Source organism: Brachybacterium sp. NPDC056505 (assembly GCF_042794925.1).
GTDB lineage: Bacteria > Actinomycetota > Actinomycetes > Actinomycetales > Dermabacteraceae > Brachybacterium > Brachybacterium kimchii.
Genome location: NZ_JBHTSV010000024.1, coordinates 1 through 51,754, shown reverse-complemented (window position 1 = coordinate 51,754; position 51,754 = coordinate 1). Strand labels below are relative to the sequence as shown.

The window sequence follows — 51,754 nt, the reverse complement described above, 5'->3', positions numbered from 1 at the left end:
CGGCCCCCATTTCCCCTGCCCCCCGCCCGGGGGGGGGCGGGGCCGCCCCCCCCCCCCCCCCCGTCCCCGGCTCCGACCGACCCCCTGAAAGGCTCTCCCTCCATGCACGTGCACATCGGCACAGACCACGCCGGCTTCGAGCTGAAGAACCGGCTCGTGGACTCCCTCACCGCGAAGGGCCACGAGGTCACCGACCACGGCGCCCACACCTTCGAGAAGCTCGACGACTACCCGCCGTTCTGCACCGCCGTCGGCGAGGCCGTCGTCGCCGAGCCCGGCAGCCTGGGCGTCGTCATCGGCGGCTCCGGCAACGGCGAGCAGATCGCCGCGAACAAGGTGCCCGGCGTGCGCGCCGCCCTGGTGTGGAACGAGGACACGGCGAAGCTCGCCCGCGAGCACAACGACGCCAACGTGATCTCCGTGGGGGCGCGCCAGCACACCGAGGAGGAGCTCGAGCATCTCATCGACCTGTTCCTCGCCGAGCCCTTCAGCGGCGACGAGCGCCACCAGCGGCGCATCGACCTCGTGGGCCTCTACGAGCAAACGGGCGGGTACGACTCGTCGGCCGACGAGGACTCCGCGGCCGGTTCCGGCTCCGCCGGCGCCTGATGCCCGAGGGCCACACGGTCCACCGGCTCGCCTCCGCGCTCACGGCGGGATTCGGCGGACGCCGCGTGCGCACCTCGAGCCCGCAGGGACGTTTCCCCGAGGCCGCGAGCATCGACGGCTGGGTGCTGGCCGGGGCCGAGGCCGCCGGGAAGCAGCTGCTCATCGCCTTCACCCCGGAGGAGTCCGTCGACGTCACCGACCCGGTGACCCGCTGGGTGCGCGTGCACCTGGGCCTCTACGGCTCGTGGACCTTCGCGGGCGAGGAGGGCTTCGCGCTCGCCCACGCGATCGGCGCGCCCCGGGTGCGGATCGGCGAGCGGGAGACCCGACAGGGCGGCGGCTCGGGAGCGGCCGACGGATACGACCTGCACGACGCCGCGACGGAGGACTGGCGCCGCCTGGTTCCGCGCCCCACCACGCGCCTGCGCATCGCCGGCCCCCACGGGCTCGCCGATCTCACCGGGCCGACCGCCTGCGAGATCCTCGACGCCGACGGCCGCGCCGCCGTGCTGGAGCGGCTGGGACCGGACCCGCTGCGCGAGGACGCGGACCCCGAGCGCTTCGTCGAGAGGGTGCGGCGCTCCCGCACGTCGATCGGCGTGCTGCTGATGAACCAGGAGGTCATCGCCGGGGTCGGCAACATCTATCGGGCGGAGGCGCTGTTCCGCGCCCGCCTGGACCCCTTCGTGCCCGGCAAGGACCTCACCGCGGGGATGGTGCGCGGGATCTGGGACGATCTGGTGCCGCTCATGCGGTACGGCGCGCGGACCGGCCGCATCGTCACCACCGAGCCCGAGCACCGCGCGATCGAGGCGGTCATCCAGGAGCGCACCCGCGCGACGGGGCAGAACGGGGATGACGACCCGAGCGTCGTGCCCCGCGAGCAGTCGTTCTACACGTACCACCGGCAGACGCTGCCGTGCCGTCTGTGCGGGGCCGCGATCCGGTCGACGGACCTCGCCGGACGCACGGTCTTCTGGTGCCCCCGCTGCCAGACCCGGCGCTCGCGCCGCGCGAGCTGGACCACGGAGCACCCCGCCGCCGCCTGGGCGGATCCGCAGGACGGAGAACTACGGTGATGGGCATGCCTGACCCCGAGACGGGCGGCGTGCTGCGCCGCGCCCACCTGCAGGAGATCGATCCGCGCACCGTCTATCTGCTCGCGAAGCTCCGCCAGGACGTCTTCACCCTCGAGCAGCACGCCGACGACGCCGACCTCGACGGCCGCGAGCTCGAGCCCTCCACGGTGCTGCTGTGGATCGAGGCGCCGGACGCGGAGCACGTCACCGGAGGGCTCGAGCGCCAGCCGGTCGCCCAGCTGCGGATCCTGCGCGACCCCGACGGCACCGTGCACATCGGCCGCGTGGCGGTGCGCGCGGATCGTCGGCGCGACGGATTCGGCCGGCGACTCGTGCGCGCGGCCCTCGACGTGGCCCGCGAGATCGCACCGGAGGCGGTCGTCGAGATCGGCGCCCAGGCGTACCTCGAGCGCTGGTACGGGAGCATGGGGTTCGAGACCACCGGCCCACTGTTCCTCGAGGCCGGCATCGAGCACGTGCCGATGCGCTACCTGCACCCGCGGGACTAGTCCGCGCGCAGTGGGAGGGGCGGATGTGTGCGCCCCAGCCTGGGTGCGCCCCATCCTGACCCGCGCGAAGATCGTGGAAGCAGGCCGTCGGGCCTGAGCGGTGTGCGCCGGACAGGGCCTGCGCTCAGCCGCGCGGCGACTTCTCCTCGATGAGCCGGCCCATCTCCTCCCGACCGAAGAAGGCGACCGAGTCACGACCGCTCGGGGTGCCCGCATCGGGATCCGCCCCGGCATCCAGGAGCGCGGACACCACGTCGTCGTACCCCTTGAACACGGCGCCCGCGAGCGGCGACTGCTGGCGGTCGTTGAGCTGATCGACGTCCGCACCGCGCGCGGCGAGCTCACGCACCAGGTCCGCGTGCCCGTGGTAGGCGGCGAGCATGAGCAGCGAGTTCCCCCGCGAGTCCCGCATGGCGACCGGCGCCCCCTGATCCAGCAGCGGCAGCAGGGCGTCGCCTCGGCCCTCACGGGCATCGTCGAGTATCCTCCGGGCCAGGGCGAGCACCTGTTCGTCCTGCTCCTCGGTGGTCAGCGGCGATGCGGGCTGCGCGGAGGCAGGCTGTGAGGTGTCGGGCTGCGGGGGCTCGGGCTGCTCGGCGTCGGAAGTCATGCGCACCAGGGTAGAGGCCCACCCGACGCGACCACCACACGGATCGTCATCCGCGGCCGAGGGCCCGCTGGGCGGGAGGCGAGCGGCGCGGGGGAGATCGCAGGCATCCGCCCGCGCGATCTCCGAGGTCTTCGGTGCAGGGGATGTTCGCGGACCTCTGCCCGCCGCGGACGGGCCCCGGGGCCGCGTCGACGTCGAAGAGGGTCCTTGGCCGTCCCGTCGGAGCCAGCCCCTCAGCCGCCGATCACCGTCCGCAGCAGCCAGGGCGCCGCGAGCAGGAGCACGGCGACGGCGAGCCCCACGAGGTCGCGCTTCGTGAACGGGCTGGGCAGCGCCCAGGTCCTGTGCTGCGCGGTCGCGAAACCACGGGCATCCATCGCGAGCGCCTGCTGCTCGGTGCCCCGCACCGCGCCGACCAGGAGGGCGAGGGTGCACGAGGCGAGCAGCCGCACGAGCGCCGCCGTCGACTGCAGCGGATGGCGAAGGTCGCGCCGCGCCCCGAGGCCGCGCAGGCGGCGGCTGGTCATGATCCGCTCCCAGACGTCGGCCGTAAGCCCGGCCCGCACGAGTCCCGCGACGCTCGCCGCGACCGGCCGACCGGGCAGACGCAGCCTCCCGCCGAGGGCGTCTCCCAGCCGGGTCGGGTCGAGGGAGGCGAAGATCAGCACGCCGGGAGCCACGAAGTAACCGATCCGCAGGGCCTCCTTGAGCCCCAGCAGCCAGGTGGTCCCGGACAGCACGGGCAGGGGAGAGGCGAGCACCGTGGACCAGCAGAGGCCGACCGCCGCGAGCACGATCGGGACCAGACGCAGCGCCGTGCTCCGGACCCCGCGCACGGCGAGCGGTGCGAGGACCACCACCAGCAGGCACGCGAGGAGCCCCAGCTGCCAGCGGTCGATCGCGAAGGAGCCGACGGCAGCCGCCGCGGCGATCACGATCGTGGTCAGCGGATTGAGCGCGTCAGCAGGCGCAGGACGGGGACGACGTGGCGGGCGAAGGGTGGTGTCGTATGCCGGTGCCGATACTGAATCGAGCGCGGCGCCGGGCACAGCCGACTCCGGGGCGGCGGGGAGCGCGTCGTCGTCGCCCGTGCTCACGTGCTCCGCGAGGTCCAGGCGCACGTCCCCGCGGGCGACGAGACCCGGGTCGTGCGTCGCGGCCAGCACCGCGCAGCCTCGTCCGGTCGCCTCCTCGAGCAGGGCGAGCAGCTGGGCGCGACGCTCCTGATCGAGGCCGACGGTCGGCTCGTCCAGCACGAGCAGGGCGGGTTCCTGGGCGAGGGCGGCGATGATCGCGAGGCGGCGCTGCTCACCTCCGGAGAGCTCGAACGGCTGAGCGTCCGAGAGGTGTGCGAGGTCGGCGCGACCCAGCAGGCTCTCGGCGAGGTCGGGGTCGCGCGCCCACGGCGAGGCGGTGACCTCCTCGCGCACGGACCGCGAGACGAAGGAGTGCTCGGGCTCCTGCGGGACGTAGGCGATCTTCGAGGGTTCAGGGCCCTCGAGGTGTCCGCCGAGCGGATCGGCGAGGCCCAGGATCGTGCGCAGCAGCGTGGTCTTGCCGCTGCCGCTCGGCCCGGTGAGCACGGCGAGAGCTCCGGAGGGGACGTCCAGGTCGAGGGCGTCGAGCAGAGGAGAACCCATGGCCTCCTTCCCCCGGGCCTCGTCCCGTCGTCGCCGCCGCGCCACTGCGACCTGCGAGAGCGACAGCACCGCCTGGCCGGGTGCGTCGGATCCGCGCGCCGGGACGGGGGTGGCAGCCGGATCAGGCGTCACCGCCGGATCAGGCGCACCCGCCGGACCGGTCGCACCCGCCGGATCGGCCGCGTCGAGCACGTCCTCAGGGGAGCCGTCGGCCAGGACGTGCGCCTGCGCTCCGAGCACGATGACGCGGTCCACGTGCGGGGTCCAGCCGTCGGCGTCGTGGTCGGCGACCACCAGGGTGCGATCACCGACCGCGTCCAGGATCGCGGCGCGGACCTCGCGGGCCGTCGGCCGATCGAGCATGCTCAGCGGCTCGTCCAGCAGCAGCGCACCGGGATCCAGGGCAAGGGAGCCGGCGAGGGCGAGCCTCTGCTGCTGCCCTCCGCTGAGATCCCACGGCGAGGCCGCGGCGTCCACTCCGGCGTGCGCGACGTGCAGGGCGGAGGTCACCCGGTGCTGGATCTCCTCGCGGTCCAGCGCTGCGTTCTCGGGACCGAAGGCTGCGTCTCGGCCGGCGCTGCCACCGATCAGGGCGTGCAGCGGCTGCTGCAGGAGCAGGCCGCGCTCGCCCGGACGGGTGGGGCCGGGGGCCTCGCCCGAGAGGTCGCCCGTGCTGGTGTCCAGCAGGCCCGTGAGGGCACGGAGCACCGTCGACTTGCCCCCGCCGCTGGGACCCGTGAGCAGCACGCGCTGACCGGCGGGGATGTTCAGGGTGAGGTCGTCGACCGTCGGCCGGGAGCGGGTCGACGGTGTCCAGGTGACGGCGTCGAGGCCGAGCGCCACGGCGGCGCCGGATACGGGACCGGTTCCGGCGGGGGACGCGTCGCCGCGCGCCCCGTCGGCCCCGGAGCCCGTCCCGATCACCGTCGCCCCCGCGCTCATGCGCGCGACCGCCGTCCCCACTGGCGCCCGGCCGGGAAGGCGCTCAGGGCGCCGGTCGCGCCGAGGGCGCGCACGATCAGCCATCCCAGCACCCCGCACAGCAGCGCCGCGGAGACGATGAAGAAGCCCAGCAGCGCCCAGGCCGAGGCCCAGGACCACTCGGGGTAGTAGGAGAAGCGCTCGTAGACCCATTCGAGGATCCCCGAGAGCACGCCGCCGGCGATCGCCACGGGCAGGGTGAAGCGGCGGTAGGCGGTGACGAGGAACGCGATCTCGACGCCTCCGCCCTGCAGCAGGCCGCTGACCACGGTGCCGATGCCCCACTGTCCGCCGAGGGCCATCTCGAGGACGGCGGCGATGACCTCGGCCAGCACGGCCGCGCCGGGACGGCGCACGATGAGCATGGCCACCAGCGCGGGCAGGAACCACACGCCCGCGAGCAGGCCCACCGACGGCGGCAGGACGGTTTGCAGAGGTGTGAACAGCGTGTACACCTGCCCCCAGGCGAGGAACACGAAGGCGAAGACGACGCCGATCGCGACCGTCAGCACGAGGTCCACGGTGCGATAGGCCAGCAGCGGCCGACGTGCGAGGGCTTGGCCCGTCGATGCCGAGGACGCGCGGGCCTGCGTGGTCTTCTCGGCGCGCCCGGAGGGGGCGGCGGGGGTGGAGCTGGTCGACATCTGGTTCTCCTTCCGATGCGGAAGGGGCCGCGAGGCCCGTCGGCCCCGGATGCAGGCACCCGGCGCGGCGGACATCGCAGAAGAATCCCGACTCCCTACGCCGGTCTGAACCGGATCAGGTTCGAGGGTCTGCGCTCGGTGCGCACTCTCAGCACCTCTGCGGTGCTCCCCTGTCTGTGGATGTCAGCGTCGATGATATCGCGCGGCGCCGTCGGAGCGCCCTCGGTGTGTGCGCCAGATCGCCCGGGCCGCGCCGGGCCGCGCCGCGCCGGGTGGGGCTGGGGCGGCGTCGGGGCCGGCGCCGGGAGACCGCAGCGGACCTGTATGAGGCGGCGGGGCCCGACGGCCGAGTCGCATCCGGCTCCCGAACGAGCACGAGAAGTACGAAACGGTTGCCAAGAGCGCTCATGGCAACCGTTTCGTACTTCTCACGGGACGACGGGCCGCCGACGGGCCGCCGAAGGGCCGCCGAAGGGCCGCCGACGGGCCGCCCCGCGGATCAGCGGCGCGCGCGGATGGCCTGGTCGATCGCCTCGGCCGCGGCGCGGGGATCGTCGGGCGAGAGCAGGAAGCTCGTGCCCTCCCGGCCGATGATCTCCACGAGCGTGCCGGGACGGGAGACCATCAGGCGGTACGCGGACTGCTGCTCGCCGGTGGTGAAGACCTTGCGCCCGGGCAGGGCCTCGAGGGTCCCGCGGTCCGGCGCGAGCACGCGCCCGCGGCGCCAGCCGAGCCCGCCCACCGTCACGCCGAGCGTTTCGCCCGGGATGCGGCGCAGCTGCACGGCGCGGAAGTCGGCGACGGGCCAGGCGGGGCGCGGCAGGAACCCGCCGAGGCCTACGGTCAGCCCGTCGCCGTCGACCACGAACCGGGTGGCGAGCCGCATCCACGACCAGAAGGCGTACACGAGCACGGCCAGGGCGAGCACCAGGCCCAGCACGACCGTCTCGCCGCGCGCCCAAGCGATCGCGTACCCGGCGATGCCGACACCGATCGCGGCGCTCATGCCGATGCGGGTCCAGCCCACCGCGCCGGGAGTCGTCCGCCCCACGTGGAAGGGCGCCTCCGGCCTGCTCACGGTGTCCTCACCAGATGCTCACGCGGTCTTCGGGCGCGCGGTACATCGCGTCGTCCTCGCGCACGTCGAAGGCCGCGTGGAAGGCGTCGAGGTTGCTCGCGATCGCGTTGCAGCGGAACTCGGCGGGGGAGTGCGGGTCGATCGCCAGCATGCGCGCCGCATCCTGCGCGCGGGACTTCGCGCGCCACACCGTGGCCCAGGACCAGAAGACGCGCTGCAGGCCGCTCAGGTCGTCCATCCGCGGCGGGTTCCCGCCGGAGCGCGCGAGGTAGGCCTTGATCGCGATGGTGAGGCCGCCCAGGTCGCCGATGTTCTCGCCGATCGTGAGGCTTCCGTTGACATGGGGCAGCTCGTCGCCGCCGATGACCTCGCCGTCCTCACCGTCTGCGCCATCCGCGCCGACCGCGTCGTCCCCGCCAGTCGCCTTCACCTCCGCCTGCTCGCGCAGCACGCGCGGGGTGAGGGCGTCGAACTGGTCGATGAGCGCGCGGGTGCGCTGCTCGAATGCCTCGCGGTCCTCGTCGGTCCACCACGAGCGCAGGTTGCCCTCGCCGTCGTACTTCGAGCCCTGGTCGTCGAAGCCGTGCCCGATCTCGTGGCCGATCACGGCGCCGATGCCGCCGAAGTTCACGGCGTCCTCGGCCTCGGCGTCGAAGAACGGCGGCTCGAGGATCGCGGCGGGGAAGACGATCTCGTTCGCGCCCGGGTTGTAGTAGGCGTTGACCGTCTGCGGGGTCATGTGCCACTCGTCGTGGTCAACGGGCCCGGCGAGCTTCGCGAAGTCGTGGGCGGCGTCGTGCGCGCGGGCGGCGCGGACCGAGGCGACGAGGTCGTGGGGGTCGAGCACGAGGCCGTCGTAGGTGCGCCACACGTCGGGATAGGCGATCTTCGGGGTGAACAGCTCGAGCTTGGCGAGGGCCTTCTCGCGGGTGCCCGGCGTCATCCATTCGAGCGTCGAGATCGACTCCCGGTAGGCGTCCAGCAGCGCGCCGACGAGCTCCTGCATGCGCGCCTTGTGGTGCGGCGGGAAGTGCCGGGCCACGTAGTCCTGTCCGATCGCGAATCCCACGGCCCCCTCGACCAGCGAGATGCCGCGCTTCCAGCGCTCGCGCAGCTGCTCGGCGCCGGAGAGGGTGCGACCGGAGAAGTCGAAGTCCTCCTCGACGAAGGCCGAGGAGAGGTACGGGGCGAAGGCGCCGACGGTGTGCAGGGCGGCCCAGGTGCGCAGCACGGCGAGGTCCTCGGCCGCGAGCAGCGGGGCGACGGCCTCGACGAACTCGGGCTGGCTCACGCAGACCACGTCGAAGGCGCCCGCCGGCGCGCCCGTGCCTTCGACGTAGGCGTCCCAGGGGAACGCGGGGGCGAGGGCCTCCCGCTGCGCGGCGTCCATCGGGTTGTTCGACTTCTCGCTGTCGCGCAGGCGCACCCGGTCCACATGGCACGCCGCGAGCCGCGTCTCGAAGTCCATGACCGCGCGGGCCAGGTCGCTCGAGTCCCCGGCGACGAGGCCCTCGCGGCCGGGCAGGGAGGCGAGATCGGCGAGACGTGCGAGGTGGCCGACGTACGCCTCGCGGATCGGTGCGTAGGAACCCTCGCGGTAGTAGGACTCGTCGGGCAGGCCCAGCCCGCCCTGGTGCAGCTTCACCTGGTAGCGGGAGGAGTCGTCGTCATCCGTCCACACGTAGGCGTGCAGGGCGCTGGTGCCGGCCACGGGGGAGGCGAGCAGGCGCACCAGGTCCGCGAGCGAGGTCGTGGACGCGACCTCCTCGAGCATCGGTGCGAGCGGTGCGGCGCCGGCGGCCTCGACCGCGTCCTCGTCCATGAACAGCCGGTAGAGCAGGCCCACGCGTCCACGATCCGTCTCCGGAGCATCGCCCGCCGCGAGCAGGTCAGCGAGCTCGGGATCCTCGGCGGCCTCCTCGACGATGGCGCGCACGCGCTCCTCCGCAAGGTCCCGCAGGCGTCGGAACTCCCCGTCGGAGGCGCGATCGGCGGGGATCTCGTGCTCCGCGAGCCAGGCGCCGTTGACGTGCCCGAACAGGTCGTCCTGCACGCGGATCGAGTCCTCGACACCGCTGCGGTCCAGGCCCGAGCGGACCTCGGAGCCGGTCGGTGCTGCGGTCGTGGCGCTGTCGGAGGGGACGGCATCGGTCATGGTGACTCCTTCGTCGGGGAGGGCGGCGTCGGGCCGGGCGGTGGGACGGGCGCGGGGGCGGCGAAGCGACGCCGCTCCCGCCGGCCGGGTCGATGGCTGACGCGCTCCGCGCGCCGTGGGCCGACCCGATCTTGTGGATCAGAGGGTGGACAGTCCCAGCAGCGCGAGCGCGGCGGTGAGCACGCCGATCCCGAAGGGCGCGTACGCCCACAGGGTGTGCGTGCGCTCGCCCGGGCTGCGGCGCTGCAGGATCAGGGTGGACAGGCCCGTCGCGATCGACAGCACGATGGTGCCGATCGTGAGCACGGGGGAGAGCACGATCAGCACGGTCGCACCGATCTGGAAGAGCGCGGTGCCCACGACGTCCAGGACGCGCAGCACCATCGAGCGGGGCACGCTCACCTTCTCTGTGAGGAAGGTGCCGACGGCCTCGGTCGCCCACGCGGAGGGCGCGGCGATCCGGCGCCGTGCGCTCACCGTCTGCGCGGTGGCCAGGACGATCCAGACCAGCGCCGCGCCGAGCCCGAGCCAGATGCCCATGGGGCCGACGGCCTCCGAGGGCCACAGCAGCCCCGCGAAGAGCACCGCGGCCAGGCGCAGCACCTCCTCGACGGTCGAGCGCACCGCCATCGGTCCGGGGTTGACCGCGAGGCGCCTCTGCACCTTCGAGACGAACATGCTGGTGATCACGACGACCATGAGCTGGAGGGCGCCGAGGGCGATGCCGAGCACGAGCGGCAGGGGCGTCGAGGGCGTCGCGGGCAGGCAGATGAGCACGAGGGCGACCGCGACCGCGGGGATCACGAGCGAGACGATCGACAGTCCGCGCACGAGCGCGTTGACGATCTCCGCGCCGGTGGGCGGATGGTCGTGCCCGGTGTGGTCGTGGGGGTCCGAGCCGTGCGGGTCGCTGCTGCAGGAGGCGGCCTCGGCGGGGGCCTCGGGATCCGCGGCGGAGGACGGGGAGGACGAGGTGGTCATGGGGCTCCTTCGAAGTCGCTCCACTGTATCGGCCGTGCCTGGTGCTCCGCTGGTGGCAGGCCGCTCGAGGAGGCGGGCGGAACACCGGGCGTCGGTGCGGATGCGCTGGTGCGCGACGTCCCGGAGCCGGCGTTCGTCATGTCCGTGTGAGGTTCTCCCCACCAGGGGGCATGGGCGTCCGGGGACCGGACATTCTCCCGGACATGGCCCATGGTCGTGTGGAAACATGTCCCCGTGACCCGCGACCAGCCCTGCGACGACGCCCGGACCTCGGACGGCGACGTCCTCGAGCGCGCCATCGGCGCGGTGGTCGCGGCGGCCGCGGGCGATGCCCTGGGCGCACCGTACGAGTTCCAGGGCCCCATCGCCCCGAGCGAGGACGTCGGCATGATCGGCGGCGGCGTCCTGGAATGGGGCGAGGCGGAGTGGACCGACGACACCTCGATGGCGATCGTCGTGCTCGAGGCTGCGGCCGCGACGCCCGGCACCCATGACCTGCGCACGGCGTCCGCCCTCGATCAGATCGCGCGCGAGTGGTACGCCTGGTCGATGGGCACCCCCGACATCGGAGCCCTGACCTCGACCGTCATGCGCCGCGCGGCCGACGTGGCCCGCAGCGCCGGGCACTCCATGCCCCATGCGAGCGATCTCCAGCAGGCCGCGGAGGACGCCCACCGCGACCTCCCGCGGGTCGCGGGCAACGCCGCGCTCATGCGCGCCCATGCGAGCGTGCTGCCCTATCTCTTCTCCTCCGACGAGGACACCGAGGACGCGATCCGCACGATCTGCCGCCTCACCCACGTCCACCCCGACGCGGTCGAGGCATGCGTGCTGTGGGGTTTCGCGGTGCGCCACGCGATCCTGAGCGGCGAGATCGACGTGCGCGTGGCCCTCGACCGCCTCCCGGAGGACCGCCGCGACCTCTGGCGGGAGCGCATCGAGGAGGCCGAGTCGGCGCGCCCCGTCGACTTCCCGCGCAACGGCTGGGTGGTGGCCGCCTTCCAGGCCGCATGGTCGGCGGTGCACAGCGTGCTGCCCCTGCCCGAGGACCGCTTCGCCCGACGCGCGGCCCTCGTGGACGCGCTCACCTCGGCGGTCCGCGCGGGCTACGACACCGACACCGTCGCGTGCATCACCGGCGCGCTGGCGGGCGCCGCGCTCGGCCCCAAGTCCGTGCCGCCGGAATGGCGGCGCGAGATGTTCGGCTGGCCCGGCTACGAGGTCGCCGAGCTCGAGAGCCTCGTCGAGCGCGTGGTGGCCCCGGCCGAGCAGCGCCGCTGCCCGTCCGGCGCAACCGGCTGAGAGGTCACTCGCTCTCGGCCGGGATCCGCAGACCGGTGCGCAGCGGCACGTCCTGGATCTGACCCCCGACGTGTCGCACGCGCACACCTCCCGGCACGCCCTCGAGCTCGCCGACCACCGTGAGCTGCGTGCGATAGGCGCGCAGCGCGGCGCCGAGGGCGGACGCCGAGCCCGGCTGGTCGCGGAAGGCGAAGGGCTCTCCGCCGGCCACGGCCTCGGGGTCGGGCTCGCTCGCGACCTCGACGAACGGCACGCCCTGCGCGCGCGCCGCCCCGGCAGTCGCCTCGTGCGCGCGCAGATGGTCGGGGTGCCCGTAGGTGCCCTGGTCGTCGTAGCCGAGGATCACGTCGGGACGCACGTGCGCGATGAGCGCGGAGAGATCCGCGATCTCCTGGTCGAGATCCTGATGGGTGAAGGTCGTCGGCCCCGCGCTCTCCGACGGGCCGGCGACGCCTTCGCGCACCCAGCGCATGCCCGAATCGCGGTAGCTCCGGGGTGCGGCGCCCTCGGCCAGGGCCGGGGCCTCGCCGAGCATGTGGTGCTCATCGACGCCCAGCGCCCCGAGGGCACGGCGCACCTCCTGGGCGCGGACCTCCTCGAGCGGGCGCTCGCCGTCCTCGGCGATCGCCCCGGGGACGACCTCGCCCTCCTCACCACGGGTCGCCGTGACGACCACGACGCGGGTGCCGCGCGAGGAGAGATCGGCCAGCAGCGCACCGGTGGCGAGCGATTCGTCGTCGGGATGGGCGTGCACGGCCAGCACGGTGCCGGCGGTGCGCACCAGGTGCCAGGGGTCCGACGGGCCGCGGGCGGCGCCGCCGTGGACGACGGCCCGGTAGATCCGCTCGAGGTGATGGGCGCACGCCTGCCAGGTGCGGGTCTCGGCGAAGGCGCGCACGGCGCGCGAGGCCTCCTGGAAAGCGGCCTCCTCGCCGATGAGGGACTCGACGGCCTCGGCCCAGACGTCGGGGTCGCGACCGGCGATCAGCCGACTGCCGGGGCCCACGGCCTCCTGCACACCGCCCGCGCGGTCCCAGGCGACCACCGGGGTGCCGCTGGACTGCGCTTCGAGGGCGACGAGCCCGAACGTCTCCGACCAGCTGGGAAGCAGGAGGACGGCGGCCTCGCGCATGCGGGCGGCGAGCTCGTCCTGGTCCATGGAGCCGGCGAAAGAGACGCGGTCGGCGAGGCCGAGCGAGCGGGCGGACTCCTCGAGCTCCGCGCGATAGGCCGCGAAGTCCTCCGAGGCGGCGCCCACGAGCACCAGTCGCGCGGCGAAGGACGCGTCGAGCCGGGCGAGCACGTCGAGGGCGAGGTCCGGCGCCTTGAGGGGCTGCAGCCGCGCGGCGAACAGCATCGTGGGCTCCTCCAGACGCTCGCGGGCGCTCAGGGGCGAGGGATGGAAGCGCGCGGTGTCCACGCCGGGCGGGACCACGAGCACGCGGTCCGAGGGGACCCCGTAGCGCTCGCGGACCGTGCGGGCCTCGGCCTGGGAGACGGCGATGACCAGCTGGGACTCCCTCGCCGTGCGGCGCTCGCCGGGGATGCGGCCCGCGGACTCGGCGGGTTCTCCGGCGCCCAGCGTGGTCGAGCCCTCCGGGGCCGCGACGGAGTGGAAGGACTGCAGGTGGGGCAGCTGATGACGATGGGCGACGGGGAGCGCGGCCACGCCGCTGAACCAATGGTGCGAGTGGATCAGGGAGTACGGCTCCCCGGCCTGCTCGGCGTCGGACACGAGGCGCTCGAGGTCCGCGGAGAACGGCTCGATGGCCTGCTCCATGGCGCTCTTGGCGAGCGGCGTCGCGGGGCCGCCGTGCAGCAGGACCTGACGCAGGCGCGGGGCGACCGAGCTGATCGCGTGCGCGTCGGGATCGCTGCGGCGGGTGACGATGTCGACCTGGTGGCCGGCCGCGGCGAGGGCGCGCGCCTGCTCGAGGACCACCACGTTCATGCCGCCGGCATCGGCGCTGCCGGGCACTGCGAGCGGGGAGGTGTGCAGCGAGACGAGCAGCAGGCGCAGCGGCGTGGTTGACATGTACATCATCCTAGGAGTGGATGGGCTCCCGCGGAGTGCGCGACCGCGCAGGGCGCACGCCGCATCTGCCCCTGGGAACCGGCGCAGAGGCCTCCTGGTGTTCGCTGGTGACGAAACAGGTGTGCGCCAGGCCTCTGTCATATTGAATGTTGGATGAAGGTCGATACCCTGAACTGCATGGACACCGCCCCCACGATCGACTGGCACGCATACAACGCCAGTGCTGCGGCGCGTCCCGCCCGGCGGGTCGTGACGCAAGCTGTGCACGCCGCGGGCGGAGATGGGCCCGGGAAGATCGCGATCGACATCGGCGCCGGTGGTGGCGCCGACGCGCTCGAGTTCGCGCGCCGCGGATTGACCGTCCACGCCTACGACACCGATGACACGCTCACGCAGCGCCTCGTCGAGAACGAGCGCATGACCGGTCGCATCAACTTCCATCACATGGATGCGCGGGACGTCGAGCAGTTCCCCGCGGCCGACGTCGTCTACTCCGCCTACGCCCTGCCGATGCTGGGCCCGGACGGTCTGCGCGAGATCTGGCCGAAGCTCACCGGAGCCCTGAAGATCGGCGGCGTCATCGCCGTGGATCTGTTCGGCGAGTCGGACAGCTGGGCCGAGCGCGAGGACATCGCGACCCTGAGCGCCCAGGAGATCGGTGAGATGTTCCGCGGCTTCCGCGTGCTGGACCGCGAGGTCCGCAACGAGGACGGCCGCTCCTACAGCTCCGCGAAGAAGCACTGGCACGTCATCTCGACGCTGGCCCGCCGCCTGAGCTGAGGCATGGGGCCGTGGCCCGTCAGGGGCCGTGGCCCCCGGGGAGGACTCACGCGGCGCGAGCCGACCGCAGTCCGATCAGCGCCGAGCGCACCACCTGCTCCACGGTCGCGCAGCGCCGCACGCTCGCGCGATCCTGGCGACGCACCACCACGACCCACGAGGCGTCTCCCCGGTCGGGGAGCCTCCCGATCTCGATCCCGTCGACGCTGCCAGCACTTCCCGCGGCGGCCGGCGCGGCCGGGAACCGCACCAGCAGCGATCCGCTCGAGGTCTCCACGATGCGTCGCTCGAGGCCGGGCGCCTTCAGCAGGAGCCCCGCGCGGATGCGGTCGCGTTCACGGCGCGCGGTCCGCTCGGGATGGACGGTGCGCACCCGGGATCCAGGATGACCGACGGTGTCCATGACTGCTCCTTCCCGCCTCCGGCGGCGCCGGCGGCAACGGTCCTCGGAGACTAGGAGAGGGGTGGGACGAACGAACGTTCGACCGTCCTGCGCCCTCGATCACCGCCGATATCGCCGCCGCGATCGCCATCGCCACCGCCGTCGTCGCCGCAGCGGTCACCCCGTCCGCACGGTGCACGCGTCCCGGGATCGACGCGATCCGTTAGGGTGTTCCCGGCGGCGATCCACCGCCCAGCCCGGCGTCGGCCCCAGCCCGCGCCCTCGGGGCGAAGGGGAGCAGATCCTCGGATCCGGACCGATCATCGTCGAGGCATCGCGCCGCCGACGCAGGCTGGGGATGCCATGGCGGCAGAGGTGATCCGATGACCCGCTCCTCCGACTTCAAGAAGCTCGTGCGCGCCCGCATGGAGCGCACCGGCGAGAACTTCACGGCGGCCCGCGCCGCGCTGCTCGCGCAGGCCGCGACCCGCCCTGAGCGCATCGCCGCCCCGACGCCCGATCCCGCGGCGGCGCGCGCGCACCACGAGAAGCTCATCCGCCCGTTCCTCATCGGCGGCGTGCTCGAGCGCATCCCCGCCAAGCGCACGACGCGCCTCTCGGTGCTGCTCGAGCTGCTCGCGCGCTTCGCCCCCGGGGAGGTCTATACCGAGGCCGACGTGGGCGACATCCTGCGGCCCGTCCACGAGGACGTCGCATACCTGCGCCGCGAGCTCGTCGACTACGGGTACCTCGAGCGCGACGGCGTGGGCGCCTACTGGCTGCCGGCCGCGCCGCCGGCCCGTGTGGGCAACATGGCCCAGGAGGTCAGCGACTGGGAGGCCGTCTGGCTGCCGCGCTTCCTCTCCGGGACGCTCGAGGACGAGACGGGCTCGTCCTCCGAGTCCGCTGAGCCCACGCGACCGGCCGAGCCCGCGGAACCGGCCGAGCCCGCGGGCCCCGCGGACCCCACGATCAGCGCGTGAACGGCGCGGAGGCCTCGTCCAGGGCGGCGACGTCCTCGGCCGCGAGCTCGAGCGTGGCCCCGGCGACCAGCGCCGGGAGCTGGGCGGTGGTGCGGGCGGAGGCGACCGGAGCGGTCACACCCTTCGCGCGCAGCCAGGCGAGGGCCACGGCCGTCGGCTCCGCGTCGTGGTGTTCGGCGACGTCGACGAGGACGTCCACGAGAGCGAAGCCCTCGGGCGTGCCGTAGTCGGTGAGCTGGGCGCCGCGGGCGACCCCCTCGAGGTCTGCCGCCGAGCGGTACTTGCCCGTGAGCAGGCCGGCGGCGAGGGAGAAGTAGCTGAACAGCGCGAGGTCGTTCGCGTCGACGACCTGCCCGTAGCCGTTCTCGACGTCCGTGCGATGGGCGAGGGAGTACTGCACCTGGATGGCCACGGGCACGGTCAGATCCTCGGCGCGGGCCGCCTCGATCCAGGCGCGCTGGCGCTCGGGGGACAGGTTCGAGATGCCGATGGCGCCCACCTTCCCGGCGCGCACCAGGGAGTCGAAGGTGCGGGCGAGCTCGGCGGGGGACTGCGTCTCGTCGTCGAAGTGGGCGTAGTAGAGGTCCACACGGTCGGTGCGCAGGCGGGCGAGGGAGTCCTCGAGGGCGGCCTCGACGTTCTCCCTCGCGAGACCCTTGCGGGAGGCGAGCGAGCCGACCTTCGTGGCGAGCACGACCTGGTCCCGGGTGCCGCGCGCGGCGAGCCAGCGGCCGATCACGGCCTCGGAGACGCCGCCGTCGTTGCCCGGTGCCCACGCGGAGTAGACGTCGGCCGTGTCGATCTGGCGGCCCCCGGCGGCGAGGAAGGCGTCGAGCACGGCGAAGGACTCGTCCTCGTCGCTGGTCCAGCCGAAGGTGTTGCCGCCGAGGACGAGGGGCAGGTCGCCGATGAGATCGTGGGTCATGTGCATCTCCTGCGATGTCGAGAGGTGAATGCTGATGCGTCACCGCCGACGATAGGACGCTGACCTGACATGCGTCCGAGGGGTGTTCACGGGACGACATGACGGGCCGGCGGGACTCAGCGCGGACTCGACGGGCCGACGGGTCTCAGAGGACGGCCTCCTTGTCCCCGCGGGAGCGGCGGGCGAGGACGCGGCCGGCCACGCCGAGCACCGTGTCCCGCCTTCCCGCGAGCCCGTCGGCCATCCCGGCGTGCAGCATGACCTCCGAGCCGAGCCTCCAGCCCTGGTCGACCAGGTGCCGCCGAGCGGCGTACAGGGCCAGGGCGGGGCGGATGCGCCGCGCGCCGTCGAGCGCCGTGGCGAGGGCTGCCGCGTCCGAGAGCGCCGTGTTCGCCCCGTGTCCCAGGTTCGGTGCCATCGCGTGCGCGGCGTCGCCGATCAGCACCACGTCCCCGCGCACGGGCCGCACCGGCGGGACGGTGAACAGGCCGTGCACCGTCGTGCGTGCGGGCACAGCCGCCTCGAGGACGGCATCGATCGACGCCCGTGCGCCGCCCACGACGCTCCGCAGGTGCGCGAGGTCTCCCTCGCGATCGGGGGCTCGGTGCTCGGGCACGGACGCGAACCAGTTGGTGCCGCCCCCAGTGAGCGGCGTGATGCCGAACAGCCACCCGCCGCCCCAGGTCTCCGAGATCTCCGGCGGCACCTGCGGGGTGATGCCGCGCAGGATCGTCATCCCGTGCCCACGGGCCCGGGCTCCCTCGCCCCAGCCGGAGAGCCGGGTCAGCGAGTGCAGTCCATCGGCGCCCACGAGCACGTCGGCGCCGCGCCGCAACGGACGCACGTCCTGGACGCGCATCCGTCGCCGTCGTACCTCGTTCGGCAGCGCTCCACGCAGGCAGGCGAGCAGGTGCGGGCGCGGCACCAGCAGTGCATCGCCCGAGGGCAGGGTCGCGAGCACTCGGCCTCCGCGCCCCACCAGGTGTCCCTCGCGCGGGGCCGTCGCTCCTGCTGTCACGGCGTCGAGGACGCCGATCCGCTCGAGCACCCGCTGGGCCGGCGGGAACAGGGCGAGAGAGGTCCCCAGCGCCGGCTGCGCGAAGTCCTCGTCGATCAGCTCGACCTCGTGGCCGGCGGCCGCGAGGAGGGCCGCCGCCGCTGTTCCGGCGACACCTGCGCCGAGGATCCGGATGCGCAGAACCCGCCGGAAGCGCTCGGGCCTCGCGGACGAGGACCCGCGGCGGGCATCATGCACCCGGGACCGGCCTCTCCTCGGGGCCGACGTACTCCGAGAGCGGGCGGATCAGCGCGTTCGCGGCCCGCTGCTCCATGATGTGCGCGGTCCACCCGGTCATCCGCGAGGCGATGAACAGCGGCGTGAACATCTCGGTGTCGAAGCCCATCAGGTGGTACGTCGGCCCGGCGGGGTAGTCGAGGTTGGGTTTGATGGACTTCGCCTCGTCCATCGACTGCTCGAGCCCGTTGTAGAGGCCGAGGATCTCCGGGCGGCCCACGTGGTCGATCATCGCGTCGAGCGCCTGCTTCATGGTGGGCACGCGCGAATCGCCGTTCTTGTAGACGCGGTGACCGAAGCCCATGACCTTCTTCTTCTGCGCGAGGGCGTCGTCCATCCAGTCCTTGGCGCGCGCCTTCGCCTCCGCCTCGGTCTCCTCGGGGCGGATCCCGATCTCCTCGAAGGTGTGCATGACGGCCTCGTTGGCGCCGCCGTGCAGCGGGCCCTTGAGGGCGCCGATCGCGCCGACGACCGCCGAGTGGAGGTCGGAGAGCGTCGAGGTGATCACGCGTGCGGTGAAGGTCGAGGCGTTGAAGGAGTGCTCGGCGTAGAGCACCATCGAGACGCGGAAGGCATCGACGACCTCGGGCGCCGCCTCCTCCCCGAAGGTCATCCACAGGAAGTTCTGGGAGTAGTCGAGGTCCTCGCGCGGGGCGATCGGTTCGGTGGGCCCTTCGGCGCGCCGCCGCCGCTGCTCGTAGGCGATGACGGCGGGGAGCTGCGCGAGCAGCTGCCGGGCCTTCTCGCGCTCCGCGGCGGGCGAGTCGTCCTGCGCGGTGGGCTCGAGGCCGCCCAGCACCGAGACGGCGGTGCGCACCGAGTCCATCGGATGGCAGGTGGTGGGCAGGGAGTCCAGGGCCGCCTTCACCTCGGGGGCGAGAGCGCGGTGGGAGCGCTCGTGGGCGCGATCCTCCTCGAGCTCGGCAGCGGTGGGCAGCTCACCGGTCCACAGCAGATGGGCGACGGCCTCGAAGGGCTGGGTCGCGGCGAGCTGCGGCACCGGATAGCCGCGGTAGAGCAGGGAGTTGGTCTCGGGGTTGACCTTCGAGATCGCGGTGACGTCGGTGACCACGCCCGCGAGCCCGCGGTGGATCTCCGGGCCGTCCGACGGGTTCTTGCCGCTCTCGCTCTGGCTGCTCGGGCTCATGACTCGCTCCTGTGGTCGTCGTCGTTGACATCGCTGTCGTTCGCGCCGGGCACCTCGAAGTCGAAGATGCCGGCGTCGAAGCTGCTGTAGGCCTCGTAGTCCACGAGGTCGTAGAGCCGCGCACGGGTGAGCATCTCGTCGACGTGGGATGCCTGGGACCCCTCGACGCGGATGGACTGCAGGACGCGCTCGATCGCCCCCATCGCGGTGCGCAGCAGCGTCACGGGGTAGATGACGAGCGCGACGCCGGCCTGCGCGAGCTGCTCCCTGGTGAACAGCGGCGACTTCCCGAACTCCGTCATGTTCGCGAGCACCGGCACGTCGATCGCTCTGCACACGGCCTCGAACTCGGAGAGGTCCGCCATCGCCTCGGGGAAGATCGCGTCGGCCCCCGCGTCCACGAGGGCGCGCATGCGCTCGATCGCGGCGTCGAGCCCGGCGCCGGCGCGCAGGTCCGTGCGTGCCATCACCAGGAAGTCCGGATCGCGTCGGGCGTCGACCGCGGCGCGGATCCTCTGCACGGCGGTCGCGGTGTCCACGGTGGCCTTGCCGTCGAGGTGGCCGCAGCGCTTGGGGTTGACCTGGTCCTCGATGTGGCAGCCCGCCAGCCCCGCGTCCTCGAGCTCCTGGATCGTGCGGGCCACGTTCATCGGCTCGCCGAAGCCGGTGTCCGCGTCGATGAGGCAGGGCAGGTCGGTGGTGCGGGCGATCTGGGCGCCGCGGGCGGCGACCTCGGTGAGCGTGGTCAGGCCGATGTCCGGCAGCCCCAGCTCGTTCGCGAGCACCGCGCCGGAGATGTACACCCCCGGGAAGCCCTGCTCCTGGATCATGCGCACCGAGAGCGGGGTGAACGCGCCCGGGAAAGGCTGCGCGGCCCCCGGGCGCAGCAGAGCGCGCAGGTCCTCGCGCTTGCTCGCGGGTGTCTTCGTCGAGTAGAGCATCAGCGCCTTCCCTTCCTCAGAGCAGTCTTCCTCCGAACACTGCGGTCTTCCTCGGATCAGTGCAGTCTTCCTCAGAACAGTCCGGACGGGCCGGCCCAGGGATCCATGACCCCGTCGGCCGCCCGGATCGCGAGCCTGCCGAGCTGCCCCGCAGGGATCTCGGGCAGGTCGTCGACGGCCTGCAGGAAGCGGTCGGCCTCTGCGTCCTCGACCAGGTCTGCGGTGAGCGAGCGGAACTTCCGGACGTACTGCTCGCGGGCGAAGGGACGGGCGCCCTGGGGGTGGGCGTCCGCGACCGCGATCTCGTCGCGGATCACGCGGCCGTCCTTCATCGTGATCTCGACGGCGCCGCCGAAGGCCTTCTCCGCCAGGTCCAGCGAGTGGTAGCGGCGCGTCCACTCAGGATCCTCCGTCGTGGTGACCTTCCGCCACAGGGCCACGGTGTCGGGCCGGCCGGCGCGCTCGGGCGCGTAGGAGTCGACGTGGTGCCAGTCGCCGTCCTGCAGGGCGACGGCGAAGATGAAGGGGATCGAGTGGTCGAGGGTCTCCCGGGAGGCCGACGGGTCGTACTTCTGGGGGTCGTTCGCTCCCGACCCGATCACGAAGTGCGTGTGATGGGAGGTGCGGATGAGGATCGCCTCGACCTGCTCGGGGTCCGCGGACTCGGGATGGGTCTCGTGGAGGCGGCGCGCGAGGTCGATCCAGGCCTGCGCCTGGTACTCGGCCGAGTGCTCCTTGGTGAAGGTGTCCAGGATCGCCCGCTTGGCCTCGCCGGGCGCGGGGAGGGAGACTGCGTAGCGGGCGTCTGGGCCGTCGAGCAGCCAGGCGATCACCCCGTCCTCTCCCTCGTAGATCGGGACGGGGGAGGTCTGGCCGCGCATGGCGCGGTCGGCGGCCTCCACGGCCATCTTCCCGGCGAAGGCCGGCGCGTGCGCCTTCCAGGTGGAGATCTCGCCCTTGCGGGACTGCCGGGTCGCGGTGGTGGTGTGCAGGGACTGGCCGATGGCCTGGAAGATCGTCTCCGTGCCCAGTCCCAGCAGCGTCCCGATCCCCGCCGCGGCCGACGGCCCGAGGTGTGCCACGTGGTCGATCTTGTGGGCGTGCAGGGAGATCGTGCGGGCGAGGTCCACCTGCAGCTCGTAGCCGGTCGCTATGCCGCGCAGCAGGTCCGCGCCGGAGGCGCCGGTGTGCTCGGCGACCGCGAGGATCGGCGGGATGTTGTCCCCGGGGTGGGAGTACTCGGCGGCGAGGAAGGTGTCGTGGAAGTCGAGCTCGCGCACGGCGACCCCGTTGGCCCAGGCGGCCCATTCAGGGGAGGTGCGCTCGCTGGTCCCAAAAAGCGTCGCTCCCACCCCGCCGCGCGAGACGGGATGGCTGAGGGCCTGGGCACGCGCGGCGACGATCGGACCGCGGGAGAGGGAGGCGATCGCGACGGACGCGTTGTCGATGATCCTGTTCTGGATCATCTCCTGCACGGCGGGCTCGAGGCCGACGGGGTCCGCGGCGACCTCCGCCATCTGCCAGGCGAGCTGCTCCTCGCGCGGCAGGTTCTCCTCGGAGCGGTGGACGCGGACATCGATGTCGTGCATGGGGTCCTCTCAGGAGCGGAATCCGGGGCTTCCCCGTGTATACCCCATGGCGACGTCCTGCGGATGACGACGGCGCCCGGCGGATGGTGAGCGTGCCCGGCGGAGCTCTCGATGGGTGTGCTCAGCCGCTCAGGGGCTCAGCCGTCCCGTCCGCTCGCGAGGAACGCATGCGGATCGATCGGCCGCTGCGCGCGGGGGAGGGTCTCGACGACCAGCAGGTAGGAGTCGGTCACCAGCTCCCTCACGAACCCGGCATCCGTGCTTCCGCCCGGCCACAGGGTGATCCAGTGCCGCTTGTTCATGTGGTAGCCGGGCGTGATGTCCGCATGCACCGAGCGCAGCGCCTCGGAATCTCGCGGCTCTGCCTTGAGCACGACGGCGGGTGTCCCTTGCACCTCTGCCTGGAGCAGGAACATCTTGCCGAGCACCTTCGCGACCTCCGCCTCCGGGCCGAAGGGCCGGCTGATGTGCGCGGCCGGCAGCTCCAGGGCACGCGCCCGGGCCACATCCTGCAGGGTTTCGCCATCCATCACACCATTGTCCATGGCCCCCGCGGAGCCGCCCGCGCGTCACGCTCCCTGCTGCTGGATGATCCCGATCTTCTGCCACACCTTGCGCGCCATGTCCGAGGTGAGCGTCTCGATGCCCTCGACGGCATCGAGGACCTCGCCGTCGGAGGTGTCCTCCGCGAAAAGGGCCGCGCTCTTGCCCACGAGCGACAGCATCTCCGTGCAGTAGTCGAGGTACCTGGTGAGGTCCGCGCGGTCCAGGTCCATGCCTCCCTGCTGCCGGGAGCCGCGCTCGAGCCGTTCGGGGACCTTGGTGAGCTGGTGCATGTCGATCACGTGGGCGAGCGAGCGCAGTCGGTGCAGGATCCTCAGCACCCGCGCCCTCTCCATCCGCTCGGGCACCGAGTACAGGAAGAACACGGCGATGCCGCCGAACACGAGGTCGTTGATGATCGTCTCGATCAGCGGCAGCAGGTCCAGCGGGCCGACAGCCTCGCCCGAGGTCACGACCTCGGCGGCCGCGAGCGCGACGGCACCGCCCAGGAAGATGGCTACGAGGATCATCCCCAGGCGCGAGAGCAGACGGGCCGCCCGCACCCGGCGCAGGCTGATCCCGGATCCGCCGTTGATCTCGTCGACGATCCCGACCACCTCGCCGCAGACCTCCCACAGGGTGCGATCGGGGAAGCGGGTGGCGATGCGGTTCTGCAGGCCGTCCGCCGAGCGTCGGACGGCGGCGCCGTCGAGGCGCTGGAAGCGGCTCGAGCGCGGCGGCGCGTCGGAGTGGTCATCGGGTCTCTGAGCCGGTGAGGGGATGCGGGGCACGGCGCGAGAGTACGGCACGGCACTGCTCACCGGAGAGCGTGGTGCCGGGCGCGGCCGAGAGATCACACGTGCGTCGGATGCTCGATCAGGTCGAGGTCGCGCACGCAGAACCGGAGGTGCTCGAACTCCTCCCGGAGCACGGTGCCGAGGCATTGCCGCACCGAGCGGCCGCGCGCGTACGGCGGCCAGAGGTCGTTGTCGGGGATCGCTGCGGGCTGTGCGAGTAGCTCGGTGCTCGCAGAGCCGAGCCACGTCTCGAGCTCTGCCGTCTGTGCGTCCCTCACGGCGAGCACCTCGGGGAGGGTCGGATCCGCCGAAGGGTCGAGCCCTTGCTCCTGCGGATCGATCCCGTCGATGCCCAGACCCATCGGGGTGAAGGGGGCCGACGATCCGAGGCAGCATCGCCGGAACCACGAGTCGTGGACGAAGACCAGATGGCGCAGCGTCTGCAGCGCCGACCACTCGCCGTTGACGCTCTCGTGCTCGAGTCCCGGCGATCGGCGCAGACGGCGCACCGTCTCCGCCCACCCCTCGTGCACCTCGAGCGCGCCGCGCCGCAGCTCGGCCGCATCCTCGGAGCGCAGCAGCGGGCGGGCCGGATATCGACGATCGAGCTCGACCTCGACGAACCCGGCGACGTCGACCCCGTTGACGACGAGATTGCTCACCAGGCCGTCGATGACGACGTCCTGCACCACCACGCCCACCAGGCGCGCGCCGGTGAGGTCGCATTCTCGGAACTCGGCCTGCCGCAGATCCTCGTCCAGGAATCGCTTCATGCGCGGCACGCTACGCCGGGGTGCGGACATCCGGGCGGATATGGATCCGACCAAAGATCGCGGCCCAGGCGGGAGCAAGCGCCAGCTCGGGGACCGTGCCCGCGCGGCGCCCGCGGGATTCCGGGGCGACATGGGAGCGGATCCGGTCCTGCCGCAACCGCAGATCGCCCGACCTTGTCGGGGCGGGCGTAGCCTCCCGCGTGATCTGTCAGGAGTGCAGGGTTCCGACCTGCGACGAAACACCTGGTGTGTGTTCAGATAGGCGGATTCAAGCGGTGGGCGCAAGGAGCTCAGCGAGCCGCTCGGCGTCGCTGGTCGTGGTCCCGGGTCGGTGGCCCTCGTCGATCTCGGCCTGCACGACCCAGTTCCTCAGAGTCTCGGGATTGATCCCGAGCTGCTCGCCCACACGGCGGAACGTTCCCGACCTCGTCGCTGGATCCCGTCGCGCGTCCACGGCCATCCTCGTGGCCCTCTCCCGAAGCTCATCGGGGTACTTCCTCGGTGCTGCCATGCTCCTCATCCTCCCGTGAGATCAGAGCCTCCACCAGACCCGGGTCGATTCACCCAACAGATTCAGGCGCTGGAACGGGACCTGCACGTCACCTTGGTTGAACGCAGTCCGCGGAGCGTGGTTCTCACCCCCGCCGGGGAGGTGCTGCTTCAGCACGCCCACGTCCTGCTGGCCAGGGCCGAACGCGCCCGCGACGAGGTCCGCTCGGTGGGCCCGCTGTAGATGACGCGGCCGCCGCGCTCGCCCGCGCCGGGGCCGATGTCGACCAGCCAGTCGGCGTGCCGCATCACGTCCACCGAATGCTCCACGACGAACAGGCTGTTGCCTCGGCGCTTGAGCCCGTCGAGGATGCCGAGCAGAGCGCTGACGTCCTGCGGATGAAGTCCCGCGGACGGCTCATCGAGCACATAGACCACGCCGAACAGTTCGGAGGTCAGCTGGGTCGCGAGTCGCAGTCGTTGTAGCTCGCCGCCGGAGAGGGTGGGGGTGGTGCGGCCCAGGGAGAGGTACCCCAGACCGAGCTCGATGATCGGCCGCAGTCTGTTGACGAGTTCTGCGCCTAGGCGCGCTGTCGCGGCCAGCTTCTCCACCGAGTGGTTCGGTGTCTTGCGCACGTCGGGGGCGGCCGCGTGGGTTAATCCCCCAGCGTCGACGCGCTGCTGCACAGCGTCGCGTCGGGCTGCGTTGTCCAGAGCTTGCCCCGCCGTCTCGGTCCCGTCGAGATCGCCGGTGGCCCGCTCGACTGCCTCTTCGATCAGCGTCGAGAGCTCCGCGAGCGGCAGCTCGGAGAGATCTGCGACATCGAGGCCCTCAAACGTCACGGACAGAGCCTCCGGCTTCAGCCGCTTGCCATGGCAGGCGGGGCAGGGAGCGACCGTGAGGAACTGCGCCACGCGTCGCTTCATCGAGTCGCTCTTGGTGTTCGCGAACGTGTCGAGCACGTACCGGCGCGCACCGACGAAGGTGCCCGAGTAGGTCGGTTCGACGCCAGACGCGATCGCGAGTGCTCCTTCGCCCTCGTGGAGAAGTGACGAGGACTGGCCACCCGCTACGAAATCTCTTTCTCCAGCTCAGGAATACGTGCGGCGTCATCGGTCGTCGCGTAGTAGGTGGACGGGGCGATCTGCGCGTCGGTGCCCTTCAGCACCGTGCAGATCGGCTTGACGCCGTGCCGATCCTTGTGCTTGTCGATGAAAGCGACTCAAGAGACATGTCCTAGAGGACGACGCCGAGCCTCGTTCAGGACGGGATCAGCAGCTCCCCTGGATTGGCACGTGCGGTGGATCGGCTCCACAGCCCGTGGCCCCGGGGTGGTGCCCATAGGGGGCCCCCCCCCCTGTGCAAACAGGGAGTTTGGAAAAGGGGGCGCCCCTAAACACCCTTGTCCATGCGGACGCCGCCGCCCCTGTTACTGGCGGGGAACCGCCGCCCCCCTGTTTGGCCCGGTGGGGTGCACCGGCTCCACAGCCGTGGCCACGGCTGTGGAGCCGATCGGGGCCGCACCCCGATGTCAATCGAGGCTGATGCTCTAGGCGGTCTCGCCGGGCAGCTTGTACGCGATCACGTCGACGTTCTGGATGCTCGGTTCTGTGCTGAACAGATCTGCTCCCTGTGCGGCGAGTGCCTGACCGACGCCACCGGAGAGGTGGGTCTGGCGGGCCTCGTCGTCGGGGAACACGTCGAAGATCCCGAAGGTCGATTCGTCGAACTGCAGAGCGAACCAGGCCCGCGTACCCTCCTCCTGCTCGACGATGGGACGGGCGCTGCGGAGGAAGTCCGCGACGTCCTGCTCCTTCCCGGGCTTGGCGTGCACGACGACCGACAATGCAGAGTTGATCATGGTTTCCTCACTTGTCCTGGCTGAACAGCTCGACCATCGCGGCGTTGAAGGCCGGGAGATCCTCGGGCGAGCGGCTGGTGATCAGGTTCCCGTCGCGCGCCACCTCTTCGTCGACGACGTTCGCCCCGGCATTGCGCAGGTCGGTGCGGATGCTCGGGTACGAGGTCAGCGTCCGACCCTTCGCGACACCGGCCTCGATCAGCGTCCACGGTCCGTGGCAGATCGCGGCAACCGGCTTGCCGGCGACCATGACGTCGCGCACGAATCCGACTGCGTCGGTGTCCACGCGCAACTGGTCGGGGTTGACCGTGCCGCCCGGAAGCAGCAGGGCGTCGTAGTCGTCGGCCGAGGCGGACTTCACCAGTGCATCGACCGGGAATGTCCCGGCCTCGTCCAGGTCGTTCTCGCGAGCCTTGATCTCGCCCTCGTGCAGCGAGAGCAGCACGGTCGTGGCCCCGGCGTCCTGAAGAGCCTGTCGCGGCTGCTCGAGCTCCACGCGCTCGACGCCGTCCGCGGCCAGGATCGCGATCCGTTTCCCTCCTAGTTCGTCTGCCATGTTCTGCTCCGTTCTGTGGGAGGTGACGGCCTGCCCGTGCGGGCGAGCCGCACGCTGTCCGTACCGGGCAACGTGGTTCGGGTGCAGGACGACTCGCGTGCAGTCGTCGTTGCGCTCATCGGAGTGCCGGCAGGTGTTGGCTGCCGATTCTCGGGCCGGATCCTGGGAGACGGTGAAGAAGCTTCGGCCCTGTGGTCGACGATGACCTTCCGCCATCGACGGTTGTCGTTCTTCACCGGGGCCTGGCCGGATGTGAGCGCCGGGCCCGCATTCGAGTCTAGACCTCGTCGGTCAGGGACGGGCCGCACGTGGCCATCTCGTTCTGGACGCCTGGACGCCTGGACGCCGGGACGCCGGGACGCCGGAGCACGGAGACGTCGACGACTCCGATGCCGCCGGGGGACCGCGCCGATCGCATCCGGCGATTCGGGCCCGTCCCCGGATCTCCGGTCGGGCACGACGCACGGGATCGGCCGTGGAGTCGTCGACGGCTATGGCGACCTCCTGTCGGCGAGCTCGACGTCGTCGTTCTCCATCTCGACCCAGGCCTCGCGGGCCCGCAGGCAGTCCTGGTCGTCGGCGGGAGCTCACAACGTCTCGGCCCGCCGCCGCCGAGTCCGATCTCGAGTCTCGCCGCCGCGAGCCCGCAGGCCGCTGCCCGGTCCGTCTGCGGTCGGGCAGTCGCGGAGCGTCTGCTGACCGCGCTGGGAAGGCATGCACCCGGGCTCCCGATCTGGCGAGGCAGCCTGCTCGTCCGGTGCGCTCTCTGCGCGAGGTCTTCGCCCTCGTCGCAGCCTTCCGACTCTCACATCCGGGAGGTGGCCTCCTGGAGCGCGGCTTCGAGGTACGGTGCCGACGCACCGGCTCCGGACGAGGCGACCTGCGCGGGCGTGCCCGAGGCGACCACCGTGCCGCCGTCGTCTCCCGCGCCGGGTCCGAGGTCGATGACGTGGTCGGCCACGGCGACGATGCGCATGTCGAGCTCGACCGCGACGACGGTGTTGCCTGCGTCCACGAGGGTCTGGAGATGCGTCACGAGTCGGTCGGAGTCGGCGCTGTGCAGCCCGGAGGTCGGCTCGTCCAGGACGTAGAGGGTGTCCCCGCGCTGGGATCGTTGGAGCTCGGTGGCGAGCTTCACCCGCTGTGCCTCACCTCCGGACAACTCGGTGGCCGGCTGTCCGAGACGGAGATATCCGAGGCCGACGTCGACCAGTGCCGTGAGCGAGCGCATGATGTCGAACTCGCCGTGGAAGAAGTCGTGGGCCTCCTCGACGCTCATGGCGAGGATCTCCGCGATGTTGCGGCCGCGCCAGGCGATCTCCAGCGTGCTGGACTGGTAGCGGGTGCCGTGGCAGTCGGGGCACTTGGTGTAGACCGAGGGGAGGAAGAGTAGCTCCACCATGACGGATCCTTCGCCCTTGCAGGTAGGGCAGCGACCGCCGGTGACGTTGAAGGAGAATCTGCCCGCCTTGTACCCGCGAGCGCGGGCCTCGGGGGTCTCCGCGAACCTTCTCCTCACGTGGTCGAACAGGCCCGTATAGGTGGCGACGTTCGAGCGTGGGGTGCGACCGATGGGCTTCTGGTCGATGCTCACGACGCGGCGCACCCCGGCGACGTCGCCGCGGATCTCTCCCTCGAGCTCGTCGGGCTCGTCCGACAGCAGGAGATCGTCCCCTTCGGCGGGGGCGGCGTCCTCCGCCTGGTCTGCTCGTCCCTGCCGTTCGCCGAGCAGCGCGGGCAGTGCCTGGCTGACCAGGCTGGACTTGCCTGATCCCGACACTCCGGTGACGGCGGTGAACACCCCGAGCGGGAAGGAGATCGTCACGTCGCGCAGGTTGTTGCGCGTGACGTGCTCGAGCCTCAGCCATCCCTGTGGCTCGCGGGGCGTCCGGCGGGGCAGTCCGCTGCCCCCGAAGACATAGCCGCGGGTGACGGACTCCTCCACCTCTGCCAGCCCTTCGTAGGGCCCGCTGTAGACGACGCGGCCGCCGCGCTCACCCGCGCCGGGCCCGATGTCGACCAGCCAGTCGGCGTGCCGCATCACATCCACCGAATGCTCCACCACGAACAGGCTGTTGCCCCGGCGCTTGAGCCCGTCGAGGATGCCGAGCAGAGCGGCGACGTCCTGCGGATGAAGTCCCGCGGACGGCTCATCGAGCACATAGACCACACCGAACAGCTCAGAGGTCAGCTGGGTCGCGAGTCGCAGTCGCTGCAGCTCCCCGCCGGAGAGGGTGGGGGTGGTGCGGCCCAGGGAGAGGTACCCCAGACCCAGATCGATGATCGGCCGCAGTCTGTTGACGAGTTCTGCGCCCAATCGCGCTGTCGCGGCCAGCTTCTCGACCGAGCGGTCAGGCGACATGCGCGCGTCCTCGACGGCCGCGGGGGCGGATCCTCCGGCGTCGTCGATCCGCTGCCCGGCGTCGCGTCGGTCAGCCTGGCCACCTGTGCGGCCCGCCGACTCGGCCCCGTCGAGAGCGCCGGCAGCTCGTTCGACCGCCTGGTCGATCAGCGTGGAGAGCTCCGCGAGCGGCAGCTCGGAGAGATCTGCGACGTCGAGACCCTCGAACGTCACGGACAGAGCCTCCGGCTTCAGCCGCTTGCCATGGCAGGCGGGGCAGGGAGCGACCGAGAGGAACTCCGCCACGCGTCGCTTCATCGAGTCGCTCTTGGTGTTCGCGAACGTGTCGAGCACGTACCGGCGCGCGCCGACGAAGGTGCCCGAGTAGCTCGGTTCGACGCCTGCCGCGGTCGCGGCCCGGGCCTCGGAGAGTGTGAGCCGCGAGTGGACCGGGACATACGGCGTCTCGTCCGTGTAGAGGATCCAGTCCCGATCCTCCTTCGGCAGATCCTTCCAGGGCACATCGACGTCGTAGCCGAGGGCGACGAGCACATCGCGCAGCTGATGACCGTGCCAGGCCGTCGGCCAGGAGGCGATGGCCCGTTCGCGGATCGTCAGTGAAGGGTCCGGCACCATCGTGTCCTCGGTGACCTCGTACACCCGGCCGATGCCGTGGCACTCCGGGCATGCGCCCTGCACCGTGTTGGCGGAGAAGTCCTCGGCGTAGAGCATCGGCTGATCTTCGGGGTAGTGGCCGGCCCGGGAGTAGAGCATGCGCACCAGCGAGGAGAGCGTGGTGATGCTGCCCACCGAGGACCGCGCGCTGCGGCCTCCACGCTGCTGCTGAAGAGCGACGGCCGGCGGCATGCCCGTGATGGAATCGACGTCCGGGACGCCGGCCTGGTCGATCAGGCGACGAGCGTAGGGAGCGACGGACTCGAGGTAACGGCGCTGGGACTCCGCGAACAGGGTTCCGAAGGCCAGGGAGGACTTCCCCGAGCCGGAGACGCCGGTGAACACCACCAGAGCGTCGCGGGGGGGACCGTCAGGTCGATGTCCTGGAGGTTGTGCTCGCGCGCGCCGAGAACCTGCACGTCGGGCTGAACGGGTGTGGAGTCCGACGGTGCGGACCTGCGTGCTTCGACCATGCCGGCGACACTAGCAACGTGTTCCACCGATTGGTCGGAGCATGGGCCCGTCCTCCACGGCCCACCTGCCCGTGGCGCCTGTCGCCGCAGCGGCGGCAGGCGCCAGGATGGAGCACGGGGCTCCGTCTGTCCTATGCTCGAAGAGAGCCGAGGTCGCGGGCGACGGGCATCCATATGACCGTGGCACTTCCGCGACCGGGCCATCCACAACTGGAGGAGATCGTCATGGCAAGCAGCAACCGCGCCGTCGTGTTCCAGAACGTCAAGGACATGCGCGTCGAGACCCTCGACTTCCCGAAGCTCGAGATGCCGAACGGCAAGAGCGCCCCGCACGGCGTCATCCTCAAGATCGTCGCCACCAACATCTGCGGCTCCGACCTGCACATCTACCGCGGTTCCTTCCCCGTCCCCCAGGGCATGGTGATGGGGCACGAGATGACCGGCGAGGTCGTCGAGATCGGCGCCGACGTCGAGTTCCTCTCCGAGGGCGACCTGGTCTCGGTCCCCTTCAACGTCGCCTGCGGCCGATGCCGCAACTGTCGTGCCCGCCATACCGAGGTGTGCGAGACCGTGAACCCCGACGTGGCCTGCGGCGCCTACGGGTTCAACCTGGGCAACTTCCAGGGTGGGCAGGCGGAGTACCTGTTCGTCCCCTACGCCGACTTCCAGCTGCTCCGCTTCCCGGACAAGGACCAGGCCATGGAGAAGATCCGTGACCTCGCCCTTCTCTCGGACATCCTGCCCACCGCGTTCCACGGCCTCATGGAGGCCGGGGCGAAGCCCGGCTCGACCGTCTACATCGCCGGCGCCGGTCCCGTCGGTCGCTGCGGCGCCGCAGCAGCCCGGCTCCTGGGCGCTTCCTGCATCATCGTCGGTGACTACCACCAGGACCGGCTGGACCTGATGAAGAACAACGGCTGCGAGACCATCGACCTCAACCAGGACGTGCCGCTGACCGACCAGATCGAGGCCATCCTCGGCGAACCCATGGTGGACTGCGCCGTCGACTACGTCGGCAACGAAGCCCACGGGATCGGCCGCGAAGCCGATGACATGAGCCCCGCACACGCCATCAACCAGGTCATGGACGCCACCCGCGCAGGCGGTGCCACCGGCATCGTCGGCGTCTACGGCCCCGACCCGCTGGCCTCGTCCAAGGCCGAGCAGGAGGGCACCTACCCGCTCGACTTCGGCAAGGCGTGGATCAAGTCGCCTCGGATCTCCGGCGGCCAGGCCCCGATCATGCACTACAACCGTGAGCTGATGATGTCGATCCTGTGGGACCGCATGCCCTACCTCAGCGACATGCTCAACACCAAGGTCATCAGCCTTGACGAGGCCCCCGACGCCTACGCGAAGTTCGATACCGGTGTCTCGGAGAAGTTCATCATCGATCCCCACGGCATGATCCCCGCCTGATCCCGGGCCGTCATGCACCCGGCCCGCGATCGTCGCTCCAGCGGCGGTCGCGGGCCGGTTCTGTGCACGGATCCGTCGCCGATCCCGTCCTGGACGATGTCCGGGGCGGGCCTGGCGCCGGCGGGGCCGGCATGCCCGAGCTCAGCGGCGGGGACGAGTGCGCAGGGGCGTGATCGGGGGAGACGGGGCAGGTCCCTGCAACGGTCCTGACGCCCCTCACCTCCCGATCCGGATCGCCTCGCGGGGCGAGGGGGGACGATCACCGGCGCCCGGGCCGTCGGGACGCGCCGCGGCGCCGCCCGGCACGTCACGATCATCATGACGCGGATCGAGCGCCTCTGCGAGAGCATCGCCGCCGCCCGCGCCGGACGCTCGGTCAGATCGTGTGCTCCGAGGCCCCGACGGCGGTCGATGAGCCGGAGTCCGCTGCTGCCGATGGAGCCGTTGCGGGGAGTCCGGCGTAGGCGCGTCAGGACAGCAGTCATCGCCGGGATCGAGCGGACCTCCGACCAGCGCCGATGCCGGGCACGCCTGGGTCGGTCGACCCCCATCGGGGAGACAGACCGTCCTGCACCCCGTCGCGGCCCGGCACCTCGTCGTGCAGCACGCTCGTCTCTCGTTCTGCCCGGTGCCTCGCGGGGGAGTGGACGGGTGCTGGTGGGCGAGCGTGGCGTCGGGACCCGATCACCGCCCGGCACGTCTCCGGGGCTGAGGGTCATGTGGCGCTCTGCGCCACGCCGTGATCGTCTGCGGCATCAGTCCACCGCATCCGGTGGGAGGGGACAGGGTCCGGGCGTGCCGTCACCTGCCCCCTCACCACGGGATGCGGTGGGCGGTGGTCACCGGATGGCGGAGCGGATGGCGGCGGCCGCGGCGGCGACGTCCGATGCGCTGTAGATGGCGCTGCCCGCGACGGCCACGTCGGCTCCCGCCTGCTGGACGGCCTCGACAGAGTCCGCGCTGACGCCGCCGGCGACGGAGAACGGGACCTCGGCGGCCTTGCCGGCGGAGAGCAGGGCGTCGAGGCTGTAGCCGTCCTCCGCCTGCTCGTCGAGGCCGGCGTGCATCTCCACGAAGACGGCGCCGAGGGCGACGACCTCTCGGGCCCGTGCGGCCTTGTCGGACACGCCGATCAGATCGACGACGACGCCCTTGCCGTGCTTGGTCGCCGCGGCGACCGCTCCGGCGATCGTGCTGTCACCGGCGACGCCGAGCACGGTGACCAGATCGGCTCCGGCGGAGAAGGCGATGTCAGCTTCCAGCTCGCCGGCATCCATGGTCTTGAGATCGGCGAAGACGGTCTTGTCGGGGTGGGCGGCCTTGACCGCCGTGATCGCCGCGAGGCCCTCGCTCTTGATCAGAGGGGTGCCCAGCTCGAGGATGTCGACGTAGGGGGCGGCCTTCGCGGCGAGGTCGAGGGCGGACTCGGTGGTCAGGGTGTCCATGGCGAACTGCAGTCGCATGTCAGGGTGTCTCTTTCTCGTGGTGGTGTCGATGGTGGAACGGGGAAGAAAGGTCATTCGAGGTTGGCATGACGGGGCCAGAGCGCATCCGCGCTCACTCCGCTCTTCTGCCACAGGACGTCGAAGAGAGCGTCGCCGACGAGGACGAGGAGCTGCTCGAAGAGGCTGCCGGCGTACTGGGCCGACTGCTGCTCGGACCGGTCCGTCTTCGTCGCCGCCCGGATGACCAGGACGGCGTGGGACAGCTGAGCAAGCGGTGACTCGGGGTCGGTCGTGATCCCGATGACGCGGGCACCGACGGATCGCGCCGTCTCGGCCGCGCTCACCACCCCCGAGGTCGTGCCGGAACCGCTGGCGGTCAGGAGCAGGTCGCCCTCTCCGATCGCCGGGGTCGTCGTCTCACCGACGACGTGGACCTGCAGCCCGAGGTGCATGAGGCGCATGGCCGTCATCCGCAGCGCGAGCCCGGACCGTCCAGCGCCATGGACGAAGACTCGCCGGGCGTCCGCTGTCAGCTCGACGGCGGCCGCGAGCGCGGGCGCGTCGGGAAGGGCAGCTGCCCCCTCGATCTCGTTGATGATTCGCGTCAGCGAATCCTGCATACCTCGTTCTTCCATGTCGACCAGCATGGACCGGCCCGCGGCGCTCCACTGCTGCCCGATGAGCGGGGCGCCCTCTCCGATCGGGTGGGCCTCCCGGATCGAGCTAGACTAGGGGAGTGAGCGACCTCCCGACCCCGCTGGAACGTGCCCGCTCCCTGTCACGGGACCGTGCCATGACCGAGCAGGCCGATCAGCATGCGATCACCCTCGAATCGATCCTCGCCGTGCTCCGCTTCGGCCGACTCGCGGATGCGGCCGCGCGCAGGGAGGCCACGGAGATCGCCTCCTCGGCGCTCATCCGTGCTCGTTCGGTCCATGAGCAGCAGGAGAGCGTGCTCGAGCCGGTGGCCGACGCGTTCTCGCGCCTGCGCACCGAACTGCGTCCCCTGATCCGCTCCGGGCCGCTGCACGTCCAGTTCGCCGAGCCTCCTGCGCGAGGGCGGGCGCTGCCGGGCCCGGTCGCTCGGGAAGCCCGCGCCATCTCCCGCACAGCAGTGCTCTCGCTCATGGACCGCGCGGACGCTGCACGCGCCCGGGTCGGCTGGGACTGCGATGGCCGCAACCTGCTGATGGAGGTCCGTGACGACGGGGGAATCGCGGTGACGGCGCACGACGACTCCTTGCGTCCGATCGTGGAGCGGGTGGCGGCGCTCGACGGAACCATGGACGTGGAGACGACCCCGGGCTGGGGGACGACGCTGCGGATCGAGATCCCGCTGGACCCACCCAGCGCAGCGCTCACCGTGGAGGGCGCCGAGGAGCTCACCGACCGCGAGAAGCAGGTGCTGCGCCTGGTCGCGACCGGGATCTCGAACCAGCGCATCGGCGATCAGCTCGGGATCACGGCCAACACGGTGAAGTACCACGTGGCCAACCTGCTGCGGAAATACGGTGCCCGCACGCGCGCCGAGCTCGCAAGCATCACTCACTCCCCTGATGCGCACCATCCGAGGTCCCAGACTCGATAGCGGGCCCCGGTCCGGACGGCGGCTGCGGGGCCCCGATCTGGCATCCGGCGCGGCAGATCCCACCATCGCCGGTCGGCCGGCGCTGCGCGCGGCAGCCCCCGCGACACGTTCTCGGGCTTCGAGCTCGCGGCACCGTCATCCCGCCCACCAGCCCCTGGGTGCGCCTCGGGTCCGAGCCGAGGCGCACCCCCGGGTGGGCGGGCACGAGGCTCACATCAGACCGTGCTCCTCGAGGAGCTGGCCGATCTCCCCGTGCTCGAGCCTGCCGCGCAGGTAGCCGCGCAGCGCGGCCGGGCCGGGGATCTCCACCTTCTTGCCGTCGCGCATGCGCGCCGAGGCCTCGAGGAGGTCGCGCACATCGTACGTGGAGCCCCAGGTCTCCGGCACGCCGCGCTCCACGTCGAGGAGTTGGTAGACGGCCTCCATGCCGGTGCGCACCGAGTACTCGGTCGTGAAGATCGTGTCGCGGCCGGTCTCCGCGAACTGCCCGAGGAACGCGAAGTTCGCCGCCCCCTCCGGCACGACCTGCGGCCGGTCACCCGCGCGGCGGGGCATGAAGAAGCTCGTCACGTAGGGCATCATGACCGGCACGCACCGGGCGCCTGTCGCCGCGAGCTCAGGGATCTCCTCCACGGGCACGCCCAGGTGGTAGAGCCACTCCTGGGTGATCTCCTCGCCGCTGCACTGCGCCAGGGGCTTCTTCACGTAGTCGCCGTCGACGTCGACGAACAGGCCGTAGACCCAGACGACGATCTGATCCTTCGGCTGCTTCTTGAAGTGCGGCTGGCGATTGACCGTCCAGCTCAGCAGCCAAGAGGAGTCCTCGGCGGTGACGATGCCGCCGGTGACCACGCGGCCGCTGAACGGATCGCGCTGGGCGATGCGCTCGATGTAGGCGGGGATGCGCTCATCAAGCGTCGTGACGGTGGCCGATTCCCACTTCGTCTCCTCGATCGAGGAGCAGAAGACCTCCGGGCGCCCGAACGCCGTGTCCTTCTTCGCGATGCGCTTCCACAGGTCCCAGGCCGGGGCCGGGCCCTCGTTGAGGGTTGCGGGCGTGTGGTGGTCGCCGTCATCGGAGTTGTCCACGAGCGAGCCGATCGTCATGAGCGCGAGGTCGTGCTCGCCGAGCTCGATGGTCTCCTCGGCGCCGTCGCGGCGGCAGCGGATCGCGGTGGCGCGGATCTCGCCGCCGCGGTGGGTGAAGTCCACATCGAGTACCTCGGTGCCGGAGCGGAAGACGACGCCGTGCTCGGTGAGGTAGTGCATGAGCGGCAGGACGAAGGACTCGTACTGGTTGTACTTCGTGAACTTCAGCGCCGTGAAGTCGGGCAGTCCGCCGATGTGGTGGATGAAGCGGTGGAGGTAGAGCTTGAACTCGAGCGCGGAGTGCCATTCCTCGAAGGCGAACATCGTCCGCCAGTACATCCAGAACGGCGAGTCGAGGAACTCGCGGCCCATGACCTCGTCGATGCGCTTGCCTTCCATCTCGGAGCGCTCGGCGAGGAAGATCTTGAGCAGGTCCTTCTGCGCTCGCTTCGGCAGGTCGAAGCGGCCCTCGTGGCCGGCGTCCTCGCCCTGGCGCACGGTGGCGCGACGCAGCGAGTAGTTGGGGTCGTCCTTGTTGAGCCAGTAGAACTCGTCGAGCACGGAGGCGTCCTCGAGCTCGAGGGAGGGGATGGAGCGCATCATGTCCCACAGGCACTCCATGTGGTTCTCCAGCTCCCGGCCGCCGCGGATGACGAAGCCCTTCTCCGGGACGTCGAGGCCGTCGAGGGCACCGCCGGCGGTCTCGCCCTTCTCGAGGATCGTGACGTTGGCGCCGGGGACCCCGGCGTCGCGGATGAGGAAGACGGCCGCCGCGAGCCCGGCCAGCCCGCTGCCGACGATGTAGGCCTTCGTCTCCTGGGCGTGCCGTGCGGGGCGGGGGCGCGCGAATGCCTCGTAGTTGCCTGCCGTGTGCTGCATGGTCCGTCCTTCCCGACGCGTGCCGGACGGCGGTCGTCCGGCCTCGTAATTGAGTGTACTCAATAATGAGTCGACTACAATCGCGCGGTGAGGACTCAGGATTCCATGCGGCAGGGGCAAGCGGCGGCGCCGGGCAGGCGCGAGCAGGCGAAGGCGGACAAGCGCGCCCGCATCCTCGCCGCCGCGTGCGCCCTCTTCGAGGAGCGAGGATTCCAGCGGACCTCGATGAGCGAGGTCGCGCGCGCGGCCGACGTGGCTGAGGGGACCGTCTTCCAGTACGCGGCGACGAAGACCGACCTGCTGATGATGGTCGTCGATGCGCTCTGGGGAGCCCACGAGCAAGCGATGACCACCCCTGCGCGCGCCACGTCCGCCGTGCCCGACGGAGCCGCCGCGGCGCCGCCGGCAGGGGAGACCGCGGACCAGATCGCGGCGCTCGTCTCGCCGCTCGTCGCCGCGATGCGCCGCTGGCCCGAGCCCACGACATGGGTCGCCCGCGAGATCCTCTTCGGTGCAGAGATGCCGCACCGACGGCAGGTCCTCGACCATGTCGATCGCCTCGAGGAGCAGATCGCCGCGCGCCTGCGGGACAGCCGGGGCGACGCCTCGGGTGCGGTCGCCGTGGCGCGGGACGGCGCGGCCGGAGCTGCCGGCGGGGCCTCCGGTGAGGTCGAGGCGACCGGCGCCCGGCTCATCGTCACCGGGGTGCTGGCCGAGCTCAACCGCTCCCGACAGGGGCGCAACGAGAGCGAGAACGTCGAGGCGGCTCTGCGTCAGCTCATCGACCTCGTGGTGGCAGGGGCGAGCGCCTCACGGTGACAGGGGAGCCGTCCCGTCGACACCGCTTTCACGAGGACCGATACGGTGACGAGCGCGCCCTCGGCGTGCTGTGCAGGGCGCCCGCGTCCCACCGGGTTCCGGGTTCGCGGATCGGCCTCAGGCCTTCGCCGCCTGGGTGCGGCCCCCGCGGCGGCTGGATTCCAGCATCTCGGTCAGCGAGCGCGCGTCATAGCTGCCCACCATCCGGCAGCCGTCGACGAAGAACGTCGGGGTCATCTTGGCGCCGCTCGCCTCCGCGCTCGCGATGTCCCGCTGCACCCGCGCGGCAACCTCGTCGCTGTCGAGATCCTCGACGAACGCCTCGACATCGAGGCCCAGCTCAGCCGCGTAGCCGATGAGATCCTCCCTCTCCAGCGCGTCCTGCCGGGTGAACACGAAGTCGAGCCACGGCCAGAACATCTGCTGCTTCGCGGCCGCCTCGGCGGCCCGTGCGGCGAGGGGGCCGTGAGGATGGTGAGGCAGATGCCGCACGACGTAGCGCAGATCATCACCGAAGCGCCCGTGCAGGTCTTCCCATGAGCCAGTGGCGTGCGCGCAGTACTCGCACTCGAAGTCCACGAACTCCACGAGGGTGAGCCGGGCGTCCTCCGGTCCGCGGATGTGATCCACCTCGGGGTCCACCGGAGAGTCGAGCGTCATCGGGAGATCCGCCGTCTCCTCTCCCCACCGACGGGCCGCGACCTTGAAGATCGACCAGCCCAGAACAGTGGCGAGCACCATCGCCACGAGCACGCCCAGCGTCGCCTGGCGCCCCAGATCCGAGGGGGAGTCGAAAGCGAGGCTGATGACCAGCAGCGACACGGTGAAACCGATGCCCGAAAGTGCTGCCCCGCCGAACACGCTGCCCATTCCGACCCCCTCCGGCAGTCGGCCCGCGCCCATCCGAACGGCGAGGAGCGTCGCGATCCCGATTCCGAGGAGCTTGCCGAGCACGAGCCCTGCGATGACGCCCCACGTCACAGGCGAGCCCAGCGAGTCGGCCACCACCCCGCCGCCCAGGTCGACCCCGGCATTGGCCAGAGCGAAGATCGGCACGACCAGCAACGCCGTGGGGAGACGGAGGTACTCGTACAACCGCTCGTTGATCGACACGCCCTTGGACAGCCCCCGACCGACGGCACGCGCCGAGGAAGCGCTCGGGGATTGCCAGAAGTCGCGGAACAGCTGCCGGGCGGCGACCACCTCCTGCCGTTGCGTCGGGTAGGCGGGGATCAGAAGGCCGGCGATCATGCCCGTCAGCGAGGCGTGGATGCCGGAGGACAGAGTCGCCAGCCACAGCACGATGACGATCCCCACGTACGGAGCGGCACTCCACTGCCGGGAACGGCCCACCAGCCACAGGGCGACGAGGCAGCCGAGAGCGACCAGCAGCGGGACGGGTCGGATCTCGTCGCTGTAGAACACCCCGATGATCGACACCGCAAGGAAGTCGTCGACCACCGTGAGGGTCAGGAGGAAGACGCGCAGCTGCCCGGAAAGCCGGGGGCCGACGATCGCGAGAGCGCCGAGCATGAACGCCGTGTCCGTTCCGACGACCGCCCCCACCCGCGAAGCCCCTCGCCACCGGACGCGCCGACGACCAGGACGTACACCAGCGCGGGCAACGCCACACCCGCGACGCCCGCGATCGCCGCCAGACGGGCGCGACTGCTGTCCCGCAGAGCCCCGTGTGCGAACTCCTGGCGCACCTCGAGACCCACGACGAAGAAGAACACGACCATCAGTCCGTCGTTGATCCAGTGGTGCAGATCCAGGTGCAGGCCGAACGGGCCGACGTCGATCCCGACGCTCTGTTGCCACAGCTCGACATAGGAAGAGGACAGCGGCGAGTTCGCCCAGAGGAGAGCGAAGGCCGTGACGACGATGAGCAGCACGGCCGAGCCCGACTCCGTGCGGAGTCTTCCGGCTATTCCGCGAGAGGGCGAGGTTGAGTGGGGCACGGCGCGATTCTGCCTGAACGTGCTGGCCGGCGCCACTGGGTCGGACCGGGTCCGATGCCGCTGCTGTTCGGGTCCGAGGGGTGGACGGGCGGCCGTGGGAGATCGATCCCCAGCTGTGCGCGAGGTGCGTGCGGCTCGTGCAAGAGCTCCCGCGGGAGTTCCTCTCCCACCTCGCCGCAGCGGTCGCGACCGCTCGGCAGGACGGCGTCCCGTGGGGGCCCGTGCGGCGCTGTCCGGCGCTGGACGATGTCGACCACGGGACCAGTCCGGGTGTCACCAGCGCAGGGCCTCCCGAAGTCAAGCGATCGAAGGCTGAGAACGAGCAGCTGTGCGAGGACCAGGAGACGCTCCGCCCGGCCTCAGTTCTCTTCGCGGCGAGCTCGACCCGCGCAACCAGCGATCCTGGCGTTCGGCGACGTGATGAGAGGCGAGGGCTGCGCGGAGCTGCCGGGCCTGGAGGCGTCGGGCCCGTATCGCAGCCCGCACCGTCATCGATGCCCTGGTCCAAGACAGGATCCGCGATCCAGTCATGCCAGTGACAGATCGGTGAGATCACTGCCACCTTGTCGAGAACCTGCGGATGTTGTAGGTTCTCGCGCGACCTGTCAGGGGTGCGACGCCGTGAACTGCGGCGCGACAAGGAGGTTACCTGCTCGAATTCTCATGAAGTTGTCGGGTTCCTCAAGTCGGTGAGTGGTGCCCGAAGGCAACCTGGCCGAATCCAAAGCTGTGCCGTTGATCGATTGCGTTGTCGGTGGTGGCGGAATGGTTCAAGACTTGACGAGGCGCCGTACTGCGTCCGAAGCCTCCTTCAGCTTTTTCTCGGCCTCGTCTCCGCCTTCGCGGGCGGCATCGAGGACGCAGTGACGGAGATGATCGTCGAGCAGGCCCAGCGCCACGTTCTCGAGCGCGCTATTCAGAGCGGAGATCTGGGTGAGGATGTCGATGCAGTAGACATCCTCATCGACCATTCGAGAGATCCCGCGGGCTTGACCTTCGATCCGCTTCAGGCGGTTGAGGTAGCGGGGCTTGTCCTGGATGTAGCCGTGCGGTCCGCTGTGGCAGGCCTGTTCCTCGGTGGGTTCAGGTGCAGTGTTCATGAGTGATTCCATTCGGTGAGGGAGGGTCAGTGGCGAGCCCGGACGGCGGCGACGGTCGCTTCCGGTCGGAGGTCGAGGCGTCGCAGGAGCTGGGCGTTCAGGGCGACGACGATGGTGGACAGGGACATGAGGATCGCTCCGACGGACATCGGAAGGACGAATCCGATGGGGGCGAGGATTCCGGCCGCGAGTGGCACGGAGATCAGGTTGTAGCCGGCGGCCCACCAGAGGTTCTGCTTCATCTTCCGGTAGGCGGCTCGGGAGAGCTTGATGACCGAGAGTACCGAGCGGGGATCGGAGCTGGCGAGCACGACCCCGGCGGAGGCGATCGCGACGTCGGTGCCGGCGCCGATGGCGATGCCGACATCTGCCTGGGCGAGGGCGGGGGCGTCGTTGACGCCGTCGCCGACCATCGCGACCTTCTTGCCCTCCTTCTGGAGCTGGGCGACTTTCGAGGACTTGTCCTCGGGGCGCACCCCAGCGAAGACACGGTCGATTCCGAGCTCGCGGCCGACGCTGTTCGCGACCGCCTCGGCGTCTCCGGTGATCATGACGACCTCGACGCCCAAGCTGTGCAGAGCATTAATGGCCTCGCGAGACTCGGGGCGCACCTCGTCGGTGAGTTTGAGGCCGCCGATCACCTCGCCGTCACGGAGGACGTGGAGGATGATCGCGCCCTCCTGGCGCCAGGCCTCGGCTTCTTCGACCTCGCTCGCACCGGTCTCCTCGAGCAGGCGAGGACCGCCGACGCGGATCTCGTGCCCATCCACCCGGGCACTCACGCCCAGCGCGGGGGTGGAGCTGACGTCGGAGCCCACAGGAATCTGTGCTCCCTCGGCCTGTGCCTTGGCGATGATGGCGCGGGCGAGCGGGTGCTCGCTCTCCGCTTCGGCGGCAGCTGCCAGGGTCAGCACCTCGGTCTTGTCCGCACCGCGGGTGATGATCTCGGCGAGGGCGGGCTCGCCCTTGGTGAGGGTGCCGGTCTTGTCGAACAGGACGGCGTCGACGGTGCGCATTGCTTCCAGGGCCAGACGGTCCTTCACCAGGACACCGCCGCGGGCGGCCCGCTCGGTGGCGATCGAGACGACCAGCGGGATCGCGAGCCCTAGAGCGTGGGGGCAGGCGATGACCAGTACGGTCACTGTGCGAACGACGGCATCATCGGGCATGCCGAGCAGTGACCAGGTGATCGCGGTGATCACGGCGGCGCCGAGCGCGAACCAGAACAGCCACGCCGCAGCGGTATCTGCGATGCGCTGTGCCCGTGAGGAGGAGTTCTGCGCCTCGGTGACCAGGCGCTGGATACCGGCGAGGGCGGTGTCGTCGCCCGTGGCGGTGACTTCGATGCGGAGGCTGGAGTCGGTGGCGACGGTGCCCGCCACTACGGAGTCTCCGGTGGAGCGCGTCACCGGGCGGGACTCGCCGGTGACCATGGACTCGTCCACGTCGGCGCGGCCGTCGCGGATCGTGCCGTCGGCCGGGACGCTCGCCCCGGGGCGGACGAGGACGAGGTCGCCTCGCTGCAGCTCGGTGGGCGAGACGCTCACGAGCTCGTCGCCTTCGATGCGTTCTGCCATGTCCGGGAGCAGGGCGGCCAGGGAGTCGAGCGCGGAGGTGGTCTGGGCGAGGGAACGCATCTCGACCCAGTGCCCCAGCAGCATGATCACGATCAGCAGGGCGAGCTCCCACCAGAACTCGAGCTGGTGGTCGAGGATCCCGAGGGTCGCACCCCAGGAGGCGATGAACGCGACCGTGATCGCGAGCCCGATCAGGAGCATCATCCCGGGCTGACGGGAACGGACCTCGGAGACGGCACCGGTGAGGAACGGACGGCCACCCCAGACGTACATGACTGTGCCGAGGACCGGGGCGATCCCCATCGCGCCGGGGACATCGGGAATGCTGTACCCGAGCAGCATCGCGAACATCGGTGAGAACACGACGACTGGGACCGCGATGATCAGGTTGATCCAGAACAGCCGCCGGAACTGTCCGACGTGGTCCCCGTGACCGGCGTGGCCCCCGTGCCCTGAGTGACCCTCGTGTCCCGATTGGTCCTCGTGGTCTCCGTGAGTTCCGTGGTCGTGATGCGCGTCGGGTGCGTCGTGCTCAGCAATACCGGTGTGGGCTCCATGAGGCGTGGGGGAAGGATGAGAGTGCTGCATGCCGGGTTCTCCGTGGTCGTGACGGTGTGGGTGGTTGCCAGCGTTCATACACTCGACCATATACCCCTAGGGGGTATGTGTCGAGGGGCTGGATTCCGCTGTCAGCATCGGCGTGATCGAGGTGTGGAGGCGCGGCACGAGAGCCATCACGTCGGGGCCGGCGTCCAAGCCGCTGACTCCGACGAGCCGACCCGCTCGCTCGTGGGTGAGGATGAGGGGAGAGGTAGAGAAGGCGCGTGTAGTCCCGAATCGGCCTGTATGTCCAGCAGCGATGTAGAGGTGCTGGTGGATCTGTGCGCTGTAGAGGGCGCAGGGTCGGTAGGGCCCGGGGGCGTCCGCGCGCCCGAGCGAGGCCAGGACGCTGCGCGCGGCGTGCGCGCCCTGTGCCTCGGCGTCGCTCCAGTGATCGATGCGCCAGGTCGTGCCGTCAGTCTCGTGGACCGCGACGCCTCCTGCGGCGTAGACGTTCTCGTGGTCACGGCTGCGCAGCCGAGAATCGACAGCGATCGCTCTGCCCCACGGGGAGGGGGAGAGCGGGTGCGTTCCAAGGGCGGTGATGGCCAGGTCCGCGGCGAGGTCACGACCGTCGGTGAACTCGGCGTGCAGCTCGCTCTCGACGAGCTCAAGGCGCGTCAGCGCGTGACCGAAGTGCGTGTCGACAGCGACCCGATGTGCCTGGGAAAGTTGTCCTGCGACCTGGGCGCCGAAGGCGGTGGCCCCGGGGATGGGCGACGAGGCAGCGAGCGTGACCCTGCATCCAGCGTCGCGGAGGATTCCCGCGGTCTCGGCTCCGATGAACCCTGCCCCGTAGATCAGGACCCGCGGGGAGGGCGTGCGGTCAAGGACGCCGCGCACACGGAGCGCATCGTCCAGGGAATGCAGATGCGTCACCCGTCCGCTGTCCAGGGCGGCAGGGCTGGCGATGCTCGGAGGAAGGGGGCGCGGCGCGCTTCCCGTAGCGACGATCAGTGCGTCATAGTCCACGCGTGCTCCAGAGCGCAGGTGAACGGTCTGCTCTTGGGGGTCCACCGCCTGGACGCGATCCCGGACTGGCGGAGCGGGCAGTGCTGGCAGATGTGCGTGATGGGGTTCGAGGAGGCCGGTGGCGACAGCCTTGTTGACCAGAGTGCGGTTATACGGGGTGGATTCCGTATCGATGATCGCGGTTGTGGTGATCTCTTCGTGCTGGGCGAGTTCCCGGATGGCGGCCGCCCCCGCAGCTCCTGCACCGATGACGAGAACGTGTGTCGTGTCGGGCATTGCCGAGCTCCGATCTATATGGGGGAGGGGGCGCACTGCCTGGCAGTGGCCCCCTCCCGCTGAGCGGTGGTCCTCAGGCGGCGGCGTACTTCTGCGGGTCGGCGTCGAACAGCGGGCCGCACCCGGCGCAGCACAGCCAGTAGCGGGTGCCTTCGTAGTCGCGGAACAGGCCCGCGGCCTCGGCGGCGCTCTTGACGACGGTTCGGCCCTCCATTACCGGGCACGTGGCCATGTCGTCCTCCGCGGGGCCCATGAGGTTCGGGCGTCCCTCGGACTCCATGGGGGAGTGGGAGGTGTGGCCGCAGCAGCTGGAGGTCTGGTCGGTGGTGTCGTTCATGGGGTTCCTTCCATAGGGGTTTCGTGCGGGGGGGGGCAGTTCTTCGCGATGGAGGTGAAGCCGCGCAGGCGCAGGCTGTTGCCCACGACGAAGACGCTGGAGAAGGCCATCGCGGCGCCGGCGAGCATGGGGTTGAGCATGCCGAGCGCGGCGATGGGGATCGCGGCCGTGTTGTAGGCGAAGGCCCAGAACAGGTTGGTTTTGATGGTCGAGAGCGTCTTGCGGGACAAGCGGATGGCATCGACGGCGCTGCGGAGGTCGCCGCGTACCAGGGTGATGTCGCTGGCCTCGATCGCGACGTCGGTGCCGGTGCCCATCGCCAGTCCCAGGTCGGCCTGGGCGAGGGCGGGGGCGTCATTGACGCCGTCGCCCACCATTGCAACGGTGCGGCCCTCGCGCTGTAGGCGGGAGACCACATCGACCTTCTCGGACGGTAGGACTTCGGCGATGACCTCGTCGATGCCGACCTCGGTGGCGATCTGGCGGGCCACGGCCTCGTTGTCGCCGGTCAGCAGGACCGGGGTCAGACCCAGCGCCTTCATCGCGGCGACGGCCTCAGCGCTGGTCGGCTTGACCGTGTCGGCGACCACCAGGATTCCCCGGGCGATTCCGTCCCAGCCGATGGCGACGACGGTCTTGCCCTGTTCCTCGGCCTCCGCCTTGGCAGCGGCGACCGCGGGGCTCAGGGCCATCTGCGTCTCGGCGAGGAGGCTCTCTCGGCCGACGACGACAGCCCGTCCTTCGACGGTGCCGCGTAAACCCTTGCCCTCGACGTTGGTGAAGTCCGAGAGTGTCGGGAGTTCGCCGACCTCCTGGGTGGCGCCCTTGGCGATCGCTTGGGCGATTGGGTGCTCGGAGGAGTCCTCGACGGCGCCGGCCAGTCGCAGCAGCTCGGCGCGATCGGTGCCTTCATCGGTGACGACATCGGTGAGGGTCATCTTGCCGGTGGTGACGGTGCCGGTCTTGTCCAGCACCACGGTGTCGACCTTGCGGGTGGACTCGAGCACCTCGGGTCCCTTGATGAGCACACCCATCTGAGCTCCGCGGCCGGTGCCCACCAGCAGCGCGGTCGGGGTCGCCAGACCCAGCGCGCAGGGGCAGGCGATGACGAGAACGGCGACGGCGGCGGTGAAGGCCGCGGTGACGGGGAACCCGGCGCCGAGCCACGCCCCGAGGGTCAGCGCGGCGACCAGGATGACGATCGGTACGAAGATCCCGGAGATGCGGTCGGCCAGGCGTTGGACCTCGGCCTTGCCGGTCTGGGCGTCTTCGACGAGCTTGGCCATCTGGGCCAGCTGGGTGTCGGAGCCGATGCGGGTTGCGCGGACCACGAGGCGTCCGCCGGCGTTGACGGTGGCGCCGGTGACGGCGTCCCCCTCACTCACCTCGACGGGGACCGACTCGCCGGTGAGCATGGAGGCGTCGACCGCGGAGGTGCCGGAGACGACGGTGCCGTCGGTGGCGATCTTCTCGCCGGGGCGGACGATGAAATCGTCACCCTCTACGAGATCGTCGATGGCGATCTTCTGCTCCTGGCCCCCGCGCAGCACGGAGACTTCTTTCGCGCCGAGCTCGAGCAGGGCGCGCAGTGCGGCGCCGGCCTGGCGCTTGGAGCGCTTCTCGAAGTAGCGGCCGGCCAGGATGAACATCGTGACGCCCGCACCGACCTCGAGGTAGATGTTCGCTGCCCCGTCGGAGGGCGCGATCGTCAGCTCGAAGGGGTGAGTCATGCCTGGGGTGCCGGCGGTTCCGAAGAACAGTGCGTACAGGGACCACAGCAGGGCAGCGGAGGTGCCCATCGAGATGAGCGTGTCCATCGTGGCTGCGCCGTGCTTGAGGTTCGTCCAGGCTGCCTTGTGGAACGGCCAGGCGCCCCACACGATGACCGGGGCCGCGAGCGCCAGCGAGAGCCACTGCCAGTAGGGGAACTGAATGGCGGGGATCATCGCCATCGCGATGACCGGGACGGTCAGCACGACCGCACCGATCAGCCGGTGGCGCAGGGAGGTCAGCTCCGGGTCGGGGCCCTCCTGATCGTCCCCAGGCGTGTTCGCTGAGTCTTTGCGGGTGGCGGGCTTGGGTAGCGCGGCGGTGTAGCCGGTCTTTTCGACTTCACTGACGAGCAGCTGCGGATCGTAGCCCTCCGGGGGGGGGGACTGCTGCACGGATAGGTGACAGTTGTGGTGTTAGGCCGCGAGGGCCGCGGCGGGGTTCATGATGGTCTCGTATTCGATGGGGGTCAATCGGCCCAGGCGTGCCTGTCGGCGGCGTCGGTGGTAGGTCCGCTCGATCCAGGTGATGATCGCGATCCGCAGCTCCTCACGGGTCCGCCACCGCTTGCGGTCCAGGACGTTCTTCTGGAGCAGCGCGAAGAAAGACTCCATCGCAGCGTTATCGCCGGCAGCGCCGACTTGGCCCATCGATCCGACGAGGTGATGGCGGTTCAGGGCGTGCACGAACTTCCGTGACCGGAACTGAGATCCGCGGTCCGAATGCACGATGCAACCGGCCGCGTCGCGACGCCTGGATATCGCGTTGTCCAGGGCGTTCACTGCGAGACGAGCCTTCATCCTGTCGCTGATCGAGTAACCGACAATCCGGCCGGAGAACACGTCCTTGATCGCGCACAGGTAGAGCTTGCCCTCGTCGGTCCTGTGCTCGGTGATGTCAGTCAGCCACAGTTCGTTGACATCATCGGCGGTGAAGTCCCGCTTCACGAGGTCATCGTGGACGGGCGGCCCGGGGCGTTTTCCGTTCTTCCCGCGCTTCTTCCCGAACACTGACCACCACAGGTTGTCCCGGCAGATCCGCCACGCGGTCCGTTCACACATCACCTCGCCAGCGGCGCGAGCCTCCTCAACGAGAAACCTCGATCCGAACTCGGGGCCGTCGCGATGCGCGTCGAACAGGGCGTTCGCGCGGTATGCCTCGGCGAGCTCCGCGGTGGTCACCCCCTGATTCCGCCAGCGGTAGTAGGGCTGGCGGGAGAGCTTGAGGACCCGCAAGGACACCGAGACGGGGATCCCGTCGGCGGCGAGCTCGCTCACGAGCGGGTAGAACCTTTTCCCGGCAGGTTCGCCTGCGAGAGGTAGGCGGCAGCGCGGCGCAGGACCTCGTTCTCCTGCTCGAGCAGGCGCACCCGGCGCTTGAGTTCTCTCGTCTCGGCAGCATCCTCCCGGGACCTGCCAGACCGGTTGCCGTCGTCGATGTCGGCTTGGCGGATCCACTTGTGCAGCGTCATCTCGTGGACGCCAAAGTCCTTCGCGATCTGCGCGAGCGTGACGCCGTCCTCACGGGACCGGGCCACGCGCACGACGTCCTCACGGAACTCTCGGGGGTAGGGAGCGGGCATGGTGCACATCCTTCCAGGCCGCCCTACGGGCAAGCCAGATCAGATGTCACCTATCCGTGCAGCAGTCCCTCCCGAGCGCGTCGGCTGCGGCTTCGTACCTGTCGTTGACGGGGGTCTCGGAGGTCGCGAGGATCAGCTCGTCGAACACCTTCGCCTCCCGGTAGACACCGTCGAGTTGCTTGTTGCTCAGGGAGGCGAGCACGACTGCGTCCAACTCGGCCCGGGCGTCCTGAACGGTGGGAAGATCCAGTGATTCGGCGGTGCCGACGAGCGAGGGTGCGTGGACCTTCTTGAATTGGTCTCCAGCGCGAAGCAGAGCATTCGACCCATCGAGCTCGACCACGGTCCAGGCGGCTCCCTCGTACCAGAGCCGCGCCCCTACCGATGTATCCAGACACTCAGCACTCACACCTTCACCTCCGACGTCGCCTGGAGAATCGTCTCGCTGTCCAAAGGGCGGCGGAGGTCGAGCGAGACCTCGGAGGACCACACGAGCGCGAACACGGCTACCCGCCATGCCGATTCATCGCAGGTCAACGGCTTGCGGGCAAGTACCTTGCCCAACGTGATCCCCTCTTCGCCCAACCTTGCCCGCGCCTCGACGAGGTCCCCGTCGGGCAGGCGGTCGGGACGGCGGCCGACCGCGAGGAGCTTCAAATTGCGGAGCACGATGGGGTTGCCGCCGGTGAAGACCTCGTAGGACCAGCCCTTGCTGCGGCACAGTGCCCGCGTCCACTCGAACTGAGCACGAACCCGTGGCTTCTCGAGGAACGCAGCGGGCTTGATGTCGACCACGGTGACCGAGCGATCCGAGTGGACGAGCAGCAGGTCAGGCACGTGCGCACGAACACCAGTACTGTCGCGCCCCGCGATCTGAAACGGTTGCGTACAGATCCCCACGGTGCCGGGGTCGAAGTCCGCCAGCCATAGTCGATCCAGTTCGAGCAGGCTCTCGTATACCAGCGTCCGATCATTGGTCGCGGCCCAGAACAGGCCCGGGTAACTGCGTTGACCCCGGTAGGTGGGCGGCACGCGTACGGGAAGTCCTTCGATGATCAGATCGGCACGCGCTTGCTCCCACGTCGTCGCGACCTCGTCGCCGGCGACAGTGCAGTACCGCAGGGTAGTCCCGCTCGCGCCCACGTCCCTATCGTCGTCTACTGACAGATCGATGAGACCACTGACACGCCACTGACAGATCGATGAGATTACTGCCAACTTGTCGAGAACCTACACATGTGATCCGAGGCACGGAGTTCGCCGAGGGGAATGAACCGAGTTTCGCCGTAGTTGAGTCAGGTGTACTCAAGGTTGATGAGGCGGGGTTTGACAGCCCTGCGGAGCGGATCTCTACTTGAGTGCGTACGACTCAGCGCTTCCCGTCGGCACCGCCGGCGGTGCACGAACCCGTTGCGACCGTGCGTCGCAGAAAGGCAGGACCCCATGTCCCGTGTCGTCGGAATCGACCTCGGAACCACCAACTCCTGCGTCGCGATCATCGAGGGCGGCCAGCCCACCGTGATCGCGAACGCGGAGGGCATGCGCACCACCCCGTCCGTCGTGGCCTTCTCCAAGCAGGGAGAGGTCCTCGTGGGCGAGGTCGCCAAGCGCCAGGCGGTCACCAACGTGGACCGCACCATCTCTTCGGTCAAGCGCCACATGGGCACCGACTGGAGCACGGACATCGATGGCAAGAAGTACACCGCGCAGGAGATCTCGGCCCGCATCCTGGGCAAGCTCAAGCGCGATGCGGAGGCATACCTCGGCGAGTCCGTCACGGACGCCGTCGTCACCGTCCCCGCGTACTTCAACGACTCCGAGCGCCAGGCGACCAAGGACGCCGGCCAGATCGCGGGACTGAACGTCCTGCGCATCATCAACGAGCCCACCGCGGCCGCTCTCGCCTACGGGCTGGAGAAGGGCAAGGACGACGAGGAGATCCTCGTCTTCGACCTCGGCGGCGGCACCTTCGACGTCTCCCTGCTCCAGGTGAGCAAGGACGAGGACGGCTCGGCCATCCAGGTCGAGGCCACCGCGGGCGACAACCGCCTGGGCGGCGACGACTGGGACCAGAAGATCGTCGACTGGCTGATCCAGCAGGTGAAGTCCAAGGACGGCGTGGACCTGGGCAAGGACCGCATCGCCCTGCAGCGCCTCAAGGAGGCCGCGGAGCAGGCGAAGAAGGAGCTCTCCTCCTCGACGTCGACGAACATCTCGCTGCAGTACCTCTCGATGACCGAGAACGGCCCGCTGCACCTGGACGAGAAGCTGACCCGCTCGCACTTCGAGGAGATGACGCAGGATCTCCTCGAGCGCACGAAGGCCCCCTTCCACCAGGTCATCAAGGACGCCGGGATCTCCGTCTCCGACATCGACCACGTGGTCCTCGTCGGCGGCTCGACCCGTATGCCGGCCGTCTCGGAGCTCGTGAAGTCCCTGACCGGCAAGGAGCCGAACAAGGGCGTGAACCCCGATGAGGTCGTCGCCGTGGGCGCCGCCCTGCAGGCAGCCGTCCTCACCGGCGACCGCAAGGACGTCCTGCTCATGGACGTGACCCCGCTGAGCCTCGGCATCGAGACCAAGGGCGGGCGGATGACCAAGCTCATCGAGCGCAACGCGGCCATCCCGACCAAGGCCTCGGAGATCTTCTCCACCGCCGAGGACAACCAGCCGTCGGTCGCCATCCAGGTCTTCCAGGGCGAGCGCCAGTTCACCCGGGACAACAAGCTCCTGGGCACCTTCGAGCTGACCGGCATCGCGCCGGCCCCGCGCGGCATCCCGCAGATCGAGGTCACCTTCGACATCGACTCCAACGGCATCGTGCACGTCAGCGCCAAGGACCGCGGCACCGGCAACGAGCAGTCCATCCAGATCACCGGCGGGTCCGCCCTCTCCGAGGACGACATCGACCGGATGGTCAAGGACGCCGAGGCCCACGCCGCCGAGGACGAGGAGCGCCGGAAGAACTCCGACGCCCGCAACACCCTCGAGCAGCTCGTCTACCAGGGCGAGAAGCTGCTGAAGGACAACGAGGACAAGATCTCCGAATCCGACCGCACCAAGGCCGAGGACGCCATCAAGGAGGGCAAGGACCTGCTCGCGAACGAGGACGCCTCCACGAGCGACCTCGAGGCCAAGCGGGACGCCCTCAACGAGGCGCTCCAGGCCGTCGGCACCGCGATCTACTCGCAGCAGGGCGAGGACGGCGCCGAGGGCGCCGAGGGCGCCCCGAACGCGGACGCCGGTGCGTCGTCGGATGACGACGATGTAGTCGACGCCGAGATCGTGGACGACGAGGACGAGGAGAAGAAGTGATGACCGAGAACCAGCAGACGCCCGATCCCCAGGACCCGCAGGGTCCCGAGGGTGACGCGGCCGAGGCGGGGTTCTCCTTCACCGACAAGCGCAGGGTGGACCCGGCGGACGGCAGCGTCCGGCCGGCGGGCCCGACGGCCGACGACCAGGGGGGCGACCCCCTGGACGCCGAGGCGGCGGCGCTCTACGAGCAGGCGCAGCAGGAGGGCGGCCCCACGGGGGAGGCCTCCGGCGAGAGCACCCGGATCGCGGAGCTCGAGTCGCAGGTGGCGGACCTGTCCGAGGAGCTCAAGCGCTCCCAGGCCGAGTACGTCAACTCCCGGCGTCGGATCGAGGCGACGGCGGCGGCCGACAAGCAGGCCGCTTCCGCCCGCGTCCTGACCAGCCTGATCAGCGTCCTGGACGACATCGAGCTGGGTCGCCAGCACGGTGACATCGCCGAGGGCACCCCGTTCCACTCGATCGCCGCGAAGCTCGAGGACACCCTGCGCGCGCAGGGCCTCGAGCGCTACGGCGAGGCGGGCGACGAGTTCGATCCGAGCCTTCACGAGGCCCTCATGCACGAGGAGTCCGCGGAGGCGGACACCACCCGGATCAAGCTCGTCATGCAGCCCGGGTACCGGGCGGGCGACCGCGTGCTGCGGCCCGCCCGCGTGGGCACCGTGGGCCCGCAGTGATTCCCACGCGATGATCGGAGGCGCTCCCGCCGCTTCGGCGGGAGCCGCCCCGATCGCACGCCGACCCCGTCGGCGCGGGGGGGCCCGGGGGGGGAGAAAAAACCCCCCCCCCCCCGCACAAACGGGACCACCAACACCCCCCCAAAGCCCCCCCCCCCCCCAGCCGGCCACAAAG

Annotated in this window: 43 protein-coding genes, 2 pseudogenes and 1 riboswitch; of the genes and pseudogenes, 12 read left to right on the top strand and 33 right to left on the bottom strand. The window is 70.6% G+C overall.

Going from position 1 to position 51,754, the window contains the following annotated elements:
- Positions 1-102: 102 nt before the first annotated feature.
- The 3 genes from ACFQ53_RS12310 to ACFQ53_RS12300 are packed head-to-tail and all read left to right on the top strand — an operon-like array spanning position 103 to position 2,197.
- Complete coding sequence (locus tag ACFQ53_RS12310; RefSeq protein WP_377860039.1) at positions 103-609, top strand: ribose-5-phosphate isomerase; 507 nt, start codon at positions 103-105, stop codon at positions 607-609.
- The gene (locus tag ACFQ53_RS12305) at positions 609-1,688 is read left to right on the top strand and encodes an Fpg/Nei family DNA glycosylase (protein WP_377860037.1); all 1,080 of its coding nucleotides are present in this window, start codon (positions 609-611) and stop codon (positions 1,686-1,688) included. Before ACFQ53_RS12310 ends, ACFQ53_RS12305 begins: the two co-directional genes overlap by 1 nt.
- Before the next feature lie 5 nt (positions 1,689-1,693).
- Positions 1,694-2,197, top strand: a complete 504-nt coding sequence (locus ACFQ53_RS12300; protein WP_377860035.1) for a GNAT family N-acetyltransferase — start codon at positions 1,694-1,696, stop codon at positions 2,195-2,197.
- A 124-nt stretch (positions 2,198-2,321) separates the two neighbouring features.
- On the opposite strand, the gene ACFQ53_RS12295 is transcribed toward ACFQ53_RS12300, so the two are convergent.
- The 6 genes from ACFQ53_RS12295 to ACFQ53_RS12270 all read right to left on the bottom strand — a co-directional run bounded on the left by ACFQ53_RS12295 (position 2,322) and on the right by ACFQ53_RS12270 (position 10,286).
- Positions 2,322-2,807 carry an ankyrin repeat domain-containing protein gene (locus ACFQ53_RS12295; protein ID WP_377860033.1) on the bottom strand — a complete coding sequence of 162 codons (486 nt, stop codon included), beginning with the start codon at positions 2,805-2,807 and terminating at the stop codon, positions 2,322-2,324.
- 233 nt (positions 2,808-3,040) lie between these two features.
- On the bottom strand, positions 3,041-5,389 hold the full coding sequence (locus ACFQ53_RS12290; protein ID WP_377860031.1) for an ATP-binding cassette domain-containing protein: 2,349 nt from the start codon (positions 5,387-5,389) through the stop codon (positions 3,041-3,043).
- Positions 5,386-6,072, bottom strand: coding sequence for an ECF transporter S component (locus tag ACFQ53_RS12285; protein WP_377860029.1), 687 nt, complete (start codon positions 6,070-6,072; stop codon positions 5,386-5,388). The genes ACFQ53_RS12290 and ACFQ53_RS12285 overlap by 4 nt, the downstream gene beginning before the upstream one ends.
- A 75-nt stretch (positions 6,073-6,147) precedes the next feature.
- A riboswitch (TPP riboswitch) is annotated at positions 6,148-6,254 on the bottom strand.
- A 317-nt stretch (positions 6,255-6,571) separates the two neighbouring features.
- Complete coding sequence (locus ACFQ53_RS12280; RefSeq protein WP_377860027.1) at positions 6,572-7,150, bottom strand: hypothetical protein; 579 nt, start codon at positions 7,148-7,150, stop codon at positions 6,572-6,574.
- A 7-nt stretch (positions 7,151-7,157) separates the two neighbouring features.
- Positions 7,158-9,305, bottom strand: coding sequence for a M13 family metallopeptidase (locus tag ACFQ53_RS12275; RefSeq protein ID WP_377860025.1), 2,148 nt, complete (start codon positions 9,303-9,305; stop codon positions 7,158-7,160).
- Between the two features lie 138 nt (positions 9,306-9,443).
- The gene (locus ACFQ53_RS12270; RefSeq protein ID WP_377860023.1) at positions 9,444-10,286 is read right to left on the bottom strand and encodes a hypothetical protein; all 843 of its coding nucleotides are present in this window, start codon (positions 10,284-10,286) and stop codon (positions 9,444-9,446) included.
- Between the two features lie 234 nt (positions 10,287-10,520).
- Here ACFQ53_RS12270 and ACFQ53_RS12265 point away from each other — a divergent pair, with 234 nt between their 5' ends.
- Complete coding sequence (locus ACFQ53_RS12265) at positions 10,521-11,588, top strand: ADP-ribosylglycohydrolase family protein (RefSeq protein ID WP_377860021.1); 1,068 nt, start codon at positions 10,521-10,523, stop codon at positions 11,586-11,588.
- Between the two features lie 4 nt (positions 11,589-11,592).
- On the opposite strand, the gene ACFQ53_RS12260 is transcribed toward ACFQ53_RS12265, so the two are convergent.
- Positions 11,593-13,623, bottom strand: a complete 2,031-nt coding sequence (locus ACFQ53_RS12260) for a glycosyltransferase (protein ID WP_377860019.1) — start codon at positions 13,621-13,623, stop codon at positions 11,593-11,595.
- Between the two features lie 177 nt (positions 13,624-13,800).
- Here ACFQ53_RS12260 and ACFQ53_RS12255 point away from each other — a divergent pair, with 177 nt between their 5' ends.
- Positions 13,801-14,403: a class I SAM-dependent methyltransferase gene (locus ACFQ53_RS12255; RefSeq protein WP_377860017.1), complete on the top strand. Its 603-nt coding sequence runs from the start codon at positions 13,801-13,803 to the stop codon at positions 14,401-14,403.
- Between the two features lie 46 nt (positions 14,404-14,449).
- Here the strand turns inward: ACFQ53_RS12255 and ACFQ53_RS12250 are convergent, their stop codons facing one another.
- Positions 14,450-14,806: a hypothetical protein gene (locus ACFQ53_RS12250; protein WP_377860015.1), complete on the bottom strand. Its 357-nt coding sequence runs from the start codon at positions 14,804-14,806 to the stop codon at positions 14,450-14,452.
- A gap of 362 nt (positions 14,807-15,168) precedes the next feature.
- Here ACFQ53_RS12250 and ACFQ53_RS12245 point away from each other — a divergent pair, with 362 nt between their 5' ends.
- On the top strand, positions 15,169-15,768 hold the full coding sequence (locus ACFQ53_RS12245) for a DUF2087 domain-containing protein (RefSeq protein ID WP_377860013.1): 600 nt from the start codon (positions 15,169-15,171) through the stop codon (positions 15,766-15,768).
- Here ACFQ53_RS12245 and ACFQ53_RS12240 read toward each other — a convergent pair.
- From ACFQ53_RS12240 to ACFQ53_RS12200, 9 genes are all read right to left on the bottom strand, one after another.
- The gene (locus ACFQ53_RS12240; RefSeq protein WP_377860011.1) at positions 15,758-16,693 is read right to left on the bottom strand and encodes an aldo/keto reductase; all 936 of its coding nucleotides are present in this window, start codon (positions 16,691-16,693) and stop codon (positions 15,758-15,760) included. The genes ACFQ53_RS12245 and ACFQ53_RS12240 overlap by 11 nt on opposite strands.
- Before the next feature lie 145 nt (positions 16,694-16,838).
- Complete coding sequence (locus tag ACFQ53_RS12235; protein ID WP_377860009.1) at positions 16,839-17,948, bottom strand: FAD-dependent monooxygenase; 1,110 nt, start codon at positions 17,946-17,948, stop codon at positions 16,839-16,841.
- A complete protein-coding gene (locus tag ACFQ53_RS12230; RefSeq protein ID WP_377860007.1) occupies positions 17,941-19,134 on the bottom strand; it encodes a bifunctional 2-methylcitrate synthase/citrate synthase in 1,194 nt (397 codons plus the stop codon). The genes ACFQ53_RS12235 and ACFQ53_RS12230 overlap by 8 nt, the downstream gene beginning before the upstream one ends.
- On the bottom strand, positions 19,131-20,075 hold the full coding sequence (prpB, locus tag ACFQ53_RS12225; RefSeq protein WP_377860005.1) for a methylisocitrate lyase: 945 nt from the start codon (positions 20,073-20,075) through the stop codon (positions 19,131-19,133). Before prpB ends, ACFQ53_RS12230 begins: the two co-directional genes overlap by 4 nt.
- Before the next feature lie 71 nt (positions 20,076-20,146).
- Complete coding sequence (locus tag ACFQ53_RS12220) at positions 20,147-21,664, bottom strand: MmgE/PrpD family protein (RefSeq protein WP_377860003.1); 1,518 nt, start codon at positions 21,662-21,664, stop codon at positions 20,147-20,149.
- A 137-nt stretch (positions 21,665-21,801) separates the two neighbouring features.
- Complete coding sequence (locus ACFQ53_RS12215) at positions 21,802-22,194, bottom strand: MmcQ/YjbR family DNA-binding protein (RefSeq protein WP_377860001.1); 393 nt, start codon at positions 22,192-22,194, stop codon at positions 21,802-21,804.
- A 39-nt stretch (positions 22,195-22,233) separates the two neighbouring features.
- Positions 22,234-22,989, bottom strand: a complete 756-nt coding sequence (locus ACFQ53_RS12210; protein WP_377860043.1) for a hypothetical protein — start codon at positions 22,987-22,989, stop codon at positions 22,234-22,236.
- A 71-nt stretch (positions 22,990-23,060) separates the two neighbouring features.
- Positions 23,061-23,777 carry a DinB family protein gene (locus tag ACFQ53_RS12205; RefSeq protein WP_377859999.1) on the bottom strand — a complete coding sequence of 239 codons (717 nt, stop codon included), beginning with the start codon at positions 23,775-23,777 and terminating at the stop codon, positions 23,061-23,063.
- Positions 23,778-24,045: 268 nt separating this feature from the next.
- A complete protein-coding gene (locus tag ACFQ53_RS12200) occupies positions 24,046-24,288 on the bottom strand; it encodes a transposase (protein ID WP_377859996.1) in 243 nt (80 codons plus the stop codon).
- A 15-nt stretch (positions 24,289-24,303) separates the two neighbouring features.
- Between ACFQ53_RS12200 and ACFQ53_RS12195 the strand changes: the two genes are divergently transcribed.
- Positions 24,304-24,510: a LysR family transcriptional regulator gene (locus tag ACFQ53_RS12195; RefSeq protein WP_377859994.1), complete on the top strand. Its 207-nt coding sequence runs from the start codon at positions 24,304-24,306 to the stop codon at positions 24,508-24,510.
- On the opposite strand, the pseudogene ACFQ53_RS12190 reads toward ACFQ53_RS12195, so the two are convergent.
- From ACFQ53_RS12190 to ACFQ53_RS12175, 4 genes and pseudogenes are all read right to left on the bottom strand, one after another.
- Positions 24,492-25,289: pseudogene (locus ACFQ53_RS12190) on the bottom strand (excinuclease ABC subunit A); the annotation flags it as partial. The gene ACFQ53_RS12195 and the pseudogene ACFQ53_RS12190 sit on opposite strands and share 19 nt — an antisense overlap.
- A gap of 527 nt (positions 25,290-25,816) precedes the next feature.
- Positions 25,817-26,128 carry a putative quinol monooxygenase gene (locus tag ACFQ53_RS12185; RefSeq protein WP_070500108.1) on the bottom strand — a complete coding sequence of 104 codons (312 nt, stop codon included), beginning with the start codon at positions 26,126-26,128 and terminating at the stop codon, positions 25,817-25,819.
- 7 nt (positions 26,129-26,135) lie between these two features.
- On the bottom strand, positions 26,136-26,684 hold the full coding sequence (locus ACFQ53_RS12180; protein WP_377859992.1) for a type 1 glutamine amidotransferase domain-containing protein: 549 nt from the start codon (positions 26,682-26,684) through the stop codon (positions 26,136-26,138).
- Positions 26,685-27,489: 805 nt separating this feature from the next.
- Positions 27,490-30,045: an excinuclease ABC subunit A gene (locus ACFQ53_RS12175; RefSeq protein WP_377859990.1), complete on the bottom strand. Its 2,556-nt coding sequence runs from the start codon at positions 30,043-30,045 to the stop codon at positions 27,490-27,492.
- A gap of 353 nt (positions 30,046-30,398) precedes the next feature.
- Between ACFQ53_RS12175 and ACFQ53_RS12170 the strand changes: the two genes are divergently transcribed.
- Complete coding sequence (locus ACFQ53_RS12170) at positions 30,399-31,592, top strand: alcohol dehydrogenase catalytic domain-containing protein (RefSeq protein WP_377859988.1); 1,194 nt, start codon at positions 30,399-30,401, stop codon at positions 31,590-31,592.
- 839 nt (positions 31,593-32,431) lie between these two features.
- On the opposite strand, the gene hxlA is transcribed toward ACFQ53_RS12170, so the two are convergent.
- Complete coding sequence (hxlA, locus tag ACFQ53_RS12165) at positions 32,432-33,055, bottom strand: 3-hexulose-6-phosphate synthase (RefSeq protein ID WP_024290845.1); 624 nt, start codon at positions 33,053-33,055, stop codon at positions 32,432-32,434.
- A gap of 53 nt (positions 33,056-33,108) precedes the next feature.
- Positions 33,109-33,672: a 6-phospho-3-hexuloisomerase gene (gene hxlB, locus ACFQ53_RS12160; protein WP_377859985.1), complete on the bottom strand. Its 564-nt coding sequence runs from the start codon at positions 33,670-33,672 to the stop codon at positions 33,109-33,111.
- 101 nt (positions 33,673-33,773) lie between these two features.
- Between hxlB and ACFQ53_RS12155 the strand changes: the two genes are divergently transcribed.
- On the top strand, positions 33,774-34,625 hold the full coding sequence (locus ACFQ53_RS12155; protein WP_377859983.1) for a LuxR C-terminal-related transcriptional regulator: 852 nt from the start codon (positions 33,774-33,776) through the stop codon (positions 34,623-34,625).
- 210 nt (positions 34,626-34,835) lie between these two features.
- Here ACFQ53_RS12155 and ACFQ53_RS12150 read toward each other — a convergent pair whose 3' ends face one another.
- Complete coding sequence (locus tag ACFQ53_RS12150; protein ID WP_377859981.1) at positions 34,836-36,593, bottom strand: oleate hydratase; 1,758 nt, start codon at positions 36,591-36,593, stop codon at positions 34,836-34,838.
- An 87-nt stretch (positions 36,594-36,680) separates the two neighbouring features.
- On the opposite strand from ACFQ53_RS12150, the gene ACFQ53_RS12145 reads away from it, so the two are divergent.
- On the top strand, positions 36,681-37,412 hold the full coding sequence (locus tag ACFQ53_RS12145; RefSeq protein ID WP_377859979.1) for a TetR/AcrR family transcriptional regulator: 732 nt from the start codon (positions 36,681-36,683) through the stop codon (positions 37,410-37,412).
- A gap of 117 nt (positions 37,413-37,529) precedes the next feature.
- On the opposite strand, the pseudogene nhaA reads toward ACFQ53_RS12145, so the two are convergent.
- The 9 genes and pseudogenes from nhaA to ACFQ53_RS12100 all read right to left on the bottom strand — a co-directional run bounded on the left by nhaA (position 37,530) and on the right by ACFQ53_RS12100 (position 48,730).
- Positions 37,530-39,307 (bottom strand): annotated as a pseudogene (gene nhaA, locus ACFQ53_RS12140) (Na+/H+ antiporter NhaA).
- A gap of 836 nt (positions 39,308-40,143) precedes the next feature.
- On the bottom strand, positions 40,144-40,473 hold the full coding sequence (locus ACFQ53_RS12135; RefSeq protein WP_377859977.1) for a metal-sensitive transcriptional regulator: 330 nt from the start codon (positions 40,471-40,473) through the stop codon (positions 40,144-40,146).
- Between the two features lie 26 nt (positions 40,474-40,499).
- On the bottom strand, positions 40,500-42,638 hold the full coding sequence (locus ACFQ53_RS12130; protein WP_377859975.1) for a heavy metal translocating P-type ATPase: 2,139 nt from the start codon (positions 42,636-42,638) through the stop codon (positions 40,500-40,502).
- A gap of 66 nt (positions 42,639-42,704) precedes the next feature.
- Positions 42,705-43,898 (bottom strand): FAD-dependent oxidoreductase, encoded by a 1,194-nt coding sequence (locus ACFQ53_RS12125; protein WP_377860041.1) that lies wholly within the window; start codon positions 43,896-43,898, stop codon positions 42,705-42,707.
- Between the two features lie 73 nt (positions 43,899-43,971).
- Entirely contained in the window at positions 43,972-44,235 is a 264-nt protein-coding gene (locus ACFQ53_RS12120) for a hypothetical protein (RefSeq protein WP_377859973.1), read from the bottom strand.
- The gene (locus ACFQ53_RS12115; protein WP_377859971.1) at positions 44,232-46,400 is read right to left on the bottom strand and encodes a copper-translocating P-type ATPase; all 2,169 of its coding nucleotides are present in this window, start codon (positions 46,398-46,400) and stop codon (positions 44,232-44,234) included. Before ACFQ53_RS12115 ends, ACFQ53_RS12120 begins: the two co-directional genes overlap by 4 nt.
- A 21-nt stretch (positions 46,401-46,421) precedes the next feature.
- Positions 46,422-47,587 (bottom strand): IS3 family transposase gene (locus ACFQ53_RS12110; RefSeq protein WP_377859969.1). Its coding sequence is split into 2 segments (ribosomal slippage): positions 46,422-47,300 and positions 47,303-47,587, totalling 1,164 coding nucleotides; the frame shifts between segments, so codons are not numbered across the junction.
- 46 nt (positions 47,588-47,633) lie between these two features.
- Positions 47,634-47,930 carry a hypothetical protein gene (locus tag ACFQ53_RS12105; RefSeq protein WP_377859967.1) on the bottom strand — a complete coding sequence of 99 codons (297 nt, stop codon included), beginning with the start codon at positions 47,928-47,930 and terminating at the stop codon, positions 47,634-47,636.
- 62 nt (positions 47,931-47,992) lie between these two features.
- Entirely contained in the window at positions 47,993-48,730 is a 738-nt protein-coding gene (locus ACFQ53_RS12100) for a TnsA-like heteromeric transposase endonuclease subunit (protein ID WP_377859965.1), read from the bottom strand.
- 300 nt (positions 48,731-49,030) lie between these two features.
- Here ACFQ53_RS12100 and dnaK point away from each other — a divergent pair, with 300 nt between their 5' ends.
- Positions 49,031-50,902: a molecular chaperone DnaK gene (gene dnaK / locus ACFQ53_RS12095; RefSeq protein WP_377859963.1), complete on the top strand. Its 1,872-nt coding sequence runs from the start codon at positions 49,031-49,033 to the stop codon at positions 50,900-50,902.
- Positions 50,902-51,579, top strand: a complete 678-nt coding sequence (locus ACFQ53_RS12090; RefSeq protein WP_377859961.1) for a nucleotide exchange factor GrpE — start codon at positions 50,902-50,904, stop codon at positions 51,577-51,579. The genes dnaK and ACFQ53_RS12090 overlap by 1 nt, the downstream gene beginning before the upstream one ends.
- Positions 51,580-51,754: the final 175 nt, after the last annotated feature.

Excerpts from the sequence above, each read along its gene's own strand:
- ACFQ53_RS12310 (WP_377860039.1), top strand. The coding sequence starts at position 103 with ATGCACGTGCACATCGGCACAGACCACGCCGGCTTCGAGCTGAAGAAC.
- ACFQ53_RS12305 (WP_377860037.1), top strand. The coding sequence starts at position 609 with ATGCCCGAGGGCCACACGGTCCACCGGCTCGCCTCCGCGCTCACGGCG.
- ACFQ53_RS12300 (WP_377860035.1), top strand. The coding sequence starts at position 1,694 with ATGCCTGACCCCGAGACGGGCGGCGTGCTGCGCCGCGCCCACCTGCAG.
- ACFQ53_RS12295 (WP_377860033.1), bottom strand. The coding sequence starts at position 2,807 with ATGACTTCCGACGCCGAGCAGCCCGAGCCCCCGCAGCCCGACACCTCA.
- ACFQ53_RS12290 (WP_377860031.1), bottom strand. The coding sequence starts at position 5,389 with ATGAGCGCGGGGGCGACGGTGATCGGGACGGGCTCCGGGGCCGACGGG.
- ACFQ53_RS12285 (WP_377860029.1), bottom strand. The coding sequence starts at position 6,072 with ATGTCGACCAGCTCCACCCCCGCCGCCCCCTCCGGGCGCGCCGAGAAG.
- ACFQ53_RS12275 (WP_377860025.1), bottom strand. The coding sequence starts at position 9,305 with ATGACCGATGCCGTCCCCTCCGACAGCGCCACGACCGCAGCACCGACC.
- ACFQ53_RS12270 (WP_377860023.1), bottom strand. The coding sequence starts at position 10,286 with ATGACCACCTCGTCCTCCCCGTCCTCCGCCGCGGATCCCGAGGCCCCC.
- ACFQ53_RS12260 (WP_377860019.1), bottom strand. The coding sequence starts at position 13,623 with ATGTCAACCACGCCGCTGCGCCTGCTGCTCGTCTCGCTGCACACCTCC.
- ACFQ53_RS12255 (WP_377860017.1), top strand. The coding sequence starts at position 13,801 with ATGGACACCGCCCCCACGATCGACTGGCACGCATACAACGCCAGTGCT.
- ACFQ53_RS12250 (WP_377860015.1), bottom strand. The coding sequence starts at position 14,806 with ATGGACACCGTCGGTCATCCTGGATCCCGGGTGCGCACCGTCCATCCC.
- ACFQ53_RS12245 (WP_377860013.1), top strand. The coding sequence starts at position 15,169 with ATGACCCGCTCCTCCGACTTCAAGAAGCTCGTGCGCGCCCGCATGGAG.
- ACFQ53_RS12240 (WP_377860011.1), bottom strand. The coding sequence starts at position 16,693 with ATGACCCACGATCTCATCGGCGACCTGCCCCTCGTCCTCGGCGGCAAC.
- ACFQ53_RS12230 (WP_377860007.1), bottom strand. The coding sequence starts at position 19,134 with ATGAGCCCGAGCAGCCAGAGCGAGAGCGGCAAGAACCCGTCGGACGGC.
- prpB (WP_377860005.1), bottom strand. The coding sequence starts at position 20,075 with ATGCTCTACTCGACGAAGACACCCGCGAGCAAGCGCGAGGACCTGCGC.
- ACFQ53_RS12220 (WP_377860003.1), bottom strand. The coding sequence starts at position 21,664 with ATGCACGACATCGATGTCCGCGTCCACCGCTCCGAGGAGAACCTGCCG.
- ACFQ53_RS12215 (WP_377860001.1), bottom strand. The coding sequence starts at position 22,194 with ATGGATGGCGAAACCCTGCAGGATGTGGCCCGGGCGCGTGCCCTGGAG.
- ACFQ53_RS12205 (WP_377859999.1), bottom strand. The coding sequence starts at position 23,777 with ATGAAGCGATTCCTGGACGAGGATCTGCGGCAGGCCGAGTTCCGAGAA.
- ACFQ53_RS12200 (WP_377859996.1), bottom strand. The coding sequence starts at position 24,288 with ATGGCAGCACCGAGGAAGTACCCCGATGAGCTTCGGGAGAGGGCCACG.
- ACFQ53_RS12185 (WP_070500108.1), bottom strand. The coding sequence starts at position 26,128 with ATGATCAACTCTGCATTGTCGGTCGTCGTGCACGCCAAGCCCGGGAAG.
- ACFQ53_RS12180 (WP_377859992.1), bottom strand. The coding sequence starts at position 26,684 with ATGGCAGACGAACTAGGAGGGAAACGGATCGCGATCCTGGCCGCGGAC.
- ACFQ53_RS12170 (WP_377859988.1), top strand. The coding sequence starts at position 30,399 with ATGGCAAGCAGCAACCGCGCCGTCGTGTTCCAGAACGTCAAGGACATG.
- hxlA (WP_024290845.1), bottom strand. The coding sequence starts at position 33,055 with ATGCGACTGCAGTTCGCCATGGACACCCTGACCACCGAGTCCGCCCTC.
- hxlB (WP_377859985.1), bottom strand. The coding sequence starts at position 33,672 with ATGGAAGAACGAGGTATGCAGGATTCGCTGACGCGAATCATCAACGAG.
- ACFQ53_RS12150 (WP_377859981.1), bottom strand. The coding sequence starts at position 36,593 with ATGCAGCACACGGCAGGCAACTACGAGGCATTCGCGCGCCCCCGCCCC.
- ACFQ53_RS12135 (WP_377859977.1), bottom strand. The coding sequence starts at position 40,473 with ATGAACACTGCACCTGAACCCACCGAGGAACAGGCCTGCCACAGCGGA.
- ACFQ53_RS12130 (WP_377859975.1), bottom strand. The coding sequence starts at position 42,638 with ATGCAGCACTCTCATCCTTCCCCCACGCCTCATGGAGCCCACACCGGT.
- ACFQ53_RS12125 (WP_377860041.1), bottom strand. The coding sequence starts at position 43,898 with ATGCCCGACACGACACACGTTCTCGTCATCGGTGCAGGAGCTGCGGGG.
- ACFQ53_RS12120 (WP_377859973.1), bottom strand. The coding sequence starts at position 44,235 with ATGAACGACACCACCGACCAGACCTCCAGCTGCTGCGGCCACACCTCC.
- dnaK (WP_377859963.1), top strand. The coding sequence starts at position 49,031 with ATGTCCCGTGTCGTCGGAATCGACCTCGGAACCACCAACTCCTGCGTC.
- ACFQ53_RS12090 (WP_377859961.1), top strand. The coding sequence starts at position 50,902 with ATGACCGAGAACCAGCAGACGCCCGATCCCCAGGACCCGCAGGGTCCC.